At 62.1% G+C, this 56,283-nt stretch carries 53 protein-coding genes and 1 riboswitch (2 of these 54 only partly in view); of the genes, 32 read left to right on the top strand and 21 right to left on the bottom strand.

Going from position 1 to position 56,283, the window contains the following annotated elements:
- From J2X76_RS15710 to J2X76_RS15670, 9 genes are all read left to right on the top strand, one after another.
- Nucleotides 1–518: the 3' portion of a DHA2 family efflux MFS transporter permease subunit gene (locus J2X76_RS15710; protein ID WP_310217803.1), read on the top strand. The gene continues 904 nt to the left of window position 1, outside the view; 518 of the gene's 1,422 nt are visible here — the last part of the coding sequence; the start codon falls outside the window, past its left edge; its stop codon occupies nucleotides 516–518.
- Between the two features lie 692 nt (nucleotides 519–1,210).
- On the top strand, nucleotides 1,211–1,666 hold the full coding sequence (locus J2X76_RS15705; protein WP_310217801.1) for a MarR family transcriptional regulator: 456 nt from the start codon (nucleotides 1,211–1,213) through the stop codon (nucleotides 1,664–1,666).
- Nucleotides 1,653–3,389 carry an MFS transporter gene (locus tag J2X76_RS15700; protein WP_310217800.1) on the top strand — a complete coding sequence of 579 codons (1,737 nt, stop codon included), beginning with the start codon at nucleotides 1,653–1,655 and terminating at the stop codon, nucleotides 3,387–3,389. The genes J2X76_RS15705 and J2X76_RS15700 overlap by 14 nt, the downstream gene beginning before the upstream one ends.
- Before the next feature lie 39 nt (nucleotides 3,390–3,428).
- Nucleotides 3,429–4,499, top strand: a complete 1,071-nt coding sequence (locus J2X76_RS15695; RefSeq protein WP_310217797.1) for an HlyD family secretion protein — start codon at nucleotides 3,429–3,431, stop codon at nucleotides 4,497–4,499.
- A 295-nt stretch (nucleotides 4,500–4,794) separates the two neighbouring features.
- Entirely contained in the window at nucleotides 4,795–5,124 is a 330-nt protein-coding gene (locus J2X76_RS15690; protein WP_310217794.1) for a DUF6665 family protein, read from the top strand.
- Between the two features lie 75 nt (nucleotides 5,125–5,199).
- Nucleotides 5,200–5,970 carry a gamma-glutamyl-gamma-aminobutyrate hydrolase family protein gene (locus J2X76_RS15685; protein ID WP_310217791.1) on the top strand — a complete coding sequence of 257 codons (771 nt, stop codon included), beginning with the start codon at nucleotides 5,200–5,202 and terminating at the stop codon, nucleotides 5,968–5,970.
- A gap of 108 nt (nucleotides 5,971–6,078) precedes the next feature.
- Entirely contained in the window at nucleotides 6,079–6,588 is a 510-nt protein-coding gene (locus tag J2X76_RS15680) for a hypothetical protein (RefSeq protein ID WP_310217787.1), read from the top strand.
- The gene (locus J2X76_RS15675) at nucleotides 6,510–6,824 is read left to right on the top strand and encodes a DUF6683 family protein (protein ID WP_310218068.1); all 315 of its coding nucleotides are present in this window, start codon (nucleotides 6,510–6,512) and stop codon (nucleotides 6,822–6,824) included. Before J2X76_RS15680 ends, J2X76_RS15675 begins: the two co-directional genes overlap by 79 nt.
- Before the next feature lie 158 nt (nucleotides 6,825–6,982).
- Entirely contained in the window at nucleotides 6,983–7,789 is an 807-nt protein-coding gene (locus J2X76_RS15670; RefSeq protein WP_310217785.1) for a class I SAM-dependent methyltransferase, read from the top strand.
- 77 nt (nucleotides 7,790–7,866) lie between these two features.
- Here the strand turns inward: J2X76_RS15670 and J2X76_RS15665 are convergent, their stop codons facing one another.
- Complete coding sequence (locus J2X76_RS15665) at nucleotides 7,867–8,094, bottom strand: hypothetical protein (RefSeq protein WP_310217783.1); 228 nt, start codon at nucleotides 8,092–8,094, stop codon at nucleotides 7,867–7,869.
- A gap of 11 nt (nucleotides 8,095–8,105) precedes the next feature.
- Nucleotides 8,106–8,288, bottom strand: a complete 183-nt coding sequence (locus J2X76_RS15660) for a hypothetical protein (RefSeq protein ID WP_310217781.1) — start codon at nucleotides 8,286–8,288, stop codon at nucleotides 8,106–8,108.
- Nucleotides 8,289–8,425: 137 nt separating this feature from the next.
- On the opposite strand from J2X76_RS15660, the gene J2X76_RS15655 reads away from it, so the two are divergent.
- Nucleotides 8,426–10,120, top strand: coding sequence for an alpha-glucosidase (locus J2X76_RS15655; RefSeq protein WP_310217780.1), 1,695 nt, complete (start codon nucleotides 8,426–8,428; stop codon nucleotides 10,118–10,120).
- Between the two features lie 232 nt (nucleotides 10,121–10,352).
- Here J2X76_RS15655 and J2X76_RS15650 read toward each other — a convergent pair whose 3' ends face one another.
- Nucleotides 10,353–12,644, bottom strand: a complete 2,292-nt coding sequence (locus tag J2X76_RS15650; RefSeq protein WP_310217778.1) for a heavy metal translocating P-type ATPase — start codon at nucleotides 12,642–12,644, stop codon at nucleotides 10,353–10,355.
- Nucleotides 12,645–12,756: 112 nt separating this feature from the next.
- Nucleotides 12,757–12,852: riboswitch (TPP riboswitch) on the top strand.
- A 38-nt stretch (nucleotides 12,853–12,890) separates the two neighbouring features.
- Between J2X76_RS15650 and thiM the strand changes: the two genes are divergently transcribed.
- Genes thiM through thiD form a run of 3 tightly spaced genes read left to right on the top strand, consistent with a single transcriptional unit; the run spans nucleotide 12,891 to nucleotide 15,153 of the window.
- Nucleotides 12,891–13,718 carry a hydroxyethylthiazole kinase gene (gene thiM, locus J2X76_RS15645; protein WP_310217776.1) on the top strand — a complete coding sequence of 276 codons (828 nt, stop codon included), beginning with the start codon at nucleotides 12,891–12,893 and terminating at the stop codon, nucleotides 13,716–13,718.
- Nucleotides 13,715–14,353 carry a thiamine phosphate synthase gene (gene thiE, locus J2X76_RS15640; protein WP_310217773.1) on the top strand — a complete coding sequence of 213 codons (639 nt, stop codon included), beginning with the start codon at nucleotides 13,715–13,717 and terminating at the stop codon, nucleotides 14,351–14,353. The genes thiM and thiE overlap by 4 nt, the downstream gene beginning before the upstream one ends.
- Nucleotides 14,350–15,153, top strand: a complete 804-nt coding sequence (gene thiD / locus J2X76_RS15635) for a bifunctional hydroxymethylpyrimidine kinase/phosphomethylpyrimidine kinase (protein WP_310217770.1) — start codon at nucleotides 14,350–14,352, stop codon at nucleotides 15,151–15,153. The genes thiE and thiD overlap by 4 nt, the downstream gene beginning before the upstream one ends.
- A 14-nt stretch (nucleotides 15,154–15,167) precedes the next feature.
- Here the strand turns inward: thiD and J2X76_RS15630 are convergent, their stop codons facing one another.
- From J2X76_RS15630 to J2X76_RS15610, 5 genes are all read right to left on the bottom strand, one after another.
- Nucleotides 15,168–18,107, bottom strand: coding sequence for a response regulator (locus J2X76_RS15630; RefSeq protein WP_405030050.1), 2,940 nt, complete (start codon nucleotides 18,105–18,107; stop codon nucleotides 15,168–15,170).
- Nucleotides 18,108–18,447: 340 nt separating this feature from the next.
- Complete coding sequence (locus tag J2X76_RS15625; protein ID WP_310217763.1) at nucleotides 18,448–18,852, bottom strand: type II toxin-antitoxin system VapC family toxin; 405 nt, start codon at nucleotides 18,850–18,852, stop codon at nucleotides 18,448–18,450.
- Nucleotides 18,840–19,082 carry a type II toxin-antitoxin system VapB family antitoxin gene (locus tag J2X76_RS15620; RefSeq protein WP_113283155.1) on the bottom strand — a complete coding sequence of 81 codons (243 nt, stop codon included), beginning with the start codon at nucleotides 19,080–19,082 and terminating at the stop codon, nucleotides 18,840–18,842. The genes J2X76_RS15625 and J2X76_RS15620 overlap by 13 nt, the downstream gene beginning before the upstream one ends.
- Nucleotides 19,083–19,147: 65 nt before the next feature.
- Entirely contained in the window at nucleotides 19,148–19,651 is a 504-nt protein-coding gene (locus J2X76_RS15615; RefSeq protein WP_162736325.1) for an invasion associated locus B family protein, read from the bottom strand.
- 320 nt (nucleotides 19,652–19,971) lie between these two features.
- Nucleotides 19,972–20,757, bottom strand: a complete 786-nt coding sequence (locus J2X76_RS15610; RefSeq protein WP_113127727.1) for a methyltransferase domain-containing protein — start codon at nucleotides 20,755–20,757, stop codon at nucleotides 19,972–19,974.
- Between the two features lie 115 nt (nucleotides 20,758–20,872).
- Here J2X76_RS15610 and J2X76_RS15605 point away from each other — a divergent pair, with 115 nt between their 5' ends.
- From J2X76_RS15605 to J2X76_RS15595, 3 genes are read left to right on the top strand one after another with little or no spacing between them, the layout of a single operon-like run.
- A complete protein-coding gene (locus tag J2X76_RS15605) occupies nucleotides 20,873–22,009 on the top strand; it encodes an ABC transporter substrate-binding protein (RefSeq protein WP_310217759.1) in 1,137 nt (378 codons plus the stop codon).
- Nucleotides 22,010–22,015: 6 nt separating this feature from the next.
- Nucleotides 22,016–23,086, top strand: coding sequence for an iron ABC transporter permease (locus J2X76_RS15600; protein ID WP_310217757.1), 1,071 nt, complete (start codon nucleotides 22,016–22,018; stop codon nucleotides 23,084–23,086).
- A complete protein-coding gene (locus J2X76_RS15595) occupies nucleotides 23,080–23,832 on the top strand; it encodes an ABC transporter ATP-binding protein (protein WP_310217756.1) in 753 nt (250 codons plus the stop codon). The genes J2X76_RS15600 and J2X76_RS15595 overlap by 7 nt, the downstream gene beginning before the upstream one ends.
- Nucleotides 23,833–23,971: 139 nt before the next feature.
- On the opposite strand, the gene J2X76_RS15590 is transcribed toward J2X76_RS15595, so the two are convergent.
- The 8 genes from J2X76_RS15590 to greA all read right to left on the bottom strand — a co-directional run bounded on the left by J2X76_RS15590 (nucleotide 23,972) and on the right by greA (nucleotide 31,846).
- Nucleotides 23,972–24,691, bottom strand: a complete 720-nt coding sequence (locus J2X76_RS15590) for an ABC transporter ATP-binding protein (RefSeq protein ID WP_310217753.1) — start codon at nucleotides 24,689–24,691, stop codon at nucleotides 23,972–23,974.
- Nucleotides 24,688–25,437: an ABC transporter ATP-binding protein gene (locus J2X76_RS15585; RefSeq protein WP_310217751.1), complete on the bottom strand. Its 750-nt coding sequence runs from the start codon at nucleotides 25,435–25,437 to the stop codon at nucleotides 24,688–24,690. Before J2X76_RS15585 ends, J2X76_RS15590 begins: the two co-directional genes overlap by 4 nt.
- On the bottom strand, nucleotides 25,437–26,474 hold the full coding sequence (locus tag J2X76_RS15580; RefSeq protein ID WP_310217749.1) for a branched-chain amino acid ABC transporter permease: 1,038 nt from the start codon (nucleotides 26,472–26,474) through the stop codon (nucleotides 25,437–25,439). Before J2X76_RS15580 ends, J2X76_RS15585 begins: the two co-directional genes overlap by 1 nt.
- Nucleotides 26,471–27,328 carry a branched-chain amino acid ABC transporter permease gene (locus J2X76_RS15575; RefSeq protein WP_113127721.1) on the bottom strand — a complete coding sequence of 286 codons (858 nt, stop codon included), beginning with the start codon at nucleotides 27,326–27,328 and terminating at the stop codon, nucleotides 26,471–26,473. The genes J2X76_RS15580 and J2X76_RS15575 overlap by 4 nt, the downstream gene beginning before the upstream one ends.
- 206 nt (nucleotides 27,329–27,534) lie before the next feature.
- Nucleotides 27,535–28,713: an ABC transporter substrate-binding protein gene (locus tag J2X76_RS15570; RefSeq protein ID WP_310217746.1), complete on the bottom strand. Its 1,179-nt coding sequence runs from the start codon at nucleotides 28,711–28,713 to the stop codon at nucleotides 27,535–27,537.
- A gap of 303 nt (nucleotides 28,714–29,016) precedes the next feature.
- Entirely contained in the window at nucleotides 29,017–30,231 is a 1,215-nt protein-coding gene (locus tag J2X76_RS15565; RefSeq protein WP_310217743.1) for a LysR family transcriptional regulator, read from the bottom strand.
- A 77-nt stretch (nucleotides 30,232–30,308) separates the two neighbouring features.
- Nucleotides 30,309–31,241, bottom strand: coding sequence for an MYG1 family protein (locus tag J2X76_RS15560; protein WP_310217741.1), 933 nt, complete (start codon nucleotides 31,239–31,241; stop codon nucleotides 30,309–30,311).
- Between the two features lie 122 nt (nucleotides 31,242–31,363).
- On the bottom strand, nucleotides 31,364–31,846 hold the full coding sequence (gene greA, locus J2X76_RS15555; protein WP_310217740.1) for a transcription elongation factor GreA: 483 nt from the start codon (nucleotides 31,844–31,846) through the stop codon (nucleotides 31,364–31,366).
- Nucleotides 31,847–32,040: 194 nt separating this feature from the next.
- On the opposite strand from greA, the gene J2X76_RS15550 reads away from it, so the two are divergent.
- Nucleotides 32,041–32,694 (top strand): glutathione S-transferase family protein, encoded by a 654-nt coding sequence (locus J2X76_RS15550; RefSeq protein ID WP_310217739.1) that lies wholly within the window; start codon nucleotides 32,041–32,043, stop codon nucleotides 32,692–32,694.
- An 84-nt stretch (nucleotides 32,695–32,778) separates the two neighbouring features.
- Here the strand turns inward: J2X76_RS15550 and J2X76_RS15545 are convergent, their stop codons facing one another.
- Complete coding sequence (locus J2X76_RS15545; protein ID WP_113127715.1) at nucleotides 32,779–33,948, bottom strand: ABC transporter substrate-binding protein; 1,170 nt, start codon at nucleotides 33,946–33,948, stop codon at nucleotides 32,779–32,781.
- A gap of 503 nt (nucleotides 33,949–34,451) precedes the next feature.
- Between J2X76_RS15545 and J2X76_RS15540 the strand changes: the two genes are divergently transcribed.
- A complete protein-coding gene (locus tag J2X76_RS15540) occupies nucleotides 34,452–34,601 on the top strand; it encodes a hypothetical protein (protein WP_310217737.1) in 150 nt (49 codons plus the stop codon).
- Nucleotides 34,602–34,834: 233 nt separating this feature from the next.
- Here J2X76_RS15540 and J2X76_RS15535 read toward each other — a convergent pair whose 3' ends face one another.
- Entirely contained in the window at nucleotides 34,835–35,803 is a 969-nt protein-coding gene (locus tag J2X76_RS15535; protein WP_310217734.1) for a mannonate dehydratase, read from the bottom strand.
- A gap of 342 nt (nucleotides 35,804–36,145) precedes the next feature.
- Here J2X76_RS15535 and J2X76_RS15530 point away from each other — a divergent pair, with 342 nt between their 5' ends.
- From J2X76_RS15530 to J2X76_RS15510, 5 genes are read left to right on the top strand one after another with little or no spacing between them, the layout of a single operon-like run.
- Entirely contained in the window at nucleotides 36,146–37,738 is a 1,593-nt protein-coding gene (locus J2X76_RS15530; protein ID WP_113283143.1) for an ABC transporter substrate-binding protein, read from the top strand.
- Nucleotides 37,739–37,759: 21 nt separating this feature from the next.
- Nucleotides 37,760–38,788: an ABC transporter permease gene (locus J2X76_RS15525; protein WP_113127711.1), complete on the top strand. Its 1,029-nt coding sequence runs from the start codon at nucleotides 37,760–37,762 to the stop codon at nucleotides 38,786–38,788.
- Nucleotides 38,785–39,687: an ABC transporter permease gene (locus tag J2X76_RS15520; RefSeq protein WP_310217731.1), complete on the top strand. Its 903-nt coding sequence runs from the start codon at nucleotides 38,785–38,787 to the stop codon at nucleotides 39,685–39,687. Before J2X76_RS15525 ends, J2X76_RS15520 begins: the two co-directional genes overlap by 4 nt.
- Nucleotides 39,674–40,519, top strand: a complete 846-nt coding sequence (locus J2X76_RS15515) for an ABC transporter ATP-binding protein (RefSeq protein ID WP_113127709.1) — start codon at nucleotides 39,674–39,676, stop codon at nucleotides 40,517–40,519. Before J2X76_RS15520 ends, J2X76_RS15515 begins: the two co-directional genes overlap by 14 nt.
- Nucleotides 40,516–41,253 (top strand): ABC transporter ATP-binding protein, encoded by a 738-nt coding sequence (locus tag J2X76_RS15510; protein WP_310217728.1) that lies wholly within the window; start codon nucleotides 40,516–40,518, stop codon nucleotides 41,251–41,253. The genes J2X76_RS15515 and J2X76_RS15510 overlap by 4 nt, the downstream gene beginning before the upstream one ends.
- Nucleotides 41,254–41,411: 158 nt before the next feature.
- On the opposite strand, the gene J2X76_RS15505 is transcribed toward J2X76_RS15510, so the two are convergent.
- Nucleotides 41,412–42,593 (bottom strand): DNA-binding transcriptional regulator, encoded by a 1,182-nt coding sequence (locus J2X76_RS15505; RefSeq protein WP_310217725.1) that lies wholly within the window; start codon nucleotides 42,591–42,593, stop codon nucleotides 41,412–41,414.
- A gap of 213 nt (nucleotides 42,594–42,806) precedes the next feature.
- Between J2X76_RS15505 and J2X76_RS15500 the strand changes: the two genes are divergently transcribed.
- The 5 genes from J2X76_RS15500 to J2X76_RS15480 all read left to right on the top strand — a co-directional run bounded on the left by J2X76_RS15500 (nucleotide 42,807) and on the right by J2X76_RS15480 (nucleotide 48,530).
- Complete coding sequence (locus tag J2X76_RS15500; RefSeq protein WP_310217722.1) at nucleotides 42,807–44,060, top strand: extracellular solute-binding protein; 1,254 nt, start codon at nucleotides 42,807–42,809, stop codon at nucleotides 44,058–44,060.
- A gap of 101 nt (nucleotides 44,061–44,161) precedes the next feature.
- Nucleotides 44,162–45,055 (top strand): sugar ABC transporter permease, encoded by an 894-nt coding sequence (locus J2X76_RS15495; RefSeq protein ID WP_310217719.1) that lies wholly within the window; start codon nucleotides 44,162–44,164, stop codon nucleotides 45,053–45,055.
- Nucleotides 45,052–45,882 (top strand): carbohydrate ABC transporter permease, encoded by an 831-nt coding sequence (locus J2X76_RS15490; RefSeq protein ID WP_310217717.1) that lies wholly within the window; start codon nucleotides 45,052–45,054, stop codon nucleotides 45,880–45,882. Before J2X76_RS15495 ends, J2X76_RS15490 begins: the two co-directional genes overlap by 4 nt.
- A gap of 14 nt (nucleotides 45,883–45,896) precedes the next feature.
- The gene (locus tag J2X76_RS15485) at nucleotides 45,897–47,522 is read left to right on the top strand and encodes a glycoside hydrolase family 43 protein (protein ID WP_310217714.1); all 1,626 of its coding nucleotides are present in this window, start codon (nucleotides 45,897–45,899) and stop codon (nucleotides 47,520–47,522) included.
- 3 nt (nucleotides 47,523–47,525) lie between these two features.
- Entirely contained in the window at nucleotides 47,526–48,530 is a 1,005-nt protein-coding gene (locus J2X76_RS15480) for an ATP-binding cassette domain-containing protein (RefSeq protein ID WP_310217712.1), read from the top strand.
- 55 nt (nucleotides 48,531–48,585) lie between these two features.
- On the opposite strand, the gene J2X76_RS15475 is transcribed toward J2X76_RS15480, so the two are convergent.
- The gene (locus J2X76_RS15475) at nucleotides 48,586–50,106 is read right to left on the bottom strand and encodes a sulfatase (RefSeq protein WP_405030043.1); all 1,521 of its coding nucleotides are present in this window, start codon (nucleotides 50,104–50,106) and stop codon (nucleotides 48,586–48,588) included.
- Between the two features lie 142 nt (nucleotides 50,107–50,248).
- Complete coding sequence (locus J2X76_RS15470) at nucleotides 50,249–51,196, bottom strand: LysR family transcriptional regulator (RefSeq protein WP_310217709.1); 948 nt, start codon at nucleotides 51,194–51,196, stop codon at nucleotides 50,249–50,251.
- A 161-nt stretch (nucleotides 51,197–51,357) separates the two neighbouring features.
- On the opposite strand from J2X76_RS15470, the gene J2X76_RS15465 reads away from it, so the two are divergent.
- The 4 genes in view from J2X76_RS15465 to J2X76_RS15450 are tightly spaced (at most 12 nt apart) and all read left to right on the top strand, a layout consistent with a single transcriptional unit that may run on beyond the window.
- Nucleotides 51,358–52,866, top strand: coding sequence for an ABC transporter substrate-binding protein (locus J2X76_RS15465; RefSeq protein ID WP_310217706.1), 1,509 nt, complete (start codon nucleotides 51,358–51,360; stop codon nucleotides 52,864–52,866).
- Nucleotides 52,867–52,878: 12 nt separating this feature from the next.
- Nucleotides 52,879–53,820 (top strand): ABC transporter permease, encoded by a 942-nt coding sequence (locus J2X76_RS15460; protein WP_310217703.1) that lies wholly within the window; start codon nucleotides 52,879–52,881, stop codon nucleotides 53,818–53,820.
- A complete protein-coding gene (locus J2X76_RS15455; RefSeq protein ID WP_310217701.1) occupies nucleotides 53,817–55,580 on the top strand; it encodes a dipeptide/oligopeptide/nickel ABC transporter permease/ATP-binding protein in 1,764 nt (587 codons plus the stop codon). Before J2X76_RS15460 ends, J2X76_RS15455 begins: the two co-directional genes overlap by 4 nt.
- Nucleotides 55,577–56,283, top strand: the 5' portion of a protein-coding gene (locus J2X76_RS15450) for an ATP-binding cassette domain-containing protein (protein ID WP_310217698.1). 106 nt of this gene lie beyond the right edge of the window; only the first 707 of its 813 coding nucleotides appear in the window; its start codon is at nucleotides 55,577–55,579; its stop codon lies beyond the right edge, outside the window. Before J2X76_RS15455 ends, J2X76_RS15450 begins: the two co-directional genes overlap by 4 nt.

The raw sequence follows: 56,283 nt of genomic DNA, 5'->3' as shown, positions 1-56,283 counted from the left end.
CGATCGGCGCATTCGGCATGCGAACCATGACGAGACGCATCCTGCGTCGTTTCGGTTTCCGGAACGTGCTTCTGTGGAACGCGCTGATCGCCAGCGCCTCGATGGCGCTGCTCGCCACATTCACGCCTGGTACGGCGCCTGCCGTCATGGTCGTGATCATCCTGCTCGGCGGGTTCTTCAGGGCCTTGCAGTTCACCTCGCTCAACACGCTGACATTCGCGGAAACCGGGGATTCGGAGATGAGCCATGCAACCTCGCTCTCCCAGATGGCGCAGCGCATCGCCCAGAGCACCGGCGTCGCGATGTCGGCCATGCTTCTGAACTACTTTTCCGGTGGCGCGGAGACGCTCACCAACTTCGCTTTCGCCATGTCCTTCACCATCATCGCGATCATCTCGGCCTCGTCCTGCATCTCGTTCTTTCGCTTGTCCGCAACAGCCGGCGACGTGCTCTCCGGCCGGAACAGCAAGGTAAAGGAAGAGCCGATGGCAGCGGAACCGGCGGACGCCGCGCAATAGGGGGGCGGCGGCGGCCAGGCGTGAGGAATTTTAAAGCTCGCCGACATTGGCCGGCGAGCCCTCCGTGGCTGCAACCCCATGTGTGATCGGTCGCAGCCAACGTGAGCGGTCGCGCGGGTGTGCGGCCTCGGCCAGGCCGTCCGCAACTCACGGCTGCGGGCCTGCGGAGCACGGACACGCCGGCAGTTATTCTCTTCGGTCCTTCAGTCCCAAGAAGACTATTGGACCTGCGAAGCGACGTGTCGTGTCGTTGGAGCTTTGGTCGGCTTTGCGTCGACCGGGACGATATCGACTACCTCGGACAGCAGGAACTGCTTCGGAGAACCGCAGATGGTTGCGTAGACGATCCGGTCTAATATTTTCAGGCTTTCGGACACGAATGTCCTTTGGTCGCCATTATCGAGTACCGATACAACGTACATGTTGATCCCATAGAGGTTAGCCGCGCAGGTCATTCGCGCATCCTTATTTCTTAGCCAGCCATGGTTAATGCGCGGTTAATTCGGTCTTGGCGGCCCGTGGCAAACTGCTCCGGCGCAGCGGTGCCAACCTCTTTGATACCTCTCTGCCACTCTGCCTTCGTCCCTCCTCCTGTCCGAAATCCGCATGAAATTCGCCACCGCCCCTTGAAACAAATTAGTTAGCATGCTAACTAGTGGCCAGAAAATTAGCACACTAACTTTAAGCTCACGATGAAACCCGATCCGATCGCATCCGACTTCCTCGAGGCGCTGACCAAGGTCAGCCGCAAGATCCGCACGGCTTTCAATCAGCAGGTGACGGCGCATGGGCTGACCTATCCGCGCGCCCGCGCCCTGTTCCGCCTCGCCAAGAAGCAGAACATGACCCAGAGCGAGCTTGCCTGCGAACTGGAACTCGAACAGGCCACCATGGTACGCCTCCTCGACCGGATGGAGGAGAACGGCTTGATCGAACGACGGCCGGATCCGAACGACCGCCGCGTCAAGCTTCTGTTCCTGACCGCCCATGGCGAGGAACAGGCAAACCTCGTCCGTTCCATCGGCGAACGTATGCGAGAGCAGATCTTCCAGGATATCGACCCCGGTCAGATGCAGGTCGCCATGGCGCTGTTCGATCGGATCACGGCCAATATCGGCGAGCTGGAGGACATCGATGTCCCCGCGTGAGGCAATGGCAAGGCAGGAAGACGCAACGATCATACGGCCGGATTTCCGCAGGAACGCGGAGCCGGCCAAAACCGTTGCGGCTATCGAGCCGGCGCCGGAGCCTGCTGCCGCCTCTCAGCCTGCACCGGCTGCGCCGCCGGTCTTTGCGCCCAAATCCCCGACGATGGTCGCCGCCTACATGCTGGCCGGCACGCTGATCGCGCTGACGCAGGGGCTCGGCATGAGCTTCATCTCCACCAACCTGCAGCAGATCGCCGGCCCGATGGACCTGACCCAGACGGAAGCCACCTGGCTGATGGCAGCCTATCTCTTCCCGAATGCCAGCCTGACGCTGCTGCTCTTCAAGGTGCGCGCCCAATACGGGCTCCGAAATTTCGCCGAGGTGGCGATCGTCGTCTACGTGCTGGTGTGCCTCGGGCATTTCTGGGTCGACAGCTACGAGAGCGCGCTGGCGCTGCGCTTCTTCGCGGGCGTCGCCGCGGCACCGATGACCTCGCTCGGCTTCCTCTACATGCTCGAGCCGGTCTCCCCGGCCAAAAAGATGAGTATCGGTCTCTGCGCCGCGCTGACGGCGCTCGCCCTTCCCTCGCCGGTAACCGGTCTCATTTCTCCCTATCTGCTGAATATCGGCGGTTATCATGCGCTTTATCTGGTCGAGATGGGGCTCGCCATGGTTTCGCTCGGTCTCGTCTACGTGCTGCCGCTCACCTCGCCGCCGCGTGCGAAAGTGATCAGCAGCCTCGACGTTGTCAGCTATATCTTCCTCGCCGTCGCGCTCGGCTGCTTCGCCGTCGTGCTGACCGTCGGCCGGCTCTATTGGTGGACGGCGGTCGACTGGCTCGCCTGGATGATCATCGCAGGCATTGCCGCCTCGGCGATCTTCGCGGCGATCGAGCTCAACCGCAAGAACCATCTGGTCGACATCCGCTGGCTGACCTCCCGAGAGATCCTGCATTTCACCGGCGCGCTGATGGTATCCCGCCTCGTGCTGTCCGAACAGACCAGCGGCGCCGTCAATTTCCTGCGCAATGCCGGCATGCTGAACGAGCAGATGGCCGGCCTCTATTGGATCATTCTCGCCGGTGCCGTCCTCTCCGGCATCGTCTGCGCCATGATCATGAAGCCCGGACGGGAATCCGCGATCCATGCCGTCTCGCTGCTGCTGGTCGCGGTCGGCAGCTATATGGATAGCCACTCGACCATCCTCACCCGGCCGGAGCAGATGTATCTCAGCCAGTTCCTGGTGAGCTTCGCGAGCGGCCTTTTCCTGCCGCCGGCGCTGACGATCGGCATGGGCGCCGCGATGAAGCGTGGCCCGAGCTATATCCTGTCCTTCATCGTCGTCTTTCTCGCCACCCAGAAGATCGGCGGTTATCTCGGCAGCGCGCTCTACGGCACCTTCGTGCAATGGCGCGAGCAGTTCCATTCCTTCCGGCTGGTCTCCGAGCTCGCCTCCACCGATCCGCTGGTCGCCAACCGCCTGAAACAGCTGGGTGGCGCCTATGGCAAGGTGCTGACCGATCCGAACCAGCAGGTGGTGCAGGGTGCGGCCCTGTTCAGCAGGCAGGTGCAGCAGCAGGCCTATGCGCTCGCCTACAACGACTCCTTCCTGCTCACCGCCTATCTGTCGCTCGCAGCGCTTGCCTGCCTTCTCCTCCATGTGGCGTGGCGCAACCGCCATCGGCTTCTGCCTGCGCGGAACCCGATGCCCGCCGCCGCCTGAAGCCCCAAGCAGAACCCAAGAACAAGAAACGAAACTGCCATGTCCAAGATCTTCCGCTTCATTGCCACCTATGTGGCGCTTGCCATCGGTGCCGCCGGCATCGTCGTCGTGCTTTACGCCTGGAACCTGCCGCCCTTCCACGGCTCGGTCGAGACGACCAACGACGCCTACATACGCGGCCAGGTAACCATCCTCAGCCCGCAGCTCGCCGGTTACCTCACCGAAGTGCCGGTCCAGGACTATCAAAGGGTCAGCCGAGGCGACGTGATCGCCCGGATCGACGACCGCATCTATGCGCAGAAGCTCGAACAGGCAAAGGCGGCGCTGGCGACGGCGGAGGCTTCCCTTTCCAATTCCGAACAGAGCCGCAAGTCTGCCGAGGCCAAGATCCAGTCCGCCGGGGCAGCCGTCGAAAGCGCCAATGCCGCCTTCGATGCCGCCCGGACCGCTTACGACCGCACCCAGAGCCTGCTCGAGAAAAACATCGCCACCCAGAGCGAGGCCGAAAAGAACCGCGCCGCCTTCAACCAGGCCCAGGCCGCCGTCCATCAGGCGGAAGCCGCCAAGCTGGTCGCGGAACAGGACCTCAACACGATCGTGGTCAGCCGCAAATCGCTGGAGGCCAGCGTCGAGAGCGCCAAGGCCGCGGTGAAGCTCGCCGAGATCGATCTTGCCAATACCCGCATCACCGCTCCGCAGGACGGCACGCTCGGCGAGGTCGCCGGCCGCGTCGGCCAATATGTCTCGGTCGGCACCCAGATCGGCTCGATCGTGCCGGACAGGGTCTGGGTGGTCGCCAATTTCAAGGAAACCCAGCTCGGCGGCATGACTGCCGGCCAGACGGTGACCTTCACCGTCGATGCCCTGGGAAATGCAGAATTCACCGGCCGGATCGAGCGTTTCGCGCCGGCCACGGGTTCGGAATTCTCAGTCATCAAGGCCGACAACGCGACCGGCAACTTCACCAAGGTCGCCCAGCGCATCCCGGTCCGGATCGCCATCGAGCCGCAACAGAAGCTCACCGACAAGCTCGTCCCTGGCATGTCGGTGGTCGCAAGCGTAGACCTCGCGCAAGGCGGGGCGGCTCTAGCCGAGGCCAAGCTCGACTGATCGCCACCCGCGATCAAAAGCTTGACCGTAGACGATCCGACAAGGAACGCCCCGCGCCTGCTCAGCTTTTTGGCGCGGGGCGTTTTCGTGTTTCAGCCGCTGCCGGGTATTCGCGACCGGCGCATGAAACGGGTGGGCATCATCCGCTTTTCAGCCTTTGGTGCTCCAAGTACTGATGGATATCGGAGCCCTCCCGCATGCCGCATCTCTCCCTGCCCCCGCAAGTCGTAAAGCGCCATTCCCATTTGACGCGGCGCACCAATTGGCTAACATTGCCGGAAACTCCAGGTATCCCATGAGCGTCCGCCCTCCCCAATCGTTCCATCAGCCCGGCTTCACCAACACCGGCTTCAACGTGCTCGAATACGAGCTGATGTCCGAGCGCGCGGCAGCGCTTGGGCGGCAGGGGGTGAAGGTGGAGGAAGCGCTCGCGGCCTTGAATGCGTGGAACCCCGACCGCGACAGCGGGGCGCGGCGGGAGAGCCTTTGCGACGATGCGGCGGATGCCGTCTGGGGACTGTTCATCCAGCGTGAAATCTGCGGACTTCGAAACAATCGCGAAATCATCAAGCGTTATGCGATCCCGAGCGAGGTACTCTCGAGGGTCGGGGCGGTTCGCAAGTAAGCCTCCCGTCGAGTGAAAATTTGAAATTGCCGCGGACCTCTTTTCGGATCTGCGGGCGGAAGATGGATTTGAGCAATGTCGAGACCCGTGATCGGCGTCATCGGAAATACCTATAATGTCGAAAACCGCTTTTCGGCCCAGCTCGTCGGCGAGCAGAACCTCAGGGCCATCGCGGAAGTCACCGGCGCGCTGCCGCTGATGTTTGCCGGCAATCCCGACATCACCGACATTTCGGCGCTGCTCGATACCGTCGACGGCATCCTTTTGACCGGAGCCCGGGCCAATGTCCATCCGAGCCATTTCAACACCGAGCCGCACGCCCGCCACGAACCCTACGATCAGAACCGGGATGCGGTGGCCCTGCCGCTGATCAATGCCTGCGTTGCCGCCGGCATACCGGTTTTCGGCATCTGCCGCGGTTTTCAGGAAATGAATGTCGCGGCCGGTGGATCGCTGCATCCGGAGATCCGAGAACTGCCCGGACGCATGAACCACCGCATGCCACGCCTGGAAAACGGCGAGATCCACCCGGACATGACCGTCGTTTTCGCCGATCGGCATGATGTCCAGCTCATCCCGGACGGCGTCTTCGCCCGTCTCCTCGGCCGCGAGACGATCCGCGTCAATTCGCTCCACGGCCAGGGGATAGACGAACTGGGCAACCGCATCATCGTCGAAGGCGTGGCGGAAGACGGCACGATCGAGGCGATCCGGTTCAAGGAGGCGGAGGGGTTCGCGCTCGGCGTACAATGGCATGCCGAATACGATCCGCAGATCAACCCGATCAACCGCGCCCTGTTCGAGGCTTTCGGCAAGGCCGTAAGGGCACGCAAGAACGGTGGCTGAGGCCTGTTGCGGCAGGGCGTATGACCGCCCTGAAACCGGTGACGGCGGGGTTCAACTTGCCGACACGAAGTTGGCGCATATACTGCCCGTCGTTTTTGGGAGTCGGCAATGCGGGCGCACGCAAGATATCTGGCAATCCTTTTGACAAGTCTTAGCGTCCTTGGCGCGGAGACGGTCCGGGCGCAGGATTTTGCAGGTCCGCTCAGCCCCGGCGCATTTGAAGCCACGATGAACATGGGGCCGATCGCCGAGACGCTGCGCCGGCAGATGCGGCAAGCGGGCAATCAGGGCTCGGCGTCCGGCGCGACCGAAGCCGCCCGGCCTATACGGCCGGAGAGTTTTCGCTATTCCCCCTCGAAATCCCGCCGCGCGGCCAATCTCGCCAGTTTTGTCGCCAAGAGCCGGGCAGCCGATCCGAAGGGGGCGGACGATCTTGCCAGGCTCGTGGCTTCGCAGGACATCATCGAGGCAATACGCGCACCGCTTGCCAAATACGGGATGCGGATCGACAATATCGCCGACGCCTATCGGCCTGGTGGATCGGCGCCTGGCAGGCCACGCGCGGTTCAACCGACGATCCGAGCCAGGCCGCAACGGCTGCCGTTCGCCAGCAGGTGATGCGCACGATGGCTTCCGTTCCCGAATTCGCCACCGCCAATGACAGCTTCAAGCAATCCATGTCGGAAGCGCTGTTCCTGCAGGCGATGCTGCTTGGCGTCGGGCTCGAACAAGCCAAGGGCAATCCAGCCCAGACAAAGGCGATCGGCCGTGCCGCGGCTGAAGGAGCCCGCAGCATGGGGCTCGATCTTTCTGCCATGGTCCTGACCGACGAAGGATTCAAGCCGGCAGACTGAGCAGGCTGCCCGTCCTGACCAGGAACGCGGCTGCCGTCGTCAAGGAATTGCGCTGGCCATTGGCATCGCCGCCCCTCCGGGTGGAGTAGCCCGTTCTGCGGTCTTGGCAACCGGGAAAACCAGGAATAGCCTCGATAGCGGAAGCTTGGGAGGGCGCCATGACATCCAGTTTCAATGTCCGCAGTGCTGGCGGTTACGAACAGCTCATGGGCCGCTGGAGCCAGAGACTGGCGCCGTTGTTCATCGATTTCGCCGGCCTTGCCGAAGGTGAAAAGGTTCTCGACGTCGGCTGCGGCACCGGCAGCCTGACATTCGCACTTCCGAAAGCGGCCAATCTCTCTGAAATCGCGGCGATCGACTATTCGCCCGTTTTCGTCGAGGAGGCGATCCGCCGCAACACCGATCCGAAGATCAGGATCAGCCAGGCGGATGCCTGCGCGCTGCCGTTCCCGGACGGATATTTCGACCGGGCGATGGCGCTTCTCGTGCTGCATTTCATTCCCGAGGCGGACAAGGCTATCGCCGAGATGCGGCGGGTCGTGCGCCCCGGCGGCGTCGTCGCTGCCACCGTCTGGGACCATCTCGGCGGCATGCCGGCGATGCGGATGATGTGGGACACCTTGTCGATGCTGGATGACAATGCCCGCCAGATGCGAAGCCATCACTTCTTCCAGCCGATGATGCAGCCGGGCGAGATGAAGCAGAGCTTCATCCGCCAGGGCCTTCTCGACGTGACGGAGGCGTCGCTGACGATCCGCATGGATTTCCAGTCCTTCGACGACTATTGGGGGCCGATCGCCGCCGGCGAAGGCCCGCTTGGAAAATATGTGGCGTCGCTGGACCCGGTGCTTCGAACAAAAGCGGATGCGGCTGTCAGGGCGGCCTACGAGGCCGGGAGACCGGACGGGCCGCGGTCGTTCGTCTCTGTCGCGTGGGCCTGCCGGGGCGTGGTTCCCTCCGCCTGATCTTCCTGATAGCGCAAACACAAAGCCCTCCCGGCATTTCACCGGGAGGGCTTTTTCATCTCATCCCATGCGGCGGATCAATGCGTCGAATTCGCGTGCCCGCCCTTCTTCTTCGCATCATGGGTGTGGTGGCTGTCGCGTTCACCGCCACCGCCGGAAACCCGGCTGGCGGAGCGCCGGTTGTCGTCGGCCGACGGCTTCTTCACCTCCAGCGGCACGCCCTTTTTTGCATTCGGGGCATTTTCATGGGACGCGCCCGGACCGCCCTGACGGATGCTAGCCGGTGTCTTCTGCGATGTCGACATGATGAGGCTCCCTATCGGTCTTGCTGATGACCCTGATGAGTGGTGTTGACCTTGGTATTGCCTTGCTGGCCCTGCTTGCCGGGATCGTTGGCCGGCTGCAGCTTGCCACGCTGGATGTCGGACGAATGCGCCTGCTCGCCGGACCCCTTGTGGCTCAGGTTTTCGGAGGGCGTCGGGGGAAGTCTGGTGCTCATGGAGTGCCTCCTTTTCTTCAGGTTTCCCACTGGTGTAACCAACAGGGAGTCCCGATGTTCCATGCAGTGCTGCCGGGCAGGAACCCGCGCGCCGCTGTCGCGTTCGAGCGGAAGACAGACAATACAGGGAGGGCCTGATGAACGACTTCCAGGATCAGCTTGCAGCCGTGATGCAGCAGGCAACGCTGCCGATGGAGCGTAAATGGTGGCACGACGCTACCGTCTATCAGGTCTATCCGCGCAGTTTCTGCGACCTGAACGGCGACGGCATCGGCGATATTCCCGGAATCACTTCCAAGCTCGACTATCTCAAGTCGCTCGGCATCGACGTGATCTGGCTGTCTCCGATCTACAAGTCGCCGATGGACGACAACGGTTACGACATTTCCGATTACCAGGATATCGCGCCGGAGTTCGGCACGCTCGCCGATTTCGACAGGCTGGTGGCGGAGGCAAAAAAACGCGGCATCGGCATCGTGCTCGATCTCGTCGTCAACCACACGTCGGACGAACATCCGTGGTTCCTCGAAAGCCGCAAGGGGCCGGATAATCCGTTCCGCGACTTCTATATCTGGCGCAAACCGGCCGCGGACGACGGTCCGCCGAACGGCCTCAAATCCTCCTTCGGCGGACCGGCCTGGACGCTCGATCCCGAAAGCGGCGAATATTATCTCCACCTGTTTTCGAGACGACAGCCGGATCTCAACTGGGAAAACCCGAAAGTCCGCGCCGAGATCTACAGGATGATGAACTGGTGGCTGGAGCGCGGCATCGCCGGTTTTCGTATGGATGTCATCGACTATATCGGCAAGCAGGTGGATCAGGAGATCATCCATGACGGTCCGCATCTGCACGACTATCTGCAGGAGATGAACCGGGAAACCTTCGGAAACCGGGATATCATGACCGTCGGCGAGACCTGGAGCGCGACGCCCGGTTCCGCTCTCCTATATTCCGGCCGCAACCGCCACGAGCTGTCGATGGTCTTCCAGTTCGAGCACGTCACCCAGCAATGGGACGAGGTCTACGGCAAGTGGCGATCGAAACCGTTCGACCTCGTGAAGCTGAAATCCGTGCTCGGCAAATGGCAATATGCCCTTTCCGACGACGGCTGGAATTCGCTGTTCTGGGGCAATCACGACCTGCCGCGCGCCGTGTCCAAATATGGCGACGCGACCGGCTATCCCGTTGAATCGGCCAAGATGCTGGCGACCGTGCTGCACCTGATGAAGGGAACGCCCTTCATCTACCAGGGCGAAGAGATCGGCATGACCAACGTGCCCTTCACCACGATCGAGCAATATCGCGATATCGAGACGCTCAACATGCACCGGCTGCATATCGAGGCCGGCCTGTCGCCCGCGGAATTCATCAAGGGCGCCAACGAAAACGGTCGCGACAATGCCCGCACCCCGATGCAATGGAGCGCCGCGCCTTACGGCGGCTTTTCAACGGGCGTGCCATGGATCGAGGTGAACCCCAATTACCCGACGATCAATGCGGAACTGGAAATGACCGACGAAAAGTCGATCTGGAACCATTACCGCAAGCTGATCGCACTTCGGAAAGCTCATGAGGTGATCGTCTATGGCACCTATCAAAGCTGGCTGGACAGCCACCCGGATGTGTTCGTCTATTCGCGCACGCTCGACAGGCAGCAGCTGGTGGTGGTGGCGAACTTCACGGCCCGGGAGGTGACGGTCGAGATGCCCGGCGAATTGCGGATGTCGGGCGAGGGTTTGATCTCGAACTACGAGCCGGTGAATGCACTCGGCGAGAGCCTGACGCTGGGGCCCTACGAGGCTTTTGCGATTCTGGCGCGTTTGCCTTGAGGGTTGCGCGTGGTTCTGCCCCTCATCCGGCTGCCGCTACCTTCTCCCCGTTTTGACGGGGAGAAGGGGATATGACGCACCGTCTTCGTCCCTCTTCAACGGGAGACACGACTTGCAATCGGCTGTCGGTGATTAAGGCGATACCATAGCGACTTGCGTCCTTCTCCCCGCGCGCGGGGAGAAGGTGGCGGCAGCCGGATGAGGGGCAACCGCCCGGCACCCTATAGCCGCATCAAGCCGCCTTCACCCGCAGCAACCGCAGCGCATTGATCGTCACCAGAACCGTCGCCCCGGTATCGGCGAGGATCGCCGGCCATAAGCCGGTAATGCCGATGATGGTGGTCACCAGGAAGACGGCCTTGAGGCCAAGCGCGATCGAAATGTTCTGGTAGATGTTGCGCATCGTCCGCTTCGACAGTTCGATCATTGCGGCGATGTCGCCAACCCGGCCGTGCAGCGCTGCGGCGTCGGCTGTCTCCAGCGCCACGTCGGTTCCACCACCGATCGCGATGCCGACATCGGCGGCGGCCAGCGCCGGCGCGTCGTTGATGCCGTCGCCGACCTTGCCGACCACGAAGCCTTGGCGCTTCAGCTCGCCGACGATGCGGCTCTTGTCTTCCGGCATCAGTTCGGCGCGCACCTCGATGCCGAGATCCGTGCCGATCGCGGTTGCGGTGCGGGCATTGTCGCCGGTCAGCATGACGGTCTTGATGCCGGCATCGGTCAGTGCCTTGAGGCCTGCCCTGGCGTCGGGGCGCGGTTCGTCGCGCATCGCGATGGCGCCGGCGAGAACGCCGCCGACGATCAGCACCGAGACAGTCTTGCCCTCGTCGTTCAGCGCGGTGATCCGCCGGGAGTGTGCCATCGGCAGCGAAACCCGCTCGGCCGCAGCCTTGGGCGAGCCAAGGAAAACCTCCTGGCTTTCGACGATAGCCGTGACACCCTTGCCGCCGAGTGCCCTGGCATCCGTTGCAGCGGGGATCTCGACCTCGTCATCGGCGGCCTTGGCAAGGATCGCAACAGCCAGCGGATGGCTGGAGCCGGTTTCGAGCGCGGCGGAAAGGCGCAGCACGTCTTCCGCATTGCGGCCGAAGGCGATGACATCGGTCACCTGCGGTTTGCCGGCCGTCAGCGTGCCGGTCTTGTCGAGCGCGACGGCGGTGATTTTTCCAAGCGTTTCCAGAACCGCGCCGCCTTTCATCAACAGGCCGCGGCGGGCGCCCGACGACAGCGATGCGGCAATCGCCGCCGGCGTCGAGATGACCAGCGCGCAGGGGCAGCCGATCAAGAGGATCGCCAGGCCCTTGTAGACCCATTCGCTCCAGGAAGCGCCGGCAACAAGCGGCGGCAGGATCGCCACCAGAGCAGCAACGGCGACGACACCCGGCGTGTAGTAGCGGGAGAAACGGTCGATGAAACGTTCGGTCGGGGCCTTGCTTTCCTGCGCCTCCTCGACGAGCCGCACGACGCGGGCGATGGTATTGTCTTCGGCGGCTGCCGTGACGCGAACCCGCAGGGCACCATCGCCGTTGATCGTGCCGGCGAATACCGTGTCACCCATGCTTTTGGACACGGGCGTGCTTTCGCCCGTGACCGGTGCTTCGTCGACCGCGCTTTCGCCGGCGACGATCATGCCGTCTGCCGAAATGCGGTCGCCGGGACGAACCAGGATGATCGCACCGACGGCAAGGCTTTCTGCCGGAACTTCGCGGGTCCGGCCGTTCTCTTCGACAATCGCATTTTTCGGCACCAGCGCCGTCAGGCTCTGGATGCTCTGGCGCGCCTTGCCGGCCGCGACCCCTTCCAGCAATTCCCCGATCAGAAACAGGAAGACGACGGCGGCTGCTTCTTCCGACGCGTCGATGACGACCGCACCGACGGCTGCAATCGTCATCAGCATCTCGATCGAGAACGGCGTGCCGGCGAGGGCCGCCATGATTGCGCGACGCGCGATCGGCACGAGGCCGATCAGCATTGCGGCCGTGAAGATATAGGTGTCATAGGCGGGAAGCAGGTGACCAAGTCCATAGGCGGCCGCCAAAGCAATGCCGACCAGGATGGTCAGCCGTCCCTTGGCCGACTTCCACCAAGGTCCGTCCATCGGTCCATGATCGTGGCCGTGAAGACCTTCGATCTGTGCCGAATCGTGGCCGCCGTGGTGATGCGCACCGTCATGGTGGGAGTGGTCGTGGCCGCCGCCATGTCCATGATGGTGGTCGTGATTGTGGGCCTTGCCGTTTTCGCCCTCCAAGGGGGGGATCGAAGGAAGGTCGCCGCTCCGCCGGGCGTTCGCTCCAGCCTTCTGCCCCAGCGCCCTCAGCGTATATCCGAGCCCGGTCACCCGTTTCTCGACTGCGCCGAGGTCGCCGGTTCCGTCATGCGTCACCGTCATCGTGCCGGCCGCGACCGAAACGGACACGTCCTCGACGCCCGGCATACGGCGCACCGCCGTGTCGATCTTCGTCGCGCAGCTGGCGCAATCCATGCCGCCAACCTTGTATCGTGCCTGTGTCGTTGCGTTCATCGTCTCATTCCTGGTGGATCGAGCTACCTCTCTACAACCTCTAGCGACTAGAGCTGCAAGGCCCCGATCGGAAAAAATCACTGGCAAAGCGCATTATCTTTGCTGTAAGCCATGACGGAGACAGGGGCGTCCGGCAAAGCCGGGCTGAGAAGCACCCTTAGAACCTGAACCAGATCATGCTGGCGGAGGGAGTCGTCCGGGCGCTCGCTATTGCGCCCCGCGCCTGCCCCGCCGAAAGAGGCAGACATGCAGACGACGACGCCCCTCGGAACGCCGCTTGAAGAAACCCCCGGCCAGTTGCTGGCTGCGATGCGCACCAAAAACCCGCTCGTGCAGAACATCACCAATTTCGTGGCGATGAACATTGCGGCCAACGTGATGCTCGCCGCCGGCGCCTCTCCCGCCATGGTGCACACGAAGGAAGAAGCCGGCGAGTTCGCCCGCATTGCCGCAGCGCTGACCGTCAATATCGGCACCTTGTCGCCCGATTTCCTGGCCGGCATGAAGGCGGCAGCCGGAGCCGCCTCCGAGGCCGGCAAGCCATGGGTGCTCGATCCCGTCGCCCACTACGCCACCGCCTATCGCCGCGCCGCAGTCGGCGAACTCATGGAGCTGAGGCCGACGGTCATTCGCGGCAACGCCTCGGAAATCATCGCGCTGGCCGGCAGCCGTTCGAGCGGTCACGGTGTCGACAGCGGCGACAGCGTCATGGCGGCGGAAGGTTCGGCGATCGCGCTTGCGCGGCAGAATGCCTGTGTGATCGCGGTCACCGGCGAGGTGGATTTCGTCACCGACGGCCGCCGTTCGGTCCGGGTTCTCGGCGGCTCGGCCCTGATGCCGCGTGTCACCGCGCTCGGCTGCTCGCTCACCTGCCTCACCGGCGCCTTTGCCGCGACCGTCCCCGACAAGCCGTTCGAGGCGACGGTTGCCGCACTCGCCATGTTCGCCGTCGCCGGCGAGGAAGCAGCTCTCACTGCCTCCGGCCCGGGCTTTTTCTCCCCGATCTTCCTCGATCGCCTCGCGGCCCTGACCGGCGAGTCGCTCGATGCACAGGCAAGGATCGTCGCGGCATGACCAAGATCTTCGACCTTTCCGTCTATCTCGTCCTCGACCCGGATCTCTGCCGCGAGATCGGCATGGTCGAGACGACAAGGCTTGCAGTGGCCGGCGGCGCCACCATCGTCCAGCTGCGCGACAAGCAGGCGGATACCGCAAGAATGATCGAAACCGGCCGGGCGCTGAAAGCGGTTCTGGCAGGCACCGGCGTGCCTCTGATCATCAACGACGACGTGGAGGCGGCCATCGCGATCGGAGCCGAAGGACTGCATGTCGGCCAGAGCGACATGGCCGCTGCGATCGCGCGGCAGCGCGTCGGCCACGGCATGATCCTTGGCCTCTCGGTCGAAACCGAGGAACTGGCGCGGCGGGTAGACCCGTCGGTGGTCGATTATGTCGGTATCGGCCCCGTGTTTGCGACCGGCACCAAGCCGGATCACAAGCAGCCCATCGGCTTCGAAGGCCTTGCCCGCATCGTCGCCATGGCGCCGGTTCCGGCAGTCGCGATCGGTGGCGTCAAGGCGCAACACGCCGGCCTCGCGCTCGCCGCCGGCGCCAAGGGCATCGCGGTCGTATCCGCCATCTGCGGCCAGCCCGATCCGCAGGCGGCCGCCCGCGGGATTGCGGCAGAAATCGAAAGGGCTCGTGCATGACCATCAAGAACGTCCTGTCGATCGCCGGATCGGACCCGTCGGGCGGCGCCGGCATCCAGGCCGACCTGAAAACATTCGCCGCGCGCGGCACATATGGCATGGCGGCTCTGACCGCGCTGACGGCCCAGAATACCCAAGGGGTCAGCGGCGTGCACGCGGTGCCGGCAGCCTTCGTCGCAAACCAGATCCGCACCATCTTTCTCGACGTGCGCGTCGATGCCGTGAAGATCGGCATGATCGCCAATGCCGAGATCGCCGAGATCGTCGCAGACGTGCTGCGCCCCTATAGCGATACCGTGCCGATCGTTCTCGATCCGGTGATGATCGCCAAGGGCGGCTCGCCCCTGCTCGCGCTCGATGCGGTGGATGCCGTCACCTACCGGCTGATGCCGATTTCGGCCGTTGTCACCCCCAACCTGCCGGAAGCAGCCGCTCTTCTCGGAGAGACGATCGCCGTGACCCGCGAACAGATGGCGGATCAGGCCGGGCGGCTGCTCAAGATCGGTCCCAAGGCCGTGCTGGTGAAGGGCGGCCATCTGGAAGGCGAGGACAGCCCGGATGTGCTGGCGGATGCGACCGGCATCCACTGGTTCGAGGGCAAGCGCACCGCAACCCGCAACACCCACGGAACCGGCTGCACGCTGTCGAGCGCGATCGCCGCCGAACTCGCCAAGGGCGCGCCGGCAGCGCAGGCGGTCGCGGCCGCAAAAGCCTATCTCGCGGGAGCCATCGCGGCTGCCGATACCCTTGCCGTCGGCGCCGGCCACGGGCCGGTATCGCATTTTTACGAGTGGTGGTGAGGTGAGGCGGCGGGTTATTCGGCCGTCGACTTCCGGGTTTTTCCCGCCTCGCCCTTCTGCGCCGTGATCTTCTCGAAGGCGATGGCAATTTCCCGGCTGCCATAGGGCTTTTTGAGAAGCACCGCCCCCTCTATCGCCGCCTCGTCGGGAATTCTGTCGTTGCCGGTCGCGAAGACGATCCCGACATCGGGTGACAGCTCGCGCGCCCGTTGTGCGAATTCTCCGCCGGAAAGGCCCGGCAGACCGAGATCGGTTACCACAACGTCGAAGCCGCGCTCTTCGATCATCGTGATCGCCTCCTCGGCCGTCGCGGCCTCGGAAACCTCGTGCCCCAGCTCGGTCAGCAGATCGGCCGTGCTCATGCGGATCAGAAAATCGTCCTCGACCAGCAACACGGAATATCGCGGCATGACCGGTCGTTGACCGATCGGCGGGACGGGTGGCTTGGCGGCAAGCGACGCCCGCACCCGGTTGCGATGCTGCTGGCCGTTCAGCACGTGGCGGATCTTTCGCGCCAGGGCTTCGCGGGTATAGGGTTTCGACAGCAGTTCGACGCCGGGATCGAGCCGTCCGCCGTGCACGATCGAGTTTTCCGTGTAGCCTGACGTGAACAGCACGGCGACATCCGGCATCCGCTCCCGGGCATGGCGGGCAAGCTCGGTGCTCTTCAGCGGTCCGGGCATCACCACGTCGGTGAAGAGAAGATCAACCGGCACGCCACTTTCGATGACGCTCAGCGCGCCCGCGGCATCCTTCGCCTTCAGCACGGCATAACCCAGATCCCCGAGCAGCTCGACGACGGTGGCGCGAACCTGCTCGTCGTCTTCGGCCACGAGAATGGTTTCCGTGCCGCCGGTCACGGGGCCGAAATCGGCATCGGTCACCAGATCCTCGCTGCGCTGGACGCGCGGGAAATAGATCTTGACGGTCGTGCCCTGGCCGAGTTCGCTGTAGATCTTGACGTGCCCGCCGGATTGCTTGACGAAACCGTAGACCATCGACAGGCCGAGGCCGGTGCCCTTGCCGACAGGCTTGGTCGAGAAGAACGGTTCGAACACCTGTTCCATGATGTCCGGGCTCATGCCGGTGCCGGTGTCGGTCACCGCCAGCATCACATATTGGCCGGCCGGCACGTCCGTATGCTGGCGCACGTAATTGTCGTCCAGGAAGGCATTGCCGGCTTCGATCGTCAGCTTGCCGCCGCCCTCCATTGCGTCTCTGGCATTGATCGCCAGGTTGAGCAGCGCGTTCTCGATCTGCGTCGGATCGACCAGCACGTTCCAGAGGCCACCGGAGCGGATCGTCTCGACCTCGATATCCTCCCCGAGCGTGCGCCGCAGCAACTCTTCCATGCCGGTCAGGAACCGGCCGATATTGACGACCTTCGGTTCCAGCGGCTGGCGGCGGCCGAAGGCGAGAAGCTGGCTCGCCAGCTTGGAACCGCGCTGTACGCCGGCAAGCGCATTCTCCACCCGGCGGGCAGCGCGCTGGTTGCTGGCGACATCCTTGGCGAGAAGCTGGAGATTGCCGGATATCACCTGCAGGAGGTTGTTGAAGTCGTGCGCGACGCCGCCTGTCAGCTGGCCGAGCGCTTCCATCTTCTGGCTCTGGCGCAGCGCTTCTTCCGCCTTCAGGCGCTCGGAAATTTCGGACACGATCCTCTGTTCGAGACCGGCATTCAGCGCCTGGAGCGCTTCCTCGGCGCGCTGGCGTTCCGCAAGGTCCCGCTCCGCGGCACGGAAGAGGCGCGCATTGTCGATGGCGATCGCCACCTGTCCGGCGGCCCCCACCACCAGCCGCTCATGCTCCTCGCGGAACTGGGCGGGCTCGGCATGGCCGAAGAACAGGCCGCCGATCACCTCGCCCGAGCGAGAAATCACCGGCACGGCGAGATAACTTCGAACCGGCAGATGACCCTGAGGCATGCCGAAATGAGGTTCGGAGCGGCCGTAACGCGCGTCGGCCAGAATATCGTCGGAGCGGATCACCCCCTCGCCGCCGAAGGTCGGCGCGAATACCGCGGTATTGCGCGGCATCGGGAAATTCTCGAATGCCGACCGGGAAACGCCGGACAGCGCATAGAGCATGTAGCTCTCGCCGCGGTCGTTGACCACGTTGTAGAAAAAGGCTCCGAACTGTGCGCCCGTCAGCTCCACACCGGCGTCGGTCGTCATCTGCACGACCGTTTCGAGATCGAGTTCAGCTGAGAGCTCGGCGCCGAGCCGGTTCAGCACCTCGAGATGGCGTGTCTCCTTGAGCAGCGCGATCTCCGCCTTCTTTTGGTCGGTGACGTCACTGCCCTGGATGAAGATGCCGGTCGGCTCGCCGGCGTCATCGACGATCGGCTGGTAGACGAAATCGACGAAACGCTCTTCCGGCGGCAGGCCGGGCCGGCGCGCCAGCACGACACTCACCCCTTGGCCGACATGCGGACGACCGCTTCTGCGGACTTCGTCGAGCAGTTCGGAGAAACCCTGTTCCATCACCTCCGGCAGTGCTTCGCGAATGGGTCGCCCGAGCAGGTCGCGGCCGCCGACGAGACGCATATAGGCGCCGTTGGCCATCTCGAAAACATGGTTCGGTCCGGTCACCATGGCCATGAAGCCCGGCGCCTGCTCGAACATCAGCCGCAGGCGCTCCCGCTCGCCCTGCAGCCGCCGCTCGGCCCTCACCTTGGCCGTGTTCTCCACGACGATCGCCACCACGCCGAAAGGTTTGCCGATCTCGTCATATACCGGTGAATAATAGAGATTCATAAAGGCCGAGGCAGGGACACCGGAGCGGTCGAGGACCATTTCCTGATCGGAATAGGCAAGCGTGCCGCCGGCGAAACAGACCTTCATGACGTTGTCGTTGAAGTCGGCGACTTCAGGCCAGCCCTCGCGCACCTTGGAGCCGAGGATGCCGGGATGACGCCGTCCGGCAAAATCGGAATAGGCGTCGTTGTAGATCATCACGCCATCTTCATTCCACAGCGTGACGATCGGAACCGGCGACTGAAGGATGAGGGAAATCGTCGTCCTGAGGCTTTGCGGCCAGGTGCCGATCGGGCCAAGCGAGGTGCTTGCCCAATCGAAACTCCCAATAAGACGGGCCATTTCGCCATTATGTGAAAGAAAGGCTGTCGCGACAGTCGAAGGGTTCATCATCGGGCTTTCGGCGGCGATAGGCACTCTGCTGCCGTCTTACATCACAACGATCACCTCGGACAGCTTTTTGACAATCGTCAATTAGGGCATTGCCACAAAAAAGCCATGGGTGAGGCAGGCGAATTTTGACGAAATCCGCAGGGCTTCAGCCGATATCCGTCCTTGCAAAATCGTCGCCCTTGTAGAGAAGCGAAAGGCCTCGGTTTTTGGCGCAGGCATAGGAGAGACAATCGGCCAGGTTGAGCTGTGCCGGATGTCCCCTGCCCTTCCCGTAATCGCGGAAAGCCCGGATCGCCAGTTCGCCATCGGCTTCATCGATGGGAATTACCTTGATTTTCGCCTCTTTGAAGAAAGCTGATAGACCTTGCTCAATGGTAATGGGATCCTCATCGAGCTTCGTCGACAGCCTCATGGCGGTCTCAAGCACGACCAAAGCGCTGGTGCAGAGGTTTTCTGCCGCTTCGATCCTGCTTATCCACTGTTCCGCATCGTCTTCCTTGGAAAAGATCGCGACGATGACGGACGTGTCGACGAACACTAGTGGCCCCACATTTCGTCGATTTCCTCCTTGGTCATGTCCCGCCCCTTTCCACCCTTGATGGCGTGAAGGCGATCAACGATTTTCATCACACGCTCCTGAAGGGGCGCTTCCGTCTCTTCCTCTTTTGAAAGCCGCGCTTCGAGAGCTTCGATCACCGCCTCGGTCATACTGACCTTACGTTTCTTGGCGAGCCGCTCGGCGAGTGCACGAGCGCGTGGATCGCGTATCTGCAGGTTCATGGCATCTCTCCAGCCTTTGTCATGACAGATACCACATCCGTCATGACAAAGCGAGCAGAACCCGATCAGTTGCAGCGCCCGGCCTGGGTCAGTGCTGCGCTCACGCCGGAGAGCGAGAATGTGTAGCTTGTCTGCGTGCCGCGCTGCGAGACCGCTTCCAGCGTCATGCTGCTTCCCGATTTCATTGCCGCGACAAGAGCCGCGTCGCTGCTCTCTTGTTTGGTCCAGCCTGAATTGCCTTTCGGCTCCAGGGCAAACGTTTGGCCGTCAACAGTCACGGTCATCTGCGATCCGCCCTTCAGGTCGTAACCCATGATCGCCTGCGGATAGAAACCGGATCCTGCGGGCTTCGGCGCGACGAGGAAAAAGTTGTCGCCGTGGTCGACATTGGCGGGCTGCGTCTGCGTGGGCGTCGTCAGCACGTAGCAGGTCGTGCCGCCGTCGCCTTTATAGGAATAAAGGCCCCAGGCGTCGAACTTCTTCACCATTCTCGGGCTCGGCTGGGCAAGCGCAGGGGATGCGATAGTGGAAAGAGCAAGCGTGGCGAGGGCGAAAAACTTGATGGACAATCTTGTCTCCATGGTCGGAAATGGCGAGGGAGCCGCGGCGGCGTGGCCGCCCGCAGAAGATAGTCCATTCAGAAAGCAATCGGTTATCACAAGGTTAATCGCATCGTCCGAACGCCCCGAAACGAGGCACCCTGGAGAGGCCGAGGGGGATGGATCGTGATCCGCGCTGCTGCTTTCATCCCCCGTCGTTCAGGGAAAGTCGCCAAAAGTTAACGCCCGAGGTCACGGCCCGGTCACAATCATGTCAGGCGACCATAAATGCTGCGCATATTGCAGTGGGGGCGAAAGGTGGCCACCGGGCCACCTTTCGGATCGGGATATTATTCCGGCTTCGTCGCGCAGATCGCGAAACGTTCCTGCACCATGCGTTCAAGGCCGCGCAGGAAAGGCATCTTGCGGGCCTGGGCCCAATGGATGTCGGAGAGCTTGCGGTCGACGACGATGTTGACGAAACCCGCCTTGGTCAGCAGATCGACCACTGCTTCGGCCGGCATCGCATCCGAAAAATAGACGCGCGAGCGGATGGCCTGGTGGCGAGCCGCCATTGCCGGGCTCATGTGGCTTTTCGCCGGCTTGCCGGTCACCTTGGACCAAAGCTTTTGCAGCCCCTTGACCCAGGTCTCCTTGCCCATGTTGCCGTCGAGGATCAGCACCTTGCCGCCCGGCTTCAGGACCGAGAACCATTCCGTGAAAGCGGCCTGAGGATCGACCAGCGTCCAGACCAGATGCCGGTTGGTGATGACGTCGTAGCTGTTCTTCGGCTCCATCGTGTTTTCGGCATCGCCTGAGACGAAACGGATATCGGTGCCCCGCTTCTTGGCCTTGGCGCGCGCCTGGGACAGCATCGCGTCCGACCAGTCGAGGCCGGTGACCTTGAAGCCGACATCGTTCATCAGATGCGAGATGACGGCGGTACCACAGGCGAGATCCAGGGCGGCGCGGCCGGTGCCGTCGCCCAGATGCTTGCGGATCAGCCGTTGCCAGCCCTTGCGTTCTTCTTCCGAGAAGATTTCATGACCGACGCTCTCGTCGAACGTCGCCGCCCTCTCCGACCAGAAGTCTCGAATTTCATCACGGATGGAATAGTTGGAGTTCATCGAATTCATGACAGGCGCCCCGATAGTCAGACTACTTTGGAAAAGCTCTAAAACATAAAACTTGATTCCAAAAGTCGTATTTCATATGCATGCGGACATTATCAGACATCGGGGGAGTTTCCAGATGAATTTCGCGAAAATGCTTGCAACATCAACGGTTGTGCTTGCAAGCCTTCTACCCTTTTCGGCACTTGCGCAATCCTTCACAGTCAAGGACGTCGCCGGCCGCGAGGTGAAGTTCGACAAGCCCGTCGAGCGCGTCATTCTGGGCGAGGGCCGGATGCTCTATTCGGTCGCGCCGATCGAGAAGGAAGACCCGTTTGCCAAGATCGTCGGCTGGCGCAACGACCTCCTGACCACCGACAAGGACGGTTACGATACCTATCTGGCCAAGTTTCCGAAGGGCAAGGACCTTCCCTTCCTCGGCAACCTGACCGACGGCACGCTGCAGACCGAGACGGTCGTGAAGCTGAACCCCGACGTCATGCTGCTGCCGATCGGCAACAAGAAGGCCGCCGACGAGGTAAAGCTCGAGGACATGCTGGGCAAGATCGGCGTGAAGATCGTCTATATCGATTTCCGCGAGCAGATCCTCGCCAATACCGAGCCGAGCCTCAAGGTTCTCGGCAAGCTTTTCGGCCACGAGGACCGCGCTGAAGCCGTCGCTGCCTATTGGAAGCAGCAGATGACGCGCGTCACCGACAAGCTGAAGGCCGCCAACCCCAAGAAACCTAATGTCTTCATGTATCGCGCGGCCGGCCTCGTCGAGTGCTGTGGCACGTTCGGCCCGGACAATTTCGGCCTGATGGTGGACTGGGCCGGCGGCCGCAACCTCGGTTCGGACTTCCTGCCGGGTTATACCGGCTCGATCAATGCCGAGCAGGTGGTCGCTTCCAATCCCGACGTGATCGTCGTCACCGGCTCGAACTGGAGCCAGACCAAGGACGCCAAGGACTTCGTGAATGTCGGCCCGACGGCCGCCGCCACCGCCGATAGCAGCCGGAAGGCATTGAACGCCCTGATGCAGAACGCCGCCTTTACCGGTTCCAAGGCGGTCGCGGGCGGTAATGTCCACGCCATCTGGCATCAGTTCTATACGAGCCCCTACCAGTTCGTCGCCGTGCAACAGATGGCAAAGTGGTTCCACCCGGACCTGTTCGCCGATCTCGATCCAAACGCGACCTTCAAGGAATTCCACGAGAAATTCCTGCCGGTTCCGTACCAGCCGGGTTACTGGATCGACGCCAAGGCGGCCAAGTAAACCGATATGGCCGAGATCGCCGCATTGCCGATCGAAGCCGAAGCCGGGCGGGAGCGCTATCGCGCCCTCGCCCGTCGCAAGCTTGTGATCCTCGCCGCCATGACGGCCGCCCTTTGTGTGTCCTTTGCCGTCGATCTCGCCTGGGGGCCTGCCCGCTACAGCCTTGGCGAGGTGATCGCCGCGCTGATCGACCCCTCCTCCGTCTCGGCCCAGATACGGGCCGTCGTCTGGGATATCCGCATGCCGGTCGCCGTCATGGCGATCGTGGTCGGCGCCGCGCTGTCGGTTGCCGGGGCGCAGATGCAGACCATCCTTGCCAATCCGCTCGCAAGCCCGTTCACGCTCGGCATCTCGGCCGCCGCCAGTTTCGGGGCAGCACTCGCGATCGTCACCAGCGTCTCCATCCTGCCGGTTGCAGCCACGCTGCTCGTGCCGGCCAATGCCTTCGTCATGGCGCTGATCGCCACGCTGTTCATCCATTTCATTTCGCAGATGCGCGGCGTTTCGGTGCAGACGGTCGTGCTGCTCGGTATCGCCCTGGTCTTCACCTTCAACGCGCTGCTCGCCTTCCTGCAGTATCTCGCCTCCGAACAGGCGCTGTCGGCCGTCGTCTTCTGGACCATGGGCAGCCTTACCAAGGCGACCTGGCCGAAGATCGGCATCACGCTTGCCGTGCTGTTGATCGCGCTGCCGCTGTTTGCCCGCCACGCCTGGGCGCTGACCGCCATCCGGCTCGGCGAGGACAAGGCAGCGAGCTTCGGCGTCAACGTCCGCCGCATCCGGTTGGAAACCATGCTGATCATCTCGCTGCTTGCCGCCGTACCTGTCAGCTTCGTCGGCACCATCGGTTTCGTCGGCCTGGTCGGCCCGCATATCGCCCGCATGATCCTCGGCGAGGACCAGCGCTTCTTCCTGCCGGGCTCGATCCTGTCCGGTGCGCTGCTTCTGTCGCTCACCTCGATCGTGTCGAAGTCGATCATTCCGGGCGTGGTCTTCCCGATCGGCATCATCACGGCGCTGGTCGGCGTTCCATTCTTTTTCTCGCTCATCCTCTCGAACCGGAGCCGGTCATGGTAGCGATGCAATTGCAATCGGTTGGCGCCTATCACGGCCGCAAGCTGTTCGTCGAAAACGTGACCACCCCGGTCATGCGGGCGGGAGAGCTGATTGCGGTGATCGGCCCCAATGCCGCAGGCAAGTCGACACTGTTCAAGCGCATTACCGGCCTTCTCAAAGGCCCCGGCGATATCGTCATCGATGGCGCCAAAACGAAAAACGCCATCACCTACATGCCGCAGGACACGTCCGCCAATGCGGTGCTGACCGTCTACGAATCCATCCTGCTCGCCCGCAAGCAGGGCCAGTCCTGGACGGTGAGCGACCACGACCTCTCCTTCATCGACGAGATCATGAGGGCGCTCAACATCACGTCCATCGCGTTCCGCGATCTCGGCGCTCTCTCCGGTGGCCAGCGCCAGCTCGTGTCTATCGCCCAAGCGCTGGTGCGCGAGCCGGAAATCATGCTGATGGACGAGCCGACCAGTGCGCTCGACCTTCACCGCCAGGTCGAGGTGCTCGACTTCATGCAGCGACGGGCACGCTCGAAAGGCATGATCGTGATGATCGCCATCCACGACCTCAACCAGGCGCTCCGTTTTGCCGACAAGGTACTGGTGATCGCCAACGGCCGGATGCGCGCTTGCGGTTACCCGCGCGATGTCGTCACGGTCGACATGCTGCGCGACGTCTACAAGGTTCATGCCCGCATCGAGAAATGCACGATGGACCACGACCACGTGATCGTCGACGGCACGGCGCACTGAACGGTTCGCTGAATCTCGAGCTCAGGGCGATGTAGGTCGCGGAGCTGGCCAAAACTGCGTGCCAGGCGGCGCGACTCTTCAGAGCCTTGCCGCCGCGGAAAGGAAGACGTATCCGCCCTCCTCCCGCGTTCTTCTGCAATCAGTGGCGTGCGCCCTTTTCCACGGTCAGATGCTGGCCGAGGATATCGTCGTTGGCGAGCAGGTCGGCGCTCTTGCCCTGGTAGACGATCGCGCCGCGATCGAGGATGACGGCGTCGTCGGAGAGTGGCAGGACCTTGCGGGCCTTCTGCTCGATGATGATGGCCGACATGCCCTCCCCTTGGGTGATCCGCTGGATCGCGGCCAGCAGCTCGTCGACGATGATAGGCGCAAGGCCTTCGGTTGGTTCGTCGAGCAGGAGAAGCTTCGGATTGACCATCAGTGCCCGACCGACCGCCAGCATCTGCTGTTCGCCGCCGGAGAGCTGGTTGCCGAGGTTCTTGCGGCGCTCCTTGAGGCGCGGGAACATCGAATAGACCCGTTCCAGCGTCCATACGCCGGGGCGCGCGATCGCGGTCATGTTCTCCTCGACGGTCAGTGATTTGAAGATGTTGCGTTCCTGCGGCACCCAGCCGATACCGGCCGCGGCGCGGCGGTCGGCGCGCAGTTTCGTCACGTCGCGTCCCATCAGGTGGACCGTGCCGGAGTGATGGGTGGTGACGCCGGCAAGCGTGTTGACGAAGGTCGTCTTGCCCGTGCCGTTGCGGCCGAGCAGCGCCAGCGTGCGGCCTTCCTCGATCTTCAGGCTGATACCGGCGAGAACGCTTGCCTCGCCATAACCCGCGACCAGCTTTTCAGTGACCAGAACCGGGGTGCTCATGCATTTTCTCCGAGATAGACGGCCTTGACCCGCGGATCGGTGGAGATTTCCGCAACCGTTCCTTCGACGAAGACGGCGCCCGCCACCAGGACGGAGATCCGGTTGGCGAACGAGAAGACCAGATCCATGTCGTGCTCGATCAGCAGCACTGTCACGTCAGCGGGAAGGTCCGAAACGATCTGCAGCACTTCGTGCCGCTCGTCTTCCGGCACGCCGGCGGCCGGTTCGTCGAGCAGAAGCACGCGCGGCTTGGAGGCGAAAGCGAGCGCGATTTCCAGCAGGCGCTGCTTGCCATAGGGCAGGATCACGGTGCGCTCGCCCATCACGGAGGCAAGCCCGAAGCGCGCCAGCAGCGCGGCCGCCTCGTCCACCACCTTGCCGTAACCGGCGATCGATCGCCACAGATTGTGGCCGACGCCTTCGCGTTCGGCGATCGCCAGCGCCATGGTTTCAAGCGGCGTGAACTCGTTGAACAGCTGGTTGATCTGGAAGGTCCGGGTCAGCCCGCGCTTGACGCGCCGGAACGATGCCATCGAGGTGATGTCTTCGCCCTCGAGGAAGACCTGTCCTTCGGACGGCGGCAAAACGCCGGTCAGAAGATTGATCAGCGTCGTCTTGCCGGCGCCGTTCGGGCCGATCAGGGCGTGGCGGGCCCCGCGCTCCACCTTCAGGCTGACATCGTTGGTGGCGAGGAAGGCACCGAAGCGGCGCACCAGATGACGGGTTTCGAGAACGATGTCGCTCATCAGCGGTCCTCCTTCTTCGAGAAGCGCTCAGGCAGATATTCCACCCAGCGCGACAGCCGTTCGCGGCCGATCAGCACGAGAATGACGAGCAGCAGGCCGATATAGAACATCCAGTATTGCGGCGTGATCACCGACAGCCAGTCCTTGACCAGCGTGAACAGGATCGCGCCGAAGATACCGCCATAAAGATAGCCGGTACCGCCGATGACCAGCACGAGCAGCACATCGGCCGAACGGTGGAAGGCGAGCACGTCGGGCGAAACGAAGCTCGTCGTCTGGGTCAGCAGCGCGCCCGCCATGCCGGCAAAGATAGCCGCAACCGTATAGGCGGTGACGATGCGCTTGCGGGCCGGTACCGCGACCATGGCCGAGCGCATCGGATTGCCCTTGATCGCCTTCAGCGACAGGCCAAAGGGCGAAAAGGCGATGCGGCGCATGATCATCGTGCCGATGAAGAGCACGCCGGCGCAATAGAGATAACCGGTCTTGCCGAACAGATCGAACTCGAACATGCCGAGGATCGGACCAGGCGAAAAGCCGCTGAGCCCGTCCGCGCCGCCGGTCAGCCAGGCCATCTGGTTGGCGATTTCCGCCATCATCAGACCGATGCCGAGCGTGGTCATCAGCCGGGTAAGGTCCGACCCGCGCAGGATGAGGAAGCTGGTCAGCAGACCGAGAAGACCGGACACGATGCCGGCGACGATCAGGCCCGTCACCGGTTCGGCGATGAAATGCAGCGCCAGCAGACCCGCCACGTAGGCGCCGAGGCCGAAAAAGGCGGTATGGCCGAGCGAAACGATGCCGGCGAAACCGAGCACCAGGTCAAGCGAGACGGCAAACAGCGCCAGGATGGCGATCTCCGTGAGGATCAGCATCTTCGAGGGCAGAATGAAATAGGCTGCGATCGCGGCGATCCAGACGATGATCTCGTAGAAGCGGATGCGGCTCCGGCGCTTCATCAGCTTGGCAGCGCGGGTTTCGGCTGCAGCGGTGGAGGAGTTTGCGGACACGGTGGTTTCCTGCGGAAGAACGCTCATCGGCCGCCCCTCGAGAACAGGCCGTTCGGCCGCACGATCAGCATGACGATCATCAGCGCATAGATGACGAAGGGACCGATCGCCGGCACGTAATATTTGCCGGCCACGTCGGCAATGCCGAGCAGCAGGGCGGCGAGGAACGGGCCGGAGACGGTGGACGTGCCGCCGACCGAGACGACGATGAGGAAGTAGATCATGAATTTCAGCGGGAAGTTCGGATCAAGCCCGAGGATTTCCGCGCCCATCGCCCCGCCGAGGCCGGCAAGGCCCGAACCGAAGGCAAAGGTCAAAGCAAAGACGAGCGGCACGTTGATGCCGAGGCCCATGGCGACGCGCCGGTCGTCGACCGCGGCGCGCAGCCGGCTGCCGAAGCGGGTCTTCGACAGGATGAGCTGCAAAGCAACGGCAAGCACGGCGCAGATGATGATGGTGAAGAGCCGGTAGCGCCCGATGCCGACGCCGAATACGTCCATGCGGCCGGAAAGCTCCGGCGGCAGGTTGATCAGCTGCTGCTGGCCGCCCATGAAATAATCGGTCGCGGCGATCGCCATGAAGACGATGCCGATCGAGAAGAGAACCTGGTCCAGGTGGCTTGCCTGGTAGAGCCATTGATAGAGCGTCCGCTCCAGCAGAAGGCCGATCAGTGCCGAAACCAGAAAGGCTGCCGGAAGACACCAGTAGAAGGAGATGCCGTAGCGGTTCATCATCACCACGGTCACGTAACCGCCGGCCATGGCGAAGGCGCCATGCGCCAGGTTGATGAAGTTCATCAGACCGAGCGTCACCGTCAACCCGCAGGCCAGAATGAAAAGCAGCATGCCATAAGCTATGCCGTCGAACAGGATGGTCAGCATATAAAATCTTCTCTGCGGTGGCCCTGCTGCGAGCGATAACGTTGCCCGGCATTGTCGCCGGGAAAACGAAGGGGCTCAAGTGCCTTGAACCCTTTCGTCAGGACGGACGAAAGTAAAGTTTCGCCCCCCATCCGCCTTGCGGGATCTTCCCTCTGCATTCGGAAAAAAAAGCGCCGAGCGAGCGGAGTGAGGGGTTTTCCTCGCCCTTACTTGGCTTCTGCCTTTTCCGGATCCTTGAGAGCCTTGAACGTCTGGAATTCGACGTTCTGCAGCTCGCCGTTCACATCCTTGACCTCGCGCATGTAGATGTTCTGGATGATGTCGCGGGTATCCGGATCGATCGAGACGGGGCCGCGCGGGCTCGTCCAGGAGAGACCCTTGACGGCTGCCATGAAGGCCGGGCCGGTAACGTCGCCCTTGGTCTTTTCGAGTGCCGCGTAGATCAGCGCCATGCCATCGTAACCGCCGACCGACATGAAGTTCGGGCGCATGTCGGCATTGGCCTTCTTGAAGGCCGCGACATAGGCCTTGTTTTCCGGGCTGTCATGCGCGGTCGCATAGAAATGGCCGGTAATGGTGCCGATTGCCGGCTTGCCCATCGAATTGAGGATGTCGTCGTCGGTAACGTCGCCGGTCGCGATCAGCTTGATGCCCGCGTCTGCAAGGCCGCGGTCGGCGAACTGCTTCATGAACAGCGAACCGGCGCCCGACGGCAGGAACACGAAGACCGCATCCGGCTTTGCGTCACGGACGCGCTGCAGGAAGGGGGCGAAGTCGGGATTGGCGAGCGGCACGCGCACGGCTTCGACGATCTCGCCGCCCTTGGCCTTGAATTCCTTGGTGAACCACTTCTCCGCGTCGATGCCCGGACCGTAGTCGGAAACCAGCGTCACGACCTTCTTGATCTTGTTTTCGGCAGCCCAGGTGCCGACCGGAAGCGAATATTGCGGCAGGGTACCCGAAGTGCGGGTGATGAATTCCGATGCCTTGGTGATGGAGGCCGTGCCGGCGGCCATGACCACGGACGGGATCTTCGCCTGGGTCGCGACCGGGGCGACCGCCATGGCAAGCGGCGTCAGGCCGAAACCTGCCAGAACCTTGGCGCCGTCGTTGACGACCAGTTCCTGTGCGATGCGGCGGGTCTGGTCGGCGGTGCCGGCGTCGTCGCGGATGATCAGTTCGATCTTCTTGCCGGCCACAGTGTCGCCCTTCATCGCCATGAAGGTCTTGGCGCCTGCCGAAACCTGGCGGCCGGTCGATGCGAAGGGGCCGGTCATCGGCAGGATGAGACCGATCTTGATGGTTTCCTGGGCTGCGGCCGGCATGGCTGCGAGGCAGCCGAGCCCGACGCCTGCTGCTACCATGAGCGTTCTTCTGTTGAGCATGTTTCCCTCCTCCTCTGAGCGGAATCTTCTTTTTAAAGGTCTTGCCGGACCGGGGCCGGACGTCAGCCCAAGCCAGTATAACCGGTAGCCTATATCGTGGACCCCGGATATGTCAGTCAACGGGCCGGCATGCTTTGGCGTCCCACTACTTTCAACTTTTCGTTAACCTCCACGAACGGACACCGTAATGTCCGCGCCGAGCTCCAATCTTTCCACCAGCATCGCGCATTTGCACATTAACCTGGTCGCGTCTCCTGGCTTAATCAGTTCGTCTGCCGGACTTATAAGTTCTGGTTATAGCTATCAATCTGCCGAACGCTCGGACCAAGTGGGCAGAAGTTCCAGGAACGCCTGCTGGGCCGCAGTCGGCAGCCAGTCCTTTCTCGTCGTCACGCCGATCGGTCGCGACGTATGGCTGAGATCGAAAGGCAGCGCCCGCATCAGCCCGCGGGCGATCTCGGCTTCGGCCTGAAGGCGGGAGGTGCATCCGAGATGATCGCTGGAATCCAGCAGCTCGCGCATCAGGATCAGCGAGCCGCTTTCGACGATGCTTTTCGGCGGGCCGCCCGGCGAACCGGCAAAGACGCTGTCGAAATACCGGCGCATCGGCGTGCCGCTCTGATTGACAACCCAGGGGAAGGCGGCGAGATCCTCGACCGTCACCTCCGCCTTGCCGGCCAGCGGATGCGCCTGCCCGGAAACCATGACCACCGTGTCGTGGAACAGCACCTTCTGCTCCACGTCGCCGATCGGGGCCGGCACCCGCAGAGCGCCGAGCATGAAATCCACTTCGCCGCGGCGAAGCGCACCCAGCAAATCCGGATAAGGCCCTTCCTGGATCTGGATGGGCAGGTTCGGGCGGATCCTGCGAAAACCGGCGATCGCCTTGGGCAGTACAAAGGACTTGGCAAGCGGCGTCGCGCCGATGACGATCTGGCCGATCTCGGCCGCCGTTAGCTCGGCAAGGTCCGCATCCGCCTGTTCGAGCTCGATGAAGGCGAGCCTTGCCGCCTGGGCAAGCGCATGAGCCGCACGCGTCGCGATGATTCCGTAGGAAGTCCGTTCGAACAGAGGCCGGGCCGCCTCCTCTTCCAACTGGCTGACGGCGCGATAGACCGCCGGCTGACTCAAGCCGAGACGGCTCGCCGCGAGCGTAAAATTTTCGGTTTCCCGGACCGCGATCAGCGACTTCAGCTGCGCGGTCGTCGCCGTCACCCGCAATCTCGGCGACAGTTCCGACAACGCGGGATCGAGATAACCGAAAGCGCGCTTGATGCGCAGCGCCAGGATCTCGCCGGCGCCATTGGCAAAGATCCGCTGCGGCGTGCGGGAAAACAACGGCAGGCCGGCGGTCTTTTCGATCTTCGACAGCGCCTGGGTAATGGCTGGCTGGGAGACGAAGCAGAGTTCCGCCGCCCTGGTCACCGAGCCGGTATCGACGACCGCGAGGAACGCCCTCAGGTGCCGGAGGCTGTGATGCAGGATCGTGGATGCCGAGGCGGGCTGCAAGGAACTCATGATGCGCTCTTCTAGCACATCTGCTTGACACCGGAAGCGCAAGCAGGCCGCAGGCGGCGCCTCCTCGGGCGCTGCGGTTACCTGGTCCCGCCGGACACAGCTTCCTTCACCGCCAGGTCGGCCATGGCCAGAGCGGCCTCGCGAGTCCTCGCCGCGGCAACGAAACGGCCATTGTGGCAGAAGCTCGCGCCTTCCACACCGCAAACGGCCTCAAGATCACGATCCGTCAGGCCGGCCCAGGCCGCAGGCAGATCGGCGCGCACCTCGAAACCTTCATCCGCACGGCGGATCGTGGTGAGGCACCAATCCTTTTCACGCGGGTGAACGACGAACAGAAGATGATCGGCGCCCGCCTTGACGATGGCGGGACGGAACGGCATGCCCATCGGAAGCTCCAGAACACGTCCCTCGCCCGTCTCGACGATCGCCTGGTGCACCAGACCTTCGGCCCGCAGTTTTGCGGCGCTCTGGCCGATCCGGGCCTCAACGAAGCTTCGGGCAATTGCCAGCGCTGTGTGGAAACCGCGGTTTTCCGCTTCCGGATCGGTCTCGTCGAACACGGGTTTGAGGGTTTCGAGCAGGGCCGGCAAGGTGAGGCCGGCGAGCGGCCCCGCAGTCGAGGGGCTGATGGCGCCATTGTCCATCAGGTCGACCGGCAACACGAAGCTCGAATCGAAAGAGGCGTGCAATGCTTCGATATGTCCCGGCGGAAGGCCAAGCGCTGCCAGATAGTCACGGCCATAATGCTTCCATACCAGCCCGAACGAGCTGAAGGGCTGGCCATCCTCGCGCAGCGGCGCGCCACGCTGGTGGTGATCGAAAATCTGCGCAGCAGCATCATAGGCGCCGCCGACGTCGTAGATGATGCGGTCGGCACCCGGCGTGATCCATTCCGGCGCCCGGCTGCGAACCAGGCGAGCCTTTGGGAAAAGCCGGGTCAGGATGACGCTCGACAGCAATTCGTCGGCATGGAAGCCACCGGAATGGGTGACAAGGAAGTCTGGGATCATGCCGGTTGCGCCTTGTGGTTTGCTGAAGTCCGTTTGCGGTCAGCACCTGATAGCCATTGCCGGATGCCAGCTCAACCCGTCATCCGTTGATTTGAGGTCAATCAGGCTGCGGCATGCGCCTCTCAGGAGATGGCCAAAATCTCCAATTCCTGCTCGCCGGCGCTGACGACGTCGCCGACCGCTTTGCCCATCAGCAGCCTTGCGACCGGCGAAACGAAGGAAATCGATCCCGCCTTGGGATCCGCCTCGTCCTCTCCGACGATCCGATAGGTCTGAATCCGCCCGTCATCGCGGCTGAAGGTGACCGTGCTGCCGAAGGAGACGATGTCCGACGAAGTCGGCCCCGCGACGAGCTGGGCCGTATGGACCCGGGCCGCGAAATAGCGCGCATCCCGCAAGGGGCCTGCCTGCTGTCGCCGTCTTTCGTTGACGTCCTCGATCGCGCCGGCGGCCTCGTAGGCCTCGCGCGCCTGCCGGAGCTGCAATTCGAGAGCCTTCAACCCCGCTTCCGTCACCAGGTTCGGGTGAGGAGAAACCGGACGGTCGGGCAGCAAGGTTTCCGAAGCGGTTTCGGAACTCTCTTCCTTGGTGAAGGCAACGCTCAATCTCAAACTCCGTCTTTCTCCCAGCCGGGGCAGTACCCTCGCCTGCATGTCGGAACCATGCATACGATGACAATGAGCGAACGCCAAACTCGATCCATGTTCCGCCGAACCGTATTCGAGGATTATCTCGAGTATGATGTCGGGAGCGCGCTTGGCCGACCGTCTTCAAGGCAGGCAATCTTCGGAGAACACCAATGACCATTACGATTACCGCCTTTGAACGGTCGCCAGACGGCGGCAAGGGTCTGGCCCGGGACATGCGCGTTCGCTGGGCGCTCGAAGAAGTGGGAGAGCCTTACGATGTCCGTCTTCTGTCGTTCCAGGCGATGAAGGAACCCGCCCATCTCGCGGTACAGCCTTTCGGGCAGATCCCGACCTATGAGGAAGGCGATCTCGTGTTGTTCGAGTCGGGCGCAATCGTGTTCCATATCGCCGAGCGCCGTGCCGGCCTGCTGCCGGACGACCCGAATGCCCGGGCGCGTGCGATCGCATGGATGTTTGCCGCGCTCAACACCGTGGAGCCGCCGATCTTCGACCGCACCCTCGTCAGGATCCTCGACCGCGACGAGCCGTGGTACGAAAAACGCCTCTCCGCCCTCGAAGTCAGCATCCGCAGACGGCTGGCCGACCTTTCCCGCCACCTTGGGGACGCCGACTGGTTGGATGGTGCGTTCAGTGCCGGCGACCTCCTGATGGTGACGGTGCTGCTCCGGTTGAAGGCATCATCGGGCATCCTGAACGAATACCCGAACCTTGCTGCCTATGTCGCCCGCGGCGAAGCGCGGCCCGCCTACAAGCGTGCTTTCGAGGCCCAGCTGGCGGTCTTCAAGGCCTCATCGGCCGGCTGATGATCGGCCAGGCCGGAAATGCTCCCACCAAACGAAAATGGCGGGCCGAAGCCCGCCATTCCTGTCTCGGCAGGACCACCTCGCTTACTTGGCGTTCGGGTCCTTGATTTTCGGGAAGGTCGCGAATTCGACGTTATAGAGTTCGCCGTTCACTTCCTTGACTTCGCGCATGTAGATGTCCTGGATGATATCGCGGGTGGCGGGATCGATGGTGATCGGGCCGCGCGGGCTTGTCCAGGTCGCACCCTTCATGGCTTCGATCAGCTTGGTGCCGTCGGTATCGCCATTGGTCTTCTTCAGCGCCATGTAGGCAAGCGTCATGGCATCATAACCACCGACCGACATGAAGTTCGGGCGCATGTTGTTGGACGCCTTCTTCACCTGGGCGACGAAGGCCTTGTTTTCCGGGCTGTCGTGTAAGGTCGAGTAGAAATGGCCGGTGATGACACCCTTGGCGGCCGGGCCCATGCCGTTCAAGAGGTCGTCGTCGGTGACGTCGCCGGTGGCGATCAGCTTGATGCCGGCGTCGGCCAGACCACGGTCGACATACTGCTTCATGAACTGCGCGCCGATACCGGCCGGCACGAAGGCAAAGACTGCATCCGGCTTGGCGTCACGCACGCGCTGCAGGAAGGGGGCGAAATCCGGGTTCGCAAGCGGAACGCGGATGGCCTCGACGATCGTGCCGCCATCCTTCTTGAACTGGTTGGTAAAGCCCTGCTCGATATCGATGCCCGGACCGTAATCCGAGACCAGGGTCACAACCTTCTTCAGGTTGTTCTGGACCGCCCAGGTGGCCACCGGAACGGCGGACTGCGGGCCGCCCATCGAGGTGCGGACGTAATATTGCGACTGCGGCATGATCGCCGAGGTCGTCGCCGAGGTGATGATCGCCGGGATCTTCGCCTGGTTGAGAACCGGCGCCACCGACATGGCGAGAGGCGTCAGGCCGAAGCCCATCAATATCTTTGCGCCGTCATTGACGACGAGTTCCTGGGCGATGCGGCGGGTCTGATCGGCGACGCCGCCGTCATCGCGCAGCACGACTTCGATCTTCTTGCCGGCGACGGTATCGCCGTTGAGCGCCATATAGGCCTTGACGCCCGCCTCGACCTGCCGGCCGGTGGACGCGAACGGGCCGGTCATCGGCAGGATGAGGCCAACCTTGACCGTTTCCTGCGCGAATGCCGGAACGGCAGCGAGGCCCCCCATGGCAAGGCCGGCAGCAGCCATCAATGTTCTTCTCGTAATCATTCTCTTCCTCCTCTAAGACGAATTTGTTCCCGAAGCTTGCGTGTGACAGACCGCGTCCTCCTTGCGGCCTTCGGCCTGTCACAGCCTGCGGATATATCGGGGACATCACAACCAACAGTCAACGGGTTGTGGTAGTGCCGGGTCCCATTCCACCCGTTTCGTTACCCGGCGGATCCCGCAAAATCTCCCCGACGTGTCAATCCGACCGCAGCCGGCCCTCCATAAAACGGTGTATACAATTCCCGTTTCCGGCAAGTCTCCCTCAAGACCGGTCGCGAAAAGCGGGCGGCTCTGAGCTGAAAACCGTCAGGCTGCGAAATCCCCAATCCCACGCAAGAATAGCGTTCACCCTCAAGGAAATCGCCAGCCTGTCCAATGTCCTCCGCACTCTTATATCAGCAATAAATGTGTATACATGGCCTGTCAATATTAGCCTTCCTCTCCTGCGGGTAAGCCTTGAGCATTAACCGCGGTCTGTTTCGCGCTTTGGAGGGCGGGCATTTATGCTCGTCGTGACCGAGCCGATCATGCCGGAACAATCAGGTAAATCGGGACTAGCAGCGCATCTTGCGGATGCCTTCCCAGGCGCCAGAGCCAGCGAGGAGCCGATTTCACGGCTCGACGTCGACGCAACAAGGGCTTTAAACTTATGATCACGGAGATCGAGGGCATCCGTCGCCGGCCACCGGCCAAATTCCTGAGCGACGGCTTGAAAGCTGCTGAGAGCGCCACAACAGGTGAGCGGGCGCCTGGCAAGAGAGCGGCACGGCCGCAGTCAAGCCAGGCGGATAAGAGCTATAACGGAGGTTTAGCCATATGAGTTCGCGGCGTGCGGTTGCGAACAAAGCAAGGCAGATTGAAGCCAACCTTGCTTGTGACCGTGCGGCTACTTGAGCGTTTCCAGAAGCGCGGTGATATAACCGTAGCAGAAAGCAAAGGCTACCCCGGTGGGATCGCGGCCGCTGATCGTGGGAACGTGATCCGGCATGATCATATAGCGGTAGCCCACTTCCTTGTATGTCTTGAGTGAGCGGACCATGTCCATATCACCCTCGTCCGGAAAGGTTTCCATGAAGGAGAGCTTCCCGCCGGCGATATTACGGAAATGGACATTGAAGATTTTATCGCGCGTCCCGAACCAACGGATGATATCGTCGATTTCTTCCCGCGGGTTCTCCAGCATTTCACCGATCGAACCCTGGCAGAAATTGAGGCCGTGATAGGGGTTCTCCCGCATCAACACGAATTTCTTCAGACCTTCGACCGTGCCGAGCACGCGGGTAACGCCCTTGTAGCCGGGCGGTGTGTAAGGATCGTGCGGATGGCAGGCAAGCCGTACCTTGTTGCTTTCCGCGACCGGCACCACGCGCTCCAGAAAATAGTCGATCCGCTCCCAGTTCTCGTCCTCGGACAGCACGCCCGCCAGTCCGGGTGCCGCCTGCTGATCGGTCTTGTCCCACCGGAAGGCCTCGTTGAGGGACCCGCCGCGCCCGCGTTCCATCTCCGTGCGGGGGATGCCGATCAGGTTCAGATTGTACTTGACCGCCGGAATGCCGGCCTTCGCCGTTTCCTCGATCAACCGGCACACGGCGTCGATCTGACGGTCGCGGTCAGGCCCCTTGAGCAGGATATCCGGATAGGATGCCTTCTCGATGGGCTTGGACGGAAGCGGAAGCTGAATCATGTCGAGGATGAGGCCGAAGCTCTCGATCTTGTCGCGATGACGTTCGAGATCTTCCAGGCGCCAGCTCGAAGGCGAGCCGGGCGGGTCGGCGCAGATATGCTTCAATCCCAACTGGGCAAAAACGCGATAATCGTCATCATCTCTCGCGCCAACTTGTGTGCCTACGTACATTCCAGCATCCTCCCAGAGCATCTTACTCATCATACGACCTAGTATGATTATCGTCGGATGTCGAGCGCCTTGATGCGATCCGGAAAGAGGAGCCGGCCTCAATATCACGTCTGGATAGGCACCGCTCGCGACCATCACCTTAAGGTTTTGCTTGAAGAGCGATTGCTGATGCGTATGAGCATTGCCATTCGGTGTGACAATCTTTTATTGGATCGATCTTCCCCAATGTTTGCCGCCGAATGCGCATCCCGGCTCTCGGGACAAGCTTGCCATCCTCGGGAAAGTCCGATAGGTCATATTACAACCAGTTAGTTTCCCTGGTCAGCTCTGGGAGGAGATAATATGAAACACCTTTGCACTCGATTGCTCGTCGGTGCGGCTTTTGCCGTCTTGTCGTTCGGCGCTCCGGCGGCTCTTGCCGAGACCCCTGCTAATCAGCTCGTCATCGCGACCTCGCTTGCCCAGGTTCTTTCGCTCGATCCGCATCAGGCGACGGAAGCCAAGGCCAACGAGATCATGGCCAACCTCTATGATCGCCTGGTCTCCACCGATGGCTCGGGCAAGATCTCTCCGCAGCTCGCTGAAAAGTGGGAAATCGACGACAAGGGAATCACGTTCCATCTCCGTAAGGCTGAATTCGCCTCCGGCAACCCGGTTACCTCTGCAGACGTCGTCTATTCCATCACCCGCCTGCTGAAGCTCGACCAGGCTGCCGCCGCCAACCTCAAGCGCGTCGGCTACAATGGCGGCAACGTCGAAAAACTGGTCACGGCGCCGGACGAGAAGACGGTGCGCATCGACCTTTCCGGCGAGGTTACGTCCGAGCTTCTGCTGTATCGCCTGGCGATGGTCATCGCCAGCGTCGTCGACAGCAAGGAGCTGAAGAGCCATGTCGTCAACGACGACTGGGGCAATGCGTGGCTGCGCACCAATTCGGCAGGCTCGGGTCCGTTTACGCTGAACAAGTGGACGCCGAACGAGATCGTCATCCTCGACGCAAGCAAGAATTATGTCGCCGGACAACCGAAAATGCGCCGCGTTGTCGTCCGCCATGTCCCTGAAAGCCAGGTCGAGCGGCTGATGCTCGAGCGCGGCGATATCGATATCGCCAGCGCGTTGACCGCGACGGACCTCGCAACCTTCACCGGCAAGCAGGGTTATGAAATCCAGCGCGTGCCGACAGGCGGCTTCTATGTCCTGTCGATGAACGCCAGCAAGGAGCCGCTCTCCAATCCGAAGGTCCGCGAAGCGATTGCCTACGGCATCGACTACAAAGGCATGGAAAAGACGATCATGGGGCCGTATGGCCGTGCGCGTACGGTTCCGGTCCCGGAAAACTTCGAATTTGCCATTCCGAGCCCGGACTGGAAGCTGGACGTCACGAAGGCAAAGGCGCTGTTGGCGGAGGCCGGATACAAGGACGGCTTCACGGTGAACCTGAAGACGATCGCCCAGACCCCGCGTATCGATCTTGCGACCGCGATCCAGGCGTCGCTTGGCCAGATCGGCATCAAGGTCAACATCATGCAGGGGAACGGTGCCGACATCATTGCCGCGCACCGCGCCCGCGATTTCGATCTGCTCATCCCGCAGACCGGCGCCTATATGCCGAACGTCCTCGGCGCCATGGAGCAATTCTCGAGCAACCCCGACAACTCCTTGAAGGCCAATAATGCCGGCAACTTCGTATGGCGCTCCGGTTGGGACATTCCCGAACTGACCGCTGTCACGGCCAAGGCTGCGCTGGAGCCGGACGCGAAGAAACGCGGCGCGCTTTATGTCCAGATGCAGGAAATGTTCGTGGCGCAGAAGCCCGCTGTTCTGCCGCTCTTCGAACGTTACGAGCCGATCGTCCTGAGCAGCCGTGTGAAGGGCTATGTCGGGCATCCGAGCCAGACGACACGTCTCGAAGGCGTCAGCAAGACCGATAAATAACGTCAAGTCAGGCGGCCGCTCATGAAGGAACTTTCGTTAGGCGAACTGGGACGACGGCTCATCCACCTCGTCGTCAGCCTGTTCATCCTGTTGTGCGTCACCTTCGTGATTGGCCGCGTGATGCCGACCGATCCGGTCGGAGCGATCGTCGGCGAACTCGCCGATCCGAAAGCCTACGAGGCCATGCGAGTGAGACTTGGCCTCGATCTTCCGCTCTACCAGCAGTTCTTCATCTATGTCTGGGGATTGCTGCATGGCGACATGGGAACTGCGATCCTGACCGGCAACGCCGTCACCAAGGACCTGTCCCAGGCCTTCCCGGCAACGCTGGAACTCGCGACGCTCGCGGTGGTCATCTCCACTCTCGTGGGCGTTCCGCTCGGCTTGGCCGCCGGCCTTTTCCGGGATAGCGCGATCGACAAGTTTGCGCGCGTCTTCGCGCTGGTCGGGCATTCGATCCCGGTCTTTTGGTTCGGCATCGTCGGGCTGGTGATCTTTTATGCGGGCCTCAACCTGGTCGGCGGCCCCGGCCGGGTCGATGTCTTCTACGAAGGCATGATCGAGCCGACTACGGGACTGATGCTGGTCGACAGCCTGCTGGAAGGTGAGACGGAGATCTTCTGGAACGCCCTGTCGCACATCATCCTTCCAGCCTGCATCCTCGCCTATATGGCCATGGCCTATATAACGCGCATGACCCGGGCATTCACGCTGGAGCAGTTGAACCAGGATTACGTCATCGCCGCCCGCGCCAAGGGCGTCGGGCCGATCCGCACGGTTATCAGCCATGTCCTGCCCAATATCGCCGTCCAATTGATCACCGTTCTCGCGATTTCCTACGGCAACCTCCTGGAAGGCGCCGTCGTCACCGAAATCGTTTTTTCGTGGCCCGGAATCGGTCAGTACATGACCAACGCGCTCCTGATCGGCGATATGAACGCCATTCTTGCCGCGACCATCGTCGTTGGCTTCATCTTCATGTTCCTGAATTTCATTGCAGACATCGCCTACGCGCTTCTTGATCCGCGTACCCGGGAGGCCGCACGATGAGCAATATTGCCCAGAACGACGCCATCATCCGGCCACCGGCGATCGGCACCAGAATACTGAACTCGACCTCCCGCGTTCTGCGCAAGCTTGCCGACGAACCGCTTGGCATGGCAGGCTTCATGATCCTTGCCATCCTGGTTCTGGTCGCCATCTTCGCGCCGCTGATCGCACCTTATGATCCCGCCGCCCAGACGCTGAGCGACGCGCTTCAGCCTCCGACCCTCGCGCATCTGGCCGGCACGGACGAATTTGGACGTGATATTTTCAGCCGCCTCGTCTACGGCACGCGCATCACCATCCAGACCGTCATGTCCGTTTCGGTGATCGTCGGCCCGATCGGCCTCGTCATCGGCGTCGTTGCCGGCTTTTTCGGCGGCCGGACGGATGCCATCCTGATGCGCGCCACCGATATCGTCCTGTCGTTTCCATCCCTGATCCTGGCGCTCGCCTTCGCCGCCGCCCTTGGCGCCGGCCTGGGGACCGCGATCGTTGCCATCTCCCTGACCGCCTGGCCGCCGATCGCCCGCCTCGCCCGCGCGGAAGCTCTTGTCGTGCGCAATGCGGATTTCGTCGCGGCCGCCCGGCTTTACGGCGCCTCGCCGCTGCGGATCCTTTTTCTCTATATCGCCCCGATGTGTATCCCCTCGGTGATCGTGCGGCTGACGCTCAACATGGCGGGGATCATCCTGACGGCGGCGTCCCTGGGGTTCCTCGGTCTCGGTGCACAGCCGCCGCTGCCGGAATGGGGTGCGATGATTTCCAGCGGGCGGAAATTCATGCTGGACTATTGGTGGGTTGCCGTCATGCCCGGCGTGGCCATCCTGCTGACCAGTCTTGCCTTCAACATCGCCGGAGACACGCTTCGCGATCTATTGGACCCACGCCATGCCAGATCCTGATGAAACCCCCGTCCTTTCCGTTCGCGATCTGAATGTCCGTTTTGGCCGAAATTCCATTCCGGCCGTCTCCAATGTCAGCTTCGATGTTGGGCGGGAGCGTATCGGCATCGTCGGCGAATCCGGTTCGGGAAAATCCACCACCGGCCGGGCGATCATGCGGCTTTTGCCGCAGCGCGCCGGCGTGACGGCCGAACGCATGGACTTTCTCGGCAGCCCGCTGCTGGAAAAGACGGAGCGGCAGATGGGAGACTTGCGCGGCAAGGACATCGCCCTGATCATGCAGGATCCGCGCTATTCGCTGAACCCGGTCCTCACCATCGGCAAACAGGTGGCCGAAGCCGCGAAGCTGCATCTGGGCGTCCACGGCAAGGAAGCGCTGGCTCGTGCCCGCGACATGCTGGTGCGGGTTCGGATCAACGATCCGGACCGCGTCCTGTCGCTTTATCCGCACCAGATTTCCGGTGGCATGGGCCAACGCGTGATGATCGCGATGATGCTGCTCGCCCGGCCAAAACTGGTCATCGCCGACGAACCGACCTCGGCGCTCGACGTTAGCGTCCGCAGGGACGTTCTTGTTCTGCTCGACGAACTGGTGCGGGAAAACAATTCCGGCCTGGTCCTGATCAGCCACGATATCCGCATGGTCGCTGCCTTCTGCGAGCGCATCATGGTGATGTATTCGGGCCGCGTCGTCGAAACGCTGACGAAGCTGGAGGATGCCACGCATCCCTACACGCGCGGCCTGATCGCCGCGATGCCTGATCCGAAGAACCCGGTGCGGCGGCTGAAAGTCCTCGACCGCAAGTCGATCGAAGCGGAGATCAATTCATGATCAAGGTCGAGAATCTAGACGTCGTCTATGGCTCCAAGGGCAAAACAAACCATGTGGTTCGCGGCGTCAGCTTTTCCGTCGATCGCGGGGAAACGCTCGGCATCGTGGGTGAATCGGGCTGCGGCAAGTCGACGGTTCTGCGCTCGCTTGCCGGCCTCGAAGGCGGCTGGACCGGCTCGATCATGTTCGAGGGCAAGCCCGTCGGCAAGCCCCGCACGCGTGACGAACTGAAGCTCGCCCAGATGGTTTTCCAGGATCCCTATGGCTCGCTTCATCCGAGGCATCGTATCGGCACGGCGCTGGCCGAGCCGATACGGTCCATGGGCGCCGGCGACGGCTGGTCCAGAGTGGCCGATGCTCTAACGCAGGTCGGCCTTCCCGCCCATTTCGCCAGCCGCTTCCCGCATGAACTTTCGGGCGGACAGCGCCAGCGTGTGGCCATCGCACGGGCGCTGATCCTGTCTCCTCCGATCCTGCTCCTCGACGAGCCGACCTCGGCGCTCGACGTCTCGATCCAGGCGGAGGTGCTTAATCTGCTGGCAGACCAGCGGGAAGAACGCAATCTGACCTTGATCCTTGTCAGCCACGATCTCTCGGTCATCTCCCATATGTGCGACCGGGTCCTCGTCATGCAGAACGGCGTATTCGTCGATGAGCTCAGCAAGCAGGATCTGCAGGCGGGCGTGACGCACGCCAGCTATTCTCGCGAATTGTTCGAGGCGAGCTTTTTCTAGCACTTTCAATGACGAGCCGAAGATTGCTCGCCGTGTTGATCAAGATCCGCCAATCCTTCGATAGCGGAGCGGAAGGGCTGGCCACGAGATCGAATGCGGGATGGCCATTCCCCTCCAGGCCGCCTACGATCCTGCCTCTGATGGTTTTGCGGGCGTAGTCATCGCAGAAGTTGCTGCCTCTGATACTCCCTGGGGCTGCACCCCAGTTCCCGTTTGAACACTGCATGCATGTACTGATTGCTGGTGAAGCCGCTCAACTCGGCGATCTTCTCAAGCGATCGCTCCCCGTCCTCCAGCATTTCGCGTGCAAGCTGAAGCCGAAACGCCAACATGTCGTCGTGGACGGTACAGCCAAATGCGCGGCGGAAATGAGTTTCGAGGGTCGTTCTCGAAACGCCCACGTATTCAGCGACTTGAGCGACTTTGATCCCCTGGCCCGCGAACTGCCGGATGTAGTGCCTTGCACGCATGACGTATGGATCGTAGATTGGTTGGTATCGGGAGGATATCTGCGGATTGAGCCCGGCGGGCGGAACGATAATGCGCGGCTCATCCAGCGTCGCGCCCTTCAAACGGCGGTGGAGCATCGACGCGGCGATCTGGCCCATCTTGCGGGTCCCCTGCCGCACGGAGCTGATCGGAATGCGCGTGAGCATGCGCAGAAGAGGGTCGTCGTCGATCCCGACGATCGATACCTCTTCCGGCACTGCGATGTCCGCAAGAATGCAGGCTTGCAAGATGTGGCGCGCGCGTGAATCGGTGACGGCGATAATGCCGATCGGCTTGGGAAGGTCCCTCAGCCAGGCAATGACGTCCGACAGGATCTCATCCCAGTCGGGACCGAACGTGCCTTTGCCGCGGAAGATCTCAGGCTTCGTCAAGTCGCGCGCGCACAGCTTGAGATAAACCTTCTCACGCTCGACGGCCCAGCGGTATCGATGGGCTTCCGGAGACCCGTAGAAAGCGAAGCGGGGAAGCCCCATGTCGACCAGATGGGTATAGGCTTCGGTCACGAGCTTCTCGTTGTCCGTCGCCACATAGGGCACGGTGCGAGGATAATCCGCTTCACGCTGGTATGAACCGCCGACGCCGATAACCGGGATGCTCAGATCCGACAATGCCGTCTCGAAATCCGGATCGTCGAAATCCGCTATGATGCCGTGGCCGGACCATTCGGAAATCCCGTCGACGCTATCGCGAAAGTCTTCTTGCAGGAGCAGGTCCCATACCGACCGCGTGGATCGAACGTAGTCGCAGACGCCGGCAATGATCTCTCTGCCGTAGTCGCCGCGAGCCTTTAGAAACAGGGCAACCTGATAGCTGCTGGGCTTGGCGACCAAAACTTTCCTCCTCCGGAACCGGACTTTGGTTCGATGCGATACCTGCATTCTTATCAATATCGGCGTTTTGCAAGTGGAATGCTGATTTTTTGCAAAGCTGTTAAAAATTATAACGCGGGTTGAGAAATCGCTTCCTCTAAAGTGCTTCCCAAGCCCGCAGGAACCGGGTCGGAGGAGCTGGCGTAGCCGCCAGACCAATTGGAGGAAAAGACGATGAGATCGCTTTTGCTTGGAGCCGCCACGGCTCTGGGGATGATTTTTGCTGGCTCGGCATGGGCCGAGACGGTTCGCATTCTGACCATCGAGACCAACACGCCGGGAGCGCGCGACTACTACACGAATGCCATCAAGGCCTTCGAAGCCGCGAACCCGGACGTCAAGATCCAGTTCGACTACATGGACGACACGTCGTTCAAGTCCAAGCTCCCGACATTGCTGCAGTCTTCGTCCCGGCCGGATGCATTCTTCACCTGGACGGGCGGCGTGTTTCACGAACAGGCGGAAGCCGGCGTCCTGAAGGACATTTCTGCCCAGATGGACGAGAACGCCCGCGCCCAATACGCCCCCGCCGGCATCACCGCGCATACATACAAGGGCAAGCTCTACGGCGTTCCGCTTTATGCCGCCGGCGTCGCTCTGTTCTACAACAAGGCCCTGCTGGCCAAAGCCAATGTCGATCCGAAGTCCATCAAGACCTGGGACGACTTCCTCGGAGCCGTCAAGAAGGTGAAGTCTGCGGGCATCACGCCCGTCGTGCTCGGCGGCAAGGACAAATGGCCGATCGCCTTCTACTACGGCTATCTCGCGACCCGCTTTGCCGGGACCGCGGGCATTGCGGCTGCCGACCGCGGCGAAAATGGCGGTTTCGGCAACCCGGACTTCGTCAAGGCCGGCGGCGCCTTCAAGCAGCTCGTCGACCTCGAGCCTTTCCAGCCCGGGTTCATGGACACGACGCAAAACAAGGCGGCCGGGCTTTTCGGCGACGCCAAGGGCGCGTTCTACCTGATGGGCAATTTCTTCATCGGCGTTCAGGCCAAGAATTCCACGTCCGGCAAAGGCCTCGGCGATGATCTCGATTTCATTCCTTTTCCCGCGGTCGCGGGTGGAAAGGGTGATGCCAACGATACGTTCGGCGGGGTCAACGGCTGGCTGATCACCAAGGATGCCGCGCCATCGACGGTCAAGTTCCTCCGGTTCCTGACCAGCAAGGAAAACCAGCTCGAAGGCGGCAAGCTGGGCATCTGGCTTCCGATTGCGAAAGACGCCCAGGCCAATATCCAGGATCCTCGCCTGCGGGGTATCGGCGAATTGCTGGCCAAGGCACCGCATCACCAGCTCTATCTCGATCAGGCGCTCGGTGCCAGCGTCGGCGCCGCCCTGAACGATGCCGCCGCAGAGATTGCGACCGGCGACATCACGCCCGAAGAAGCCGCGCAGAAGGTCGAAGAAGCGCGCGAGATGCGCTGACCTTCTTTCTATTCGGACGGGCGCACGCCGCCCGTCCGCCGGTTGAACCAGCAAGGTTACCTATGGACACCCTCACCAGAAAACGCCCGCGGCATAGCCCGATGGCGCGCTTGTCGCGCATGCAACAGGACGGGAAGCTGGCCACCATCCTGTTTTTCCTGCCGCCAGCTTTGGTCCTTTTCACGATTTTCGTGATCTGGCCCATCATCAATGCCGCGCATCTGAGCTTCTTCAAGTGGAGCGGTTACGGCGAAGTCACGAATTTCGTCGGCATGCAGAACTACCAGCGCCTCGTCGGTCACTCCGTCTTCCATCAGTCGATGTGGAATTCGCTGAAGCTGGTCTTGGCGTCGATCTTGATCCAGATACCGCTGGCTTTGGCCATGGCGCTGCTCATCTACAGGAAGACGACGGTCAATACGGCGTTTCGGTTGATCTTTTTCGCACCTTACATTCTCGCCGAAATCGCCACCGGCTTGATCTGGAGCTTCATCTTTGATGGCGACTACGGTGTATCCGGCCAGATCGCGACGGCGCTCGGCATCGAGCCGATCTACATCCTGGCGGACCGGCAATACGCATTCATGGCCATCATCACGGTGATCGTGTGGAAGTATTTCGGCTACCACATGATGATTTTCATCGCCGCACTGCAGGCGGTTCCTTCCGATCTCATCGAAGCTGCCGATATCGACGGGGCGGGCCCGTGGCAGAAGGTCTTCTACGTCAAGCTGCCGCTGATCGCTCACGCGATCAAGCTATCGGCCTTCTTCGCGATAATAGGCGCTCTGCAGGTGTTCGACATCATCATCCCGCTGACCAACGGCGGCCCGTCCAACTCCACCCACTCCATCGTCAGCTATCTCTACACCTATGGCCTGGCGCAACTGAACGTGGGCTATGGCAGCGCCGTCGGCGTCGTGCTGTTCATCCTGTGCCTCGTCTCCGCTTTTGGCTACCGGCGCCTGGCGCTTACCAAGGGAGACGTGTTGTGACCCGTTCCGGCTTTTTCCCGGCCTTGCTGCGCGCAGCCGTGCTTTCCATTGTCGCCGGCATTGTCATATTGCCTCTGCTTTCCACCTTCCTGGGCGGTTTCAAGACCATGGGCGAATTGCGATCCTCGCCCTTCGGTATCCCCACAATATGGGACCTGAGCACCTATTCGGACATCCTGTTCAGCCCGCTGTTCTGGACCTACATGCGCAACTCGCTGGTGGTCTCGCTTTCGGCCGTCGTTCTCACGCTTCTATCGGCTTCGATGGCTGCCTACGTGTTTGCCCAGATCCGGTTCTTCGGCTCCAGATACATACAATCCTATTTGCTCCTGGGGTTGATGTTCCCTTTTGCGACAGCCATCGTGCCTCTCTTCATCCAGATCCGCGATCTCAATCTGCTCGACAATCCGCTCGGGATCATCCTGCCGCAGACGGCCTTCTCGATGGCTTTCGCCGTCGTTCTCCTCCGCAGCTTCTTCCAGCAATTGCCGAAGGAATTGTTCGAGGCGGCTTATGTCGATGGCTGCGGCTATATCGGTTTCTTCTTCAGGTTCACCCTGCCGCTTTCGACGCCGATCCTCGCCACGGTCGGCACCTTCGTTTTCGTGCAGAGCTGGAACAACTACCTGTTGCCGCTGGTCGTCTTGAACGATCGCAGCCTCTACACCTGGCCGCTCGGCATCATGCAGTTCCGTGGTGAGTTCCTGATCGAGTGGAACAAGATCCTCGCGTTCGTATCGCTGACCATCCTGCCGGCGCTCATCTTTTTCACTTTTACCCAGAAATACATCGTTGCCGGCCTCACCCGCGGCTCCGTGAAAGGTTAGTTATGAATAGCGTCATGATCCAGAATCCGATCCTCCCCGGATTCAATCCCGACCCTTCCATATGCCGTGTCGGCGAAGACTATTACATCGCCGTGTCGACCTTCGAGTGGTATCCGGGTGTACAGATCCATCACTCGCGCGACCTGGTGAACTGGCGCCTCGCAGGCCGTCCCCTCAACCGTGCCTCACAGCTGGACATGCGCGGCGATCCGGACAGCTGCGGCATCTGGGCTCCCTGCCTCACCTATGCGGACGGCCTGTTCTGGCTGATCTACACGGACGTGAAGCGCAAGAGCGGAGCATTCAAGGACTGCCACAACTATCTCGTCACCTCCCCGACCATCGAGGGCCCATGGTCCGATCCGGTCTATCTCAACTCCTCGGGTTTCGACCCTTCCCTCTTTCATGACGACGACGGTCGCAAGTGGCACGTCAACCTGGTCTGGGATCATCGCGGACGCCCGTCTCGTTTCGGCGGCATCCTCCTCCAGGAATACGACGCGGCCGAGAAGAAGCTTGTCGGCCCGATCACCAACATCTTCCGCGGCTCGCCGCTGGGCCTCTCGGAAGGGCCGCATCTCTACAAACGAAACGGCTGGTATTATCTCGTGGTCGCCGAAGGCGGCACGGGTTATTCCCACGCCGTGACCATGGCCCGATCGCGCCATATCGCCGGCCCCTACGAATTGCACCCGGACACCCATGTCGTCACGTCGCGCTTCCATCCGGATGCCGCGCTGCAGCGCGGTGGCCACGGCGATTTCGTCGAGACGCCTGACGGCGATACCTACATGGTGCATCTCTGCAGCCGACCGCTGCCCGGCCTCTATCGATCCGTGCTCGGCCGCGAGACGGCGATCCAGAAGTGCGTGTGGGGCGAGGACGGCTGGCTGAGGCTGGATGGGGACAGGTACGTCCCGCAGGACCAGGTGCCGGCGCCGGCCCTTCCTCCGCACCCCTTCCCCCCAGAACCGGAGCGCTATGAATTCGATCCGGGCACCGGCCTGCCCTCGGCGTTTCAGTGGCTGAGAACGCCTTATCCGGAACGGCTGTTTTCGCTGTCGGATCGCCCCGGCCACCTTCGCCTGTTCGGCCGCGAATCCGTCGGGTCCTGGTTCGAACAATCCCTCGTCGCCCGTCGCCAGACGCATTTCGATTACGATGCCGAAACGGAGGTCGATTGCGATCCGACCTCCTATCTGCAAATGGCGGGGCTGATCGCCTACTATAACCGCTTCGCCTACCATTATCTCTGCGTCAGTCATGACGAAGAAGCCGGCCGGTCGCTGCAGATCTTCTACTGCAACGGCCAGTGGCCGAACGGCATGACCATGCTTGGGCTTGCCGAGCCGATCCCCGTTCCGGACGGTCCGGTCCGCATGCGCGTCGAAGTACGGGGAGCGGCTCTGCGCTTCTTCTACTGGAAGGACGGCGCATGGACCCGTATCGGGCCGGTGCTCGACAATTCCGTGCTGTCCGACGAAAGCGGCGAAGGCGAACAGAGCAAGATCACCGGGTCCTTCGTCGGGATCGGCAATTTTACCGGCGCTTTCGTCGGCATGGCGGCGCACGATCTTGGCGGCCTCGCAATGCCGGCGGATTTTTCGCATTTCATCTACAAGAACCTTCCCCAGGACTGATCCATGGCCGCGCTCGAATACCGCAACATCAGAAAGACATTCGGAGCCATCGATGTCATTCCAGACGTCTCCCTGCATATCCCGGACGGATCTTTCACCGTCTTCGTCGGGCCATCCGGCTGCGGAAAATCGACGCTCCTTCGGCTGACGGCGGGGCTGGAGGAAACGACCGAGGGCCATCTCTTCATCGACGGCCGCGACGTGACCGACGATCGGCCGACGGAGCGCGGCATCGCCATGGTCTTCCAGTCCTACGCGCTTTATCCGCACATGGACGTGGAAGGAAATATCGGCTTCGCGCTGAAGATGGCAAAAGTGCCGAATTCCGAGATCAAGCGGAAAGTCGCGGCCGCCGCCGATGTGCTGCAACTGAGCCCTCTTTTGAAGCGCAAACCGGCGGAGCTTTCCGGCGGCCAGCGCCAGCGCGTGGCCATCGGCCGGGCGATCGTGCGCGAACCGAAGGTTTTCCTGTTCGATGAGCCGCTTTCGAACCTCGACGCCGCCCTGCGCACCCAGATGCGCGTCGAACTCGCCCAGCTTCACCAGCGCCTGGGCGCGACAATGATCTATGTAACGCACGACCAGGTGGAAGCCATGACGCTTGCCGACCAGATCGTCGTACTCAACAAGGGCCGCATCGAACAGGTCGGCGCGCCGATCGACCTCTACAATCGCCCGCAGACCCTGTTCGTCGCCGGTTTCATTGGCTCGCCGAAAATGAACTTGTTTACCGGCGAAGTGGCGGAGGCCGCGGGAGCGCATACGCTCGGCGTCAGGCCCGAGCATATAACCGTGAGCAAAGAGAGCGGCGCCTTGCAGGGCCAGGTCCAGTTCACCGAGCGTCTTGGAAGCGATACGTTTCTACATGTCCTGGTCGAGCGCCTCGGAACCGTGATCGCGCGAACCATAGGAGACGCGAACTTGTCTGCGGGAGAGCGGGTCTGGTTGTCCTACGAGCCTGCCCTGACCCATCTTTTCGACGTCAGCGGCAATCGCATCTCGGCCTAGGTTCGATCGATTCATTTCCCGCTCGGCGACGTGCCGGGCGGGCCGGAGGATCAACTCAGTCGCCTTGGATATGTTCGGGAATATCGCCAATTTCGGCCATCTTGGCGTCGAGTTTGGCGCGCATTTCGCGGAAAACGGCTGCGTAGGCCGCGTCATCCGCGACATTCCTCAGCTCATGCGGATCCTCCGCGCAGTCGAATAGCTCCCATTCCGGCGGCGCACCGTTGGGTCGCGCTCCCGGCTGCCCGAGATCGTCATTGTACCAGTAGATGAGCTTGTAGCGTGCGTCCCGCACCCCGTAATGCGCCCAGGCGCCGTGGATCGCGTCGTTGTGCATCCAATAGCGGTGGTACACCAATTGCTGCCAGTCGGCCGGCGTCCGTTTCTCCAGAACGGGCCGCATCGACCGCCCCTGCATGAAGGAAGGCGTCTGCACTCCTGCATAATCCAGGAAGGTCGGGGCAAAATCGACATTGCAGGCCAGATCGCTGCTGGTCGTACCCGCCGGGATCGCCGCGGGGTAACGCGCCAGGAACGGCATCTGCAGGCTTTCCTCGTACATGAACCGCTTGTCGAACCAGCCATGCTCGCCGAGGAAAAAGCCCTGGTCCGACGTATAGATAACCAGGGTGTTTTCGGTTAGGCCTTTTTCGTCGAGGTAGTCGAGCAGTCGGCCGACATTATCGTCGATCGACTGGACCGTGCGGAGATAGCGTTTCATATAACGCTGGTATTTGAACTCGGCGAAAACCTGCGGGTCGGTGAAGGTGTAGTTCCGGCCGGTTGAGGCGCACACCACCGTGATGTTCTCGCCGTCCCTGAGTTCCGGTACGCGGCGATAAGGGATCTGATCCAGCATCAGCTCCCCGGCGATGGTGGCCGGCCCTTCCGGCTGCACCAGCCCGAGATCTTCCCAGTTGAGGTCGGAACGGACCCGCATGCGGGCGGCCGCCGCGGCCGCCGCGCGATTGGAATAATCGTCGTTGAACGTCGATGGCAGCGGAAGATCTTCCTCGGCCCACAGGTGATCGTGTTTGGGATGAGGAATGAAATTACGGTGCGGCGCCTTGTGATGGCACATCAGAAAGAAGGGGCGGCCGTCGCCTTGCTCGATGAAATCGATGGATTTGTCGGTGATGATGTCGGTGACATAGCCCGCAATCCGACGCCGGCCGTCGCGGTCGATGAACGCCGGGTCCCAATAGTCGCCCTGTCCCGGAACGACAGCCCAGTCATCGAAGCCCCTTGGCTCGTGGAGAGGCCCTTCACCCAGATGCCACTTGCCGAAGATGCCGGTGCGGTAGCCTGCCGCCTTCAGGAGCTTGGCGACGTTCGGAATACGGTTGTTCATATGCGTCACGAGCGTGGTGACGCCGTTGACGTGGTTATGCGTGCCGGTCAGGATCGCGGCCCTCGAAGGGGTACAGATCGAATTCGTCACATAGGTCGCATCATGCCTCATCCCCTCCGCCGCCAGGCGGTCGAGATTGGGGGTGTGGTTGAGACCTGCGCCATAGGCGGAGATTGCCCGCGCGGCATGATCATCCGCCATGATGAAAATAATGTTGGGCCGCAAATATCCCTCCCTCGCATGCAGGCGACAGAGACAGGCAGGGAGACCACGGGCCCCCAGACTCTCAGCGCCTCGGCAAGGATACAGCGTCAGGCCATGCCCAAATAATGCAATTTCAAAAGCGAGCGATGCTTAAAACTGATCGCTATCCGTCGCGCTTTTCGGCTTCCGGCTGGTTCTCGATCTGGAAGCGCTCCTTGCAAAGGGCAACCAGCTCGCGGACCGGAGCCCACTCTTCGAGCTCCTGGCGATAGATAACTCCCGTCCGCGTATGCCTGTAGTTGAGATTGACCGGCACCGGTACGACCCGCGGGCAGGAGGTCGCAAGGACAGCCGCGTCGGGCAGCAGGCAGAGGCAATCGCTGCGCTGAAGGATGGACAGTGTCGAATTCAGGCTTTCGCAACTCAACCGGATGTCCGGCTCCCGTCCTAGCCGTTCGAAAAGCCCGTGCTGAGTGGTTGCCTGATAGATCGGAAGCTCCGAATAGACAAGCCAGGGATAATCGAGCAGACGCTCCGTCGGAACTGCGCCGGCCGCATCGAGCGCGGCGAAGATCGGATGGTCCTCGCGCGCCATGACGTTGTTGATCACATTGGTCAGGGGAAGTGCGACAAGGCGGAAGTCTTGCGGATCGTCGATCGTCATTCCGGTGAACAGCATGTCGAGGCGCCCCTCCAGGAGATCTGTCAGCGAGGCTGCGTAACGGCTGTTCCTGAGTTCGAACACGATTTTGGGGAACCGCCGCTGCATGCCGACGAGCAGCTCCGGCAGGATTGCGGGACGCCACATCGGTCCGGCTCCGATCCGCAGATAGGCCTTGCCGATTGCCCTGTCGGACATCAGTTCCTGTTCGGCGACCTCCCAGTGACGCATCATCCGCAGCGATTCCGACAGCACCCTCTCGCCAAAAAGCGTCGGCCGGACGCCGCGTGCGTGCCGATCGAGAAGCGGCCGCCCGAAATGCGTCTCGAGCTGGGCCAGGGACCGAGACAGGGCGGGCTGCGTGACGTTCAGCCGTTCGGCCGCGCGGCGAAGGCTACCCTCCTCCACGATCGCCTGAAGACGGAAAAGATGGGTAATCTGATCCAGCATGGCAGTGATAAACTCGATTTATCGGTCACGCTGTTAATTGCATTTTTCGTGCATTGCCTCAACTGGTATGACTCCGGGCTGCCGTCTGGCAAAGGTCTTATTCGCTATATGCAGCCTGTCTTGCCGGGGAGTAAGGCAAGTCAGGCTCTCGGGAGGAGAGCATGCGAAACCGAATCATTTTGTCCGCCTTGTCGGCGGCGTTCCTGGCTATGTCGCCGGCCGCCAGGGCAGAGGTCGGAAACAATGCCCAGACCCTGGCGGTCGCCGCCATTCTGGATAACGACACATTCGATCGGGCGGGGCTTTCCATTGGTCATCGAGCCCAATACTGGATGCCGGTTTTCGACACGCTGCTCTACACGGCCCCGGACGGCAAGACGATGCCGAACCTTGCCAAGGAGTGGAGCTTCAACGGGGACGGGACGGAGCTGACGCTCAAACTGCGGGAGGGCGTCAAGTTCACCGACGGCACGCCTTTCAACGCGGAAGCGGTAAAGGCCAATCTGGAATACCTGCGCGACGGCGTTGGACAGAACACGTGGATGGCGGGAGCCGTCAAAAATGTCGAGATCGTGGGCCCGGCCGAGTTGAAGCTGCATCTGAAGGAGCCCGATCCCGGCATGCTCTTCAACCTGGCGACCGTCGGCGGCGCGATGGCAAGCCCGGCCACGCTCGGCAAACCGAATTCCAAGACGCTTCCGATCGGCTCCGGTCCCTATATCTACGACACGGAGCGCTCGGTGACCGGGCGGCAATACGTCTACAAGCGCAATCCGGACTATTGGAACGCCGCGGCGTTTCCCTTCGAGACCATGACGATCACGCCGATCAACGATCTTAGCGCGCGCATGAATGCCCTGAAGTCCGGCCAGGTGGATGCCGCCGCGGGCGAAGGGCAGGTCGTGACCGAAGCCGAGGCCAGCAAATTGACCGTTTCCAGGTTGCCGGTGGACTGGCTGGGCCTGTTTCTCTCCGACCGCGACGGAAAGATGGTAAAAGCGCTTTCCGACGTCCGCGTCCGGCGCGCGCTCAATATGGCGTTCGATGAAAAAGCCATCCTGAAGTTCGTGGCGCGAGGTTATGGCGAGGTCACGGATCAGCCCTTCGTCCCGCCAAGCGAAGCCTTCGATCCATCGCTTGACGGCACCTACCAATACGACCCAAAGGCGGCCCGCGCATTACTCGCCGAAGCAGGTTATCCGAACGGCTTCAGCGTCACGATGCCGGATATCGGCACCCTCGCCTCCTACACGCCGATCATAACGCAGCAGCTCAAGGACATCGGCGTCACCGTCAACTGGGTGAAAGTCCCGCCGAATGTCACGATCGCCGAATTGCTGTCTGGCAAATACCCGATGTTCCTCTTCCGCCTGGGCAGCCAGTCGCCCTGGGCCGACTTCAACAAGTTCGCCTTCGCCAACTCCCCGTGGAATACGTCCAAGGCAAAGGACGAGAAGCTGGAGGCGCTGCTCAAGACCGCCCAGTATGCGCCTCCCGGCAAGGATCAGAACGCCGCGATGCAGGCGGCCAATCGATACATGGTCGAAAATGCCTTCTTTGCGCCGTGGTTCAGGATCGACAGCATCTATATTTCCAACGCCGAGGTGAAGGTCCAGATGCAGGCGCAGAACATCGTGCCATGGCCGCGCGACTTTGCACCCGCCAAGTGAGTTCGGATCCCGATGATACGGTATCTTCTGAAACGGATCGCTTCGGGCGTCGCGTTGCTCTGCCTGGTTTCGACCCTGACCTTCATGATGGTCTTCGGCGCCACGGACAATGTCGCGCGCAACATCCTGGGTGAGAATGCGACTGCTGACCAGGTGAAGGCGTTGAACAGCCGGCTGGGGCTCGACCGACCGCTGCCTGTCCAGTTCGGCGACTGGGTGAGCCACGCCGTGCGCGGGGATCTCGGCCCATCATGGACGATGAGCGAGAGCGTGACCTCGGCCCTCGCGAGCCGGTTGCCCGTCACCCTGTCGATGGTGACGATCGCCGTGGCGATGATGGCCTTCGTTTCGGCGATGCTCGGCATCGCCGCGGCGGTCCGCGGCGGGTGGGCCGACCGCGCGATCCAGATCGTCAGCGTCGCCGGTTTCGCCATGCCGAATTTCTGGCTTGGCCTGCTGCTCGTCCTCACCTTCTCGGTCGAGCTCGGCTGGCTGCCGGCGACGGGTTATGTTTCGTTCAGCGCCTCGCCATCAGCCTGGGCCGCGTCCCTGGTGCTTCCCGTTGCAGCGCTTGTGCTTTCGGGCATCGCATCCGCCTCCCAGCAGGTCCGCGGCGCCGTCATCGATGCGCTCCGGCAGGATTATGTGCGCACCCTGCGCGCCCGTGGCGTCAAACCCCGTTCGGTTCTCTATCGCCATGCGCTGCGCAATGCCATGCCGGCGGCTCTGACGGTGCTTTCGGTACAGTTCATCGCCCTTCTCGGCGGCGCTGCCGTCATCGAGCGGGTTTTCGCGATCCCGGGCATGGGATCGCTGACGGTGTCGGCCGCCTTGATCGGCGACGTTCCCGTGCTGATGGGAGTGGTTGTGACGCTCATCATCGTGGTCGTGATCGTGAACATACTGATCGATTTCCTCAACGCCTGGGCCAATCCGAAAGTGAGGATGTCATGAGCGATATCAACACGGCCCAGGGGCCAATCCAGGCCGCGCCGCAGCGTCGCCATTTCGTCCGCTCGGTGCTCACCAACCCGACCGGCCTCGTCGCTTCGCTGGTGCTTCTGATCGTCATCGCCTCGGCGATCTTCGCTCCCCTTCTGGCGCCCAACGACCCGTCCGCCGTCCAGATATTCAAGGTCAACGCTCCGGCCGGCGAGGGTTATCTTTTCGGCGGCGACGGGTCGGGCCGCGACATATGGAGCCGGCTGGTCTACGGAGGCCGCAACACGTTCCTCGGTGCCCTGATCACGGTCGTCATAGCTGCGTCCATCGGGGTGACGGCCGGGCTGTTTGCCGGCTTCTACGGCAGGAAGCTCGATCTGGTCGCCCGCTGGATCTCCGACGGCATCATGGCGCTGCCGGCGCTGATCGTGCTGCTCGCCTTCTATCAGGCGCTGGGTGCATCTATCTATCTGTCGATGGCCGTTTTCGGAGTGATGTTGTCGCCGGGCTTTTTCCGGCTCACCCGAAATCTCGTCAACGGCGTCAAACACGAGCTCTATATAGACGCGGCACGGGTCTCGGGCCTCAGCGATCTCAGGATCATCACGAAGCATATCCTGCTCTCGGTAAGGGCGCCCGTGGTCATCCAGACGTCCATCGTCGCCGGCATCGCCATCGTCGTCCAGTCGGGCCTCGAGTTTCTCGGGCTCGGCGACCCCAGCACGCCCACCTGGGGCGGAATGCTGCAGGATGCCTTCTCCAACATCTATGTCTCACCCCGGGCGATCCTCTGGCCGGGACTGGCGATCACGGCGACGGTGGCTTCGCTGGTGCTGCTTGCCAACGCCATCCGCGACCGCATGCAGCAGAGCGGCGTTCAGGTGAGAGCGCCGAAGATCGTCCCGCCGGCGGCGAGCGGCCCGCAGCCTTTCCCCGGATCCGACGCGCTTCTCGACGTGCGGGATCTCGTCGTAGCCTATCCCGCAAACGGCGGCTGGCGCGAAGTCGTCAAGGGCGTCAGCCTCAGCCTCAAGCGCGGCGAGGTGCTTGGGCTTGTCGGCGAAAGCGGCTCGGGCAAGAGCCAGACGGCCTTTGCCATTCTCGGGCTTTTATCCCCCGGCGGTCGCGTGCTTTCCGGGGCCATCCGGTTCGACGGCGTCGATCTGGCGAGATCTTCTGAAAACGACATCCAGGCCCTTCGCGGCAAACGCATCGCCTATGTGCCTCAGGAGCCCATGGCCAATCTCGATCCGGCGTTCCGGATCGGCTTCCAGCTCGTAGAGCCGATGATGACGGTGCTCGGGATTTCGCGGGCGGAGGCGACACGGCGGGCCCTGAAACTGCTCGCCCGTGTGAAGCTGCCGGATCCGGAGCGCGTCTTTCGCGCCTATCCGCACGAGATTTCAGGCGGCATGGCCCAGCGCGTCCTCATCGCCGGTGCGGTCGCCTGCAGTCCCGACCTGCTGATCGCCGACGAACCGACGACGGCGCTCGACGTAACCGTGCAGGCGGAAGTGCTCGATCTTCTCCGCGACCTGCAGAAGGAGTTCAATATGGCGGTCATCCTGGTAACCCACAATTTCGGCGTCGTGGCGGATAGCTGCGACCGGGTTGCCGTCATGAAGGACGGCAGGATCGTCGAGACCAATACCGCGACGGATCTGTTCGGCGCTCCTCAACACGACTACACCCGAATGCTTCTCGACTCGGTGCTCGAAGACGGCCAGACCCGCACGTATCGACCAACGGTTGTGCGAGGGCTGCAGGCATGAACGACCTGAATCTCGTCGATTGCCGCGACGTCAACGTTCATTTCGGCGCCCATCACGTCCTGAAAAACGTCAATCTCACCATCCGCCCCGGAGAAACGGTCGGCCTGGTGGGCGAAAGCGGATCGGGCAAGACGACACTCGGGCGCGCCATTCTGGGCATCGGCCCGGTCAGTTCCGGCGAGATCCTGTTCGACGGGGAGAATATCGCCGGAATGTCGCCCCGCGCACGCAAAGGCCAGGCGGCGATCCAGGCTGTCTTCCAGGACCCCTACAGCTCGCTCAACCCGTCGATGACGATCGAAGACATCCTGACCGAGCCGATCGTCGCGCGCCGGCTGGCCTCGCGGGCGGATGCATCCCAGCAGATCCGCAAGCTGCTCGAACAGGTCGCCCTGCCGAGCGACGCGGCGGAACGGTTTCCGCGCGAGTTTTCCGGCGGCCAGCGCCAGCGGATTGCCATTGCCCGCGCGCTGGCGCTGTCTCCGCGTCTCATCGTCTGCGACGAGCCCGTCTCCGCGCTCGACCTTTCCACCCAGGCCCGGGTCATGGACCTGTTCATCGAGATCCAGGAACGGACGGGCGTCGCCTATCTTTTCGTTTCCCACGATCTGGCCGCGGTGCGTCACATCTCGCATCGCGTAGCGGTGATGCGCTTCGGCGAGATCGTCGAATTCGGCGAATGCGATCAGGTGACCGCCCGCCC

Origin of the sequence: Neorhizobium sp. 2083 (assembly GCF_031455615.1) — a bacterium.
Taxonomy (GTDB): Bacteria; Pseudomonadota; Alphaproteobacteria; order Rhizobiales; family Rhizobiaceae; genus Neorhizobium.
The sequence above is the reverse complement of the archived record's forward strand: the minus strand, read 5'-3'. Positions and strand labels throughout refer to the sequence as shown.

What these genes read in the sequence shown, in the direction of transcription:
- J2X76_RS15470 (WP_310217709.1), bottom strand. Translation starts at nt 51,196, where the DNA reads ATGCTGGATCAGATTACCCATCTTTTCCGTCTTCAGGCGATCGTGGAG.
- J2X76_RS15455 (WP_310217701.1), top strand. Translation starts at nt 53,817, where the DNA reads ATGAGCGATATCAACACGGCCCAGGGGCCAATCCAGGCCGCGCCGCAG.
- thiE (WP_310217773.1), top strand. Translation starts at nt 13,715, where the DNA reads ATGACCAAGATCTTCGACCTTTCCGTCTATCTCGTCCTCGACCCGGAT.
- thiM (WP_310217776.1), top strand. Translation starts at nt 12,891, where the DNA reads ATGCAGACGACGACGCCCCTCGGAACGCCGCTTGAAGAAACCCCCGGC.
- J2X76_RS15670 (WP_310217785.1), top strand. Translation starts at nt 6,983, where the DNA reads ATGACATCCAGTTTCAATGTCCGCAGTGCTGGCGGTTACGAACAGCTC.
- J2X76_RS15535 (WP_310217734.1), bottom strand. Translation starts at nt 35,803, where the DNA reads ATGTACGTAGGCACACAAGTTGGCGCGAGAGATGATGACGATTATCGC.
- J2X76_RS15620 (WP_113283155.1), bottom strand. Translation starts at nt 19,082, where the DNA reads ATGAACCTGCAGATACGCGATCCACGCGCTCGTGCACTCGCCGAGCGG.
- J2X76_RS15705 (WP_310217801.1), top strand. Translation starts at nt 1,211, where the DNA reads ATGAAACCCGATCCGATCGCATCCGACTTCCTCGAGGCGCTGACCAAG.
- J2X76_RS15605 (WP_310217759.1), top strand. Translation starts at nt 20,873, where the DNA reads ATGAATTTCGCGAAAATGCTTGCAACATCAACGGTTGTGCTTGCAAGC.
- J2X76_RS15460 (WP_310217703.1), top strand. Translation starts at nt 52,879, where the DNA reads ATGATACGGTATCTTCTGAAACGGATCGCTTCGGGCGTCGCGTTGCTC.
- J2X76_RS15545 (WP_113127715.1), bottom strand. Translation starts at nt 33,948, where the DNA reads ATGATTACGAGAAGAACATTGATGGCTGCTGCCGGCCTTGCCATGGGG.
- J2X76_RS15520 (WP_310217731.1), top strand. Translation starts at nt 38,785, where the DNA reads ATGAGCAATATTGCCCAGAACGACGCCATCATCCGGCCACCGGCGATC.
- J2X76_RS15570 (WP_310217746.1), bottom strand. Translation starts at nt 28,713, where the DNA reads ATGCTCAACAGAAGAACGCTCATGGTAGCAGCAGGCGTCGGGCTCGGC.
- J2X76_RS15525 (WP_113127711.1), top strand. Translation starts at nt 37,760, where the DNA reads ATGAAGGAACTTTCGTTAGGCGAACTGGGACGACGGCTCATCCACCTC.
- J2X76_RS15660 (WP_310217781.1), bottom strand. Translation starts at nt 8,288, where the DNA reads ATGAGCACCAGACTTCCCCCGACGCCCTCCGAAAACCTGAGCCACAAG.
- J2X76_RS15630 (WP_405030050.1), bottom strand. Translation starts at nt 18,107, where the DNA reads ATGATCTACAACGACGCCTATTCCGATTTTGCCGGACGGCGTCATCCC.
- J2X76_RS15685 (WP_310217791.1), top strand. Translation starts at nt 5,200, where the DNA reads ATGTCGAGACCCGTGATCGGCGTCATCGGAAATACCTATAATGTCGAA.
- J2X76_RS15665 (WP_310217783.1), bottom strand. Translation starts at nt 8,094, where the DNA reads ATGTCGACATCGCAGAAGACACCGGCTAGCATCCGTCAGGGCGGTCCG.
- J2X76_RS15565 (WP_310217743.1), bottom strand. Translation starts at nt 30,231, where the DNA reads ATGAGTTCCTTGCAGCCCGCCTCGGCATCCACGATCCTGCATCACAGC.
- J2X76_RS15650 (WP_310217778.1), bottom strand. Translation starts at nt 12,644, where the DNA reads ATGAACGCAACGACACAGGCACGATACAAGGTTGGCGGCATGGATTGC.
- J2X76_RS15600 (WP_310217757.1), top strand. Translation starts at nt 22,016, where the DNA reads ATGGCCGAGATCGCCGCATTGCCGATCGAAGCCGAAGCCGGGCGGGAG.
- J2X76_RS15500 (WP_310217722.1), top strand. Translation starts at nt 42,807, where the DNA reads ATGAGATCGCTTTTGCTTGGAGCCGCCACGGCTCTGGGGATGATTTTT.
- J2X76_RS15485 (WP_310217714.1), top strand. Translation starts at nt 45,897, where the DNA reads ATGATCCAGAATCCGATCCTCCCCGGATTCAATCCCGACCCTTCCATA.
- J2X76_RS15530 (WP_113283143.1), top strand. Translation starts at nt 36,146, where the DNA reads ATGAAACACCTTTGCACTCGATTGCTCGTCGGTGCGGCTTTTGCCGTC.
- thiD (WP_310217770.1), top strand. Translation starts at nt 14,350, where the DNA reads ATGACCATCAAGAACGTCCTGTCGATCGCCGGATCGGACCCGTCGGGC.
- J2X76_RS15590 (WP_310217753.1), bottom strand. Translation starts at nt 24,691, where the DNA reads ATGAGCACCCCGGTTCTGGTCACTGAAAAGCTGGTCGCGGGTTATGGC.
- J2X76_RS15700 (WP_310217800.1), top strand. Translation starts at nt 1,653, where the DNA reads ATGTCCCCGCGTGAGGCAATGGCAAGGCAGGAAGACGCAACGATCATA.
- J2X76_RS15515 (WP_113127709.1), top strand. Translation starts at nt 39,674, where the DNA reads ATGCCAGATCCTGATGAAACCCCCGTCCTTTCCGTTCGCGATCTGAAT.
- J2X76_RS15580 (WP_310217749.1), bottom strand. Translation starts at nt 26,474, where the DNA reads ATGAGCGTTCTTCCGCAGGAAACCACCGTGTCCGCAAACTCCTCCACC.
- J2X76_RS15550 (WP_310217739.1), top strand. Translation starts at nt 32,041, where the DNA reads ATGACCATTACGATTACCGCCTTTGAACGGTCGCCAGACGGCGGCAAG.
- J2X76_RS15480 (WP_310217712.1), top strand. Translation starts at nt 47,526, where the DNA reads ATGGCCGCGCTCGAATACCGCAACATCAGAAAGACATTCGGAGCCATC.
- J2X76_RS15575 (WP_113127721.1), bottom strand. Translation starts at nt 27,328, where the DNA reads ATGCTGACCATCCTGTTCGACGGCATAGCTTATGGCATGCTGCTTTTC.
- J2X76_RS15695 (WP_310217797.1), top strand. Translation starts at nt 3,429, where the DNA reads ATGTCCAAGATCTTCCGCTTCATTGCCACCTATGTGGCGCTTGCCATC.
- J2X76_RS15540 (WP_310217737.1), top strand. Translation starts at nt 34,452, where the DNA reads ATGCTCGTCGTGACCGAGCCGATCATGCCGGAACAATCAGGTAAATCG.
- J2X76_RS15610 (WP_113127727.1), bottom strand. Translation starts at nt 20,757, where the DNA reads ATGAATTCGATGAACTCCAACTATTCCATCCGTGATGAAATTCGAGAC.
- J2X76_RS15585 (WP_310217751.1), bottom strand. Translation starts at nt 25,437, where the DNA reads ATGAGCGACATCGTTCTCGAAACCCGTCATCTGGTGCGCCGCTTCGGT.
- J2X76_RS15495 (WP_310217719.1), top strand. Translation starts at nt 44,162, where the DNA reads ATGGCGCGCTTGTCGCGCATGCAACAGGACGGGAAGCTGGCCACCATC.
- J2X76_RS15680 (WP_310217787.1), top strand. Translation starts at nt 6,079, where the DNA reads ATGCGGGCGCACGCAAGATATCTGGCAATCCTTTTGACAAGTCTTAGC.
- J2X76_RS15595 (WP_310217756.1), top strand. Translation starts at nt 23,080, where the DNA reads ATGGTAGCGATGCAATTGCAATCGGTTGGCGCCTATCACGGCCGCAAG.
- J2X76_RS15510 (WP_310217728.1), top strand. Translation starts at nt 40,516, where the DNA reads ATGATCAAGGTCGAGAATCTAGACGTCGTCTATGGCTCCAAGGGCAAA.
- J2X76_RS15465 (WP_310217706.1), top strand. Translation starts at nt 51,358, where the DNA reads ATGCGAAACCGAATCATTTTGTCCGCCTTGTCGGCGGCGTTCCTGGCT.
- J2X76_RS15655 (WP_310217780.1), top strand. Translation starts at nt 8,426, where the DNA reads ATGAACGACTTCCAGGATCAGCTTGCAGCCGTGATGCAGCAGGCAACG.
- J2X76_RS15560 (WP_310217741.1), bottom strand. Translation starts at nt 31,241, where the DNA reads ATGATCCCAGACTTCCTTGTCACCCATTCCGGTGGCTTCCATGCCGAC.
- J2X76_RS15690 (WP_310217794.1), top strand. Translation starts at nt 4,795, where the DNA reads ATGAGCGTCCGCCCTCCCCAATCGTTCCATCAGCCCGGCTTCACCAAC.